The 57,671-nt window shown below is 60.7% G+C and carries 50 protein-coding genes and 7 tRNA genes (1 of these 57 running past the window's edge); 7 read left to right on the top strand and 50 right to left on the bottom strand.

Translation table 11 applies throughout. The features are described from left to right. The 8 genes from AAAX36_RS05755 to AAAX36_RS05720 all read right to left on the bottom strand — a co-directional run. On the bottom strand, positions 1–164 hold the start of the coding sequence (locus AAAX36_RS05755; protein ID WP_022094060.1) for a CpsB/CapC family capsule biosynthesis tyrosine phosphatase. The gene continues 487 nt to the left of window position 1, outside the view; only the first 164 of its 651 coding nucleotides appear in the window; its start codon is at positions 162–164; its stop codon lies off the left edge, out of view. 17 nt (positions 165–181) lie between these two features. Next, on the bottom strand, positions 182–919 hold the full coding sequence (locus AAAX36_RS05750; protein WP_035136836.1) for a CpsD/CapB family tyrosine-protein kinase: 738 nt from the start codon (positions 917–919) through the stop codon (positions 182–184). 2 nt (positions 920–921) lie between these two features. Then, positions 922–1,578: a Wzz/FepE/Etk N-terminal domain-containing protein gene (locus AAAX36_RS05745; RefSeq protein WP_349074521.1), complete on the bottom strand. Its 657-nt coding sequence runs from the start codon at positions 1,576–1,578 to the stop codon at positions 922–924. Between the two features lie 195 nt (positions 1,579–1,773). Further along, complete coding sequence (locus AAAX36_RS05740) at positions 1,774–3,198, bottom strand: ATP-binding protein (RefSeq protein ID WP_055285945.1); 1,425 nt, start codon at positions 3,196–3,198, stop codon at positions 1,774–1,776. A gap of 3 nt (positions 3,199–3,201) precedes the next feature. Continuing rightward, the gene (locus AAAX36_RS05735) at positions 3,202–3,930 is read right to left on the bottom strand and encodes a response regulator transcription factor (RefSeq protein WP_050766101.1); all 729 of its coding nucleotides are present in this window, start codon (positions 3,928–3,930) and stop codon (positions 3,202–3,204) included. A 64-nt stretch (positions 3,931–3,994) separates the two neighbouring features. Continuing rightward, complete coding sequence (pstB, locus tag AAAX36_RS05730) at positions 3,995–4,870, bottom strand: phosphate ABC transporter ATP-binding protein PstB (RefSeq protein WP_229026348.1); 876 nt, start codon at positions 4,868–4,870, stop codon at positions 3,995–3,997. Between the two features lie 103 nt (positions 4,871–4,973). Further along, positions 4,974–6,212 carry an ATP-binding protein gene (locus AAAX36_RS05725; protein WP_349074518.1) on the bottom strand — a complete coding sequence of 413 codons (1,239 nt, stop codon included), beginning with the start codon at positions 6,210–6,212 and terminating at the stop codon, positions 4,974–4,976. A 26-nt stretch (positions 6,213–6,238) separates the two neighbouring features. Continuing rightward, positions 6,239–6,934 carry a response regulator transcription factor gene (locus AAAX36_RS05720; RefSeq protein WP_161145113.1) on the bottom strand — a complete coding sequence of 232 codons (696 nt, stop codon included), beginning with the start codon at positions 6,932–6,934 and terminating at the stop codon, positions 6,239–6,241. A 197-nt stretch (positions 6,935–7,131) separates the two neighbouring features. On the opposite strand from AAAX36_RS05720, the gene AAAX36_RS05715 reads away from it, so the two are divergent. Next, on the top strand, positions 7,132–8,472 hold the full coding sequence (locus AAAX36_RS05715) for a D-alanyl-D-alanine carboxypeptidase family protein (protein ID WP_349074516.1): 1,341 nt from the start codon (positions 7,132–7,134) through the stop codon (positions 8,470–8,472). Between the two features lie 130 nt (positions 8,473–8,602). Here the strand turns inward: AAAX36_RS05715 and AAAX36_RS05710 are convergent. The 7 genes from AAAX36_RS05710 to serS form a co-directional block, all read right to left on the bottom strand. After that, positions 8,603–8,693, bottom strand: a tRNA-Ser gene (locus AAAX36_RS05710). Between the two features lie 92 nt (positions 8,694–8,785). After that, positions 8,786–11,227 (bottom strand): hypothetical protein, encoded by a 2,442-nt coding sequence (locus AAAX36_RS05705; RefSeq protein ID WP_349074513.1) that lies wholly within the window; start codon positions 11,225–11,227, stop codon positions 8,786–8,788. A 375-nt stretch (positions 11,228–11,602) separates the two neighbouring features. Further along, positions 11,603–11,679 (bottom strand) — tRNA-Arg (locus AAAX36_RS05700). A gap of 378 nt (positions 11,680–12,057) precedes the next feature. Continuing rightward, positions 12,058–12,134, bottom strand: a tRNA-Arg gene (locus tag AAAX36_RS05695). A 164-nt stretch (positions 12,135–12,298) separates the two neighbouring features. Then, positions 12,299–12,375, bottom strand: a tRNA-Arg gene (locus AAAX36_RS05690). A gap of 77 nt (positions 12,376–12,452) precedes the next feature. Next, entirely contained in the window at positions 12,453–12,830 is a 378-nt protein-coding gene (locus AAAX36_RS05685) for a hypothetical protein (protein ID WP_260699092.1), read from the bottom strand. A 173-nt stretch (positions 12,831–13,003) separates the two neighbouring features. Further along, positions 13,004–14,287 carry a serine--tRNA ligase gene (gene serS, locus AAAX36_RS05680; protein WP_040359108.1) on the bottom strand — a complete coding sequence of 428 codons (1,284 nt, stop codon included), beginning with the start codon at positions 14,285–14,287 and terminating at the stop codon, positions 13,004–13,006. Positions 14,288–14,398: 111 nt separating this feature from the next. Here serS and AAAX36_RS05675 point away from each other — a divergent pair, with 111 nt between their 5' ends. Then, on the top strand, positions 14,399–14,572 hold the full coding sequence (locus tag AAAX36_RS05675; RefSeq protein ID WP_006235069.1) for a DUF6724 family protein: 174 nt from the start codon (positions 14,399–14,401) through the stop codon (positions 14,570–14,572). Positions 14,573–14,727: 155 nt separating this feature from the next. Here the strand turns inward: AAAX36_RS05675 and proC are convergent, their stop codons facing one another. From proC to AAAX36_RS05545, 26 genes are all read right to left on the bottom strand, one after another. Continuing rightward, a complete protein-coding gene (gene proC, locus AAAX36_RS05670) occupies positions 14,728–15,498 on the bottom strand; it encodes a pyrroline-5-carboxylate reductase (RefSeq protein WP_055285927.1) in 771 nt (256 codons plus the stop codon). A 73-nt stretch (positions 15,499–15,571) separates the two neighbouring features. After that, entirely contained in the window at positions 15,572–16,042 is a 471-nt protein-coding gene (rlmH, locus tag AAAX36_RS05665; protein WP_349074510.1) for a 23S rRNA (pseudouridine(1915)-N(3))-methyltransferase RlmH, read from the bottom strand. Positions 16,043–16,048: 6 nt separating this feature from the next. Next, positions 16,049–16,987, bottom strand: a complete 939-nt coding sequence (locus tag AAAX36_RS05660) for an SPFH domain-containing protein (protein WP_022094529.1) — start codon at positions 16,985–16,987, stop codon at positions 16,049–16,051. A gap of 288 nt (positions 16,988–17,275) precedes the next feature. Continuing rightward, a tRNA-Leu gene (locus tag AAAX36_RS05655) sits at positions 17,276–17,362 on the bottom strand. Positions 17,363–17,405: 43 nt separating this feature from the next. Continuing rightward, positions 17,406–18,323 (bottom strand): TatD family hydrolase, encoded by a 918-nt coding sequence (locus tag AAAX36_RS05650; protein WP_055285924.1) that lies wholly within the window; start codon positions 18,321–18,323, stop codon positions 17,406–17,408. Continuing rightward, entirely contained in the window at positions 18,313–19,173 is an 861-nt protein-coding gene (gene rsmA, locus AAAX36_RS05645) for a 16S rRNA (adenine(1518)-N(6)/adenine(1519)-N(6))-dimethyltransferase RsmA (protein WP_349074508.1), read from the bottom strand. Before rsmA ends, AAAX36_RS05650 begins: the two co-directional genes overlap by 11 nt. Before the next feature lie 110 nt (positions 19,174–19,283). Then, positions 19,284–20,885, bottom strand: coding sequence for a methionine--tRNA ligase (gene metG / locus AAAX36_RS05640; protein ID WP_238057947.1), 1,602 nt, complete (start codon positions 20,883–20,885; stop codon positions 19,284–19,286). A gap of 69 nt (positions 20,886–20,954) precedes the next feature. Then, positions 20,955–21,833, bottom strand: coding sequence for a 16S rRNA (cytidine(1402)-2'-O)-methyltransferase (gene rsmI / locus AAAX36_RS05635; protein ID WP_349074505.1), 879 nt, complete (start codon positions 21,831–21,833; stop codon positions 20,955–20,957). A 6-nt stretch (positions 21,834–21,839) separates the two neighbouring features. Next, positions 21,840–22,901, bottom strand: coding sequence for a cellulase family glycosylhydrolase (locus AAAX36_RS05630; protein WP_099432625.1), 1,062 nt, complete (start codon positions 22,899–22,901; stop codon positions 21,840–21,842). A 288-nt stretch (positions 22,902–23,189) separates the two neighbouring features. After that, positions 23,190–23,262: transfer RNA gene (locus AAAX36_RS05625), tRNA-Phe, on the bottom strand. Positions 23,263–23,385: 123 nt separating this feature from the next. Beyond that, positions 23,386–23,670: a ribbon-helix-helix domain-containing protein gene (locus AAAX36_RS05620; protein WP_035137167.1), complete on the bottom strand. Its 285-nt coding sequence runs from the start codon at positions 23,668–23,670 to the stop codon at positions 23,386–23,388. Then, positions 23,670–23,936, bottom strand: a complete 267-nt coding sequence (locus AAAX36_RS05615) for a hypothetical protein (RefSeq protein WP_035136816.1) — start codon at positions 23,934–23,936, stop codon at positions 23,670–23,672. Before AAAX36_RS05615 ends, AAAX36_RS05620 begins: the two co-directional genes overlap by 1 nt. Positions 23,937–23,995: 59 nt before the next feature. After that, complete coding sequence (locus AAAX36_RS05610; RefSeq protein WP_349074500.1) at positions 23,996–24,355, bottom strand: DUF192 domain-containing protein; 360 nt, start codon at positions 24,353–24,355, stop codon at positions 23,996–23,998. Continuing rightward, a complete protein-coding gene (locus AAAX36_RS05605) occupies positions 24,352–24,828 on the bottom strand; it encodes a hypothetical protein (protein ID WP_349074499.1) in 477 nt (158 codons plus the stop codon). Before AAAX36_RS05605 ends, AAAX36_RS05610 begins: the two co-directional genes overlap by 4 nt. Beyond that, positions 24,828–26,888, bottom strand: a complete 2,061-nt coding sequence (locus AAAX36_RS05600; RefSeq protein ID WP_349074497.1) for a hypothetical protein — start codon at positions 26,886–26,888, stop codon at positions 24,828–24,830. The genes AAAX36_RS05605 and AAAX36_RS05600 overlap by 1 nt, the downstream gene beginning before the upstream one ends. 64 nt (positions 26,889–26,952) lie before the next feature. Further along, on the bottom strand, positions 26,953–27,489 hold the full coding sequence (locus AAAX36_RS05595) for a TadE family protein (protein WP_349074496.1): 537 nt from the start codon (positions 27,487–27,489) through the stop codon (positions 26,953–26,955). Then, complete coding sequence (locus AAAX36_RS05590) at positions 27,425–27,643, bottom strand: hypothetical protein (RefSeq protein WP_349074494.1); 219 nt, start codon at positions 27,641–27,643, stop codon at positions 27,425–27,427. Before AAAX36_RS05590 ends, AAAX36_RS05595 begins: the two co-directional genes overlap by 65 nt. A 1-nt stretch (position 27,644) precedes the next feature. Then, a complete protein-coding gene (locus tag AAAX36_RS05585; RefSeq protein ID WP_349074493.1) occupies positions 27,645–28,208 on the bottom strand; it encodes a hypothetical protein in 564 nt (187 codons plus the stop codon). Further along, positions 28,172–28,405 (bottom strand): hypothetical protein, encoded by a 234-nt coding sequence (locus AAAX36_RS05580; protein ID WP_118288839.1) that lies wholly within the window; start codon positions 28,403–28,405, stop codon positions 28,172–28,174. The genes AAAX36_RS05585 and AAAX36_RS05580 overlap by 37 nt, the downstream gene beginning before the upstream one ends. A gap of 10 nt (positions 28,406–28,415) precedes the next feature. Next, positions 28,416–29,057 (bottom strand): type II secretion system F family protein, encoded by a 642-nt coding sequence (locus AAAX36_RS05575; protein WP_195621199.1) that lies wholly within the window; start codon positions 29,055–29,057, stop codon positions 28,416–28,418. Then, a complete protein-coding gene (locus AAAX36_RS05570; protein WP_349074490.1) occupies positions 29,054–29,947 on the bottom strand; it encodes a type II secretion system F family protein in 894 nt (297 codons plus the stop codon). Before AAAX36_RS05570 ends, AAAX36_RS05575 begins: the two co-directional genes overlap by 4 nt. Before the next feature lie 5 nt (positions 29,948–29,952). Further along, on the bottom strand, positions 29,953–31,281 hold the full coding sequence (locus AAAX36_RS05565) for an ATPase, T2SS/T4P/T4SS family (protein WP_349074488.1): 1,329 nt from the start codon (positions 31,279–31,281) through the stop codon (positions 29,953–29,955). After that, positions 31,278–32,927: a P-loop NTPase gene (locus AAAX36_RS05560; protein WP_349074486.1), complete on the bottom strand. Its 1,650-nt coding sequence runs from the start codon at positions 32,925–32,927 to the stop codon at positions 31,278–31,280. The genes AAAX36_RS05565 and AAAX36_RS05560 overlap by 4 nt, the downstream gene beginning before the upstream one ends. After that, positions 32,927–33,586: a Flp pilus assembly protein CpaB gene (gene cpaB / locus AAAX36_RS05555; protein WP_022094089.1), complete on the bottom strand. Its 660-nt coding sequence runs from the start codon at positions 33,584–33,586 to the stop codon at positions 32,927–32,929. The genes AAAX36_RS05560 and cpaB overlap by 1 nt, the downstream gene beginning before the upstream one ends. Before the next feature lie 252 nt (positions 33,587–33,838). Then, entirely contained in the window at positions 33,839–34,918 is a 1,080-nt protein-coding gene (gene rsgA / locus AAAX36_RS05550) for a ribosome small subunit-dependent GTPase A (RefSeq protein WP_349074534.1), read from the bottom strand. A 482-nt stretch (positions 34,919–35,400) separates the two neighbouring features. Beyond that, a complete protein-coding gene (locus tag AAAX36_RS05545) occupies positions 35,401–38,082 on the bottom strand; it encodes a cation-translocating P-type ATPase (RefSeq protein WP_349074484.1) in 2,682 nt (893 codons plus the stop codon). Positions 38,083–38,523: 441 nt separating this feature from the next. Here AAAX36_RS05545 and pyk point away from each other — a divergent pair, with 441 nt between their 5' ends. Together pyk and AAAX36_RS05535 are read left to right on the top strand one after the other, a co-directional pair. Continuing rightward, positions 38,524–39,984 carry a pyruvate kinase gene (pyk, locus tag AAAX36_RS05540; protein ID WP_138374409.1) on the top strand — a complete coding sequence of 487 codons (1,461 nt, stop codon included), beginning with the start codon at positions 38,524–38,526 and terminating at the stop codon, positions 39,982–39,984. A 422-nt stretch (positions 39,985–40,406) separates the two neighbouring features. Then, positions 40,407–41,480: a hypothetical protein gene (locus AAAX36_RS05535; RefSeq protein ID WP_349074482.1), complete on the top strand. Its 1,074-nt coding sequence runs from the start codon at positions 40,407–40,409 to the stop codon at positions 41,478–41,480. Here the strand turns inward: AAAX36_RS05535 and AAAX36_RS05530 are convergent. The 6 genes from AAAX36_RS05530 to pheS form a co-directional block, all read right to left on the bottom strand. After that, positions 41,477–42,325, bottom strand: coding sequence for a hypothetical protein (locus AAAX36_RS05530; RefSeq protein WP_349074479.1), 849 nt, complete (start codon positions 42,323–42,325; stop codon positions 41,477–41,479). The genes AAAX36_RS05535 and AAAX36_RS05530 overlap by 4 nt on opposite strands. 77 nt (positions 42,326–42,402) lie before the next feature. Further along, complete coding sequence (locus AAAX36_RS05525; protein WP_349074477.1) at positions 42,403–43,173, bottom strand: ABC transporter ATP-binding protein; 771 nt, start codon at positions 43,171–43,173, stop codon at positions 42,403–42,405. A 44-nt stretch (positions 43,174–43,217) separates the two neighbouring features. After that, entirely contained in the window at positions 43,218–44,054 is an 837-nt protein-coding gene (locus tag AAAX36_RS05520) for an energy-coupling factor transporter transmembrane component T (protein ID WP_349074475.1), read from the bottom strand. Between the two features lie 4 nt (positions 44,055–44,058). Continuing rightward, positions 44,059–45,117, bottom strand: coding sequence for a cobalt transporter CbiM (gene cbiM, locus AAAX36_RS05515; RefSeq protein ID WP_349074472.1), 1,059 nt, complete (start codon positions 45,115–45,117; stop codon positions 44,059–44,061). Positions 45,118–45,362: 245 nt separating this feature from the next. Then, positions 45,363–47,816, bottom strand: a complete 2,454-nt coding sequence (gene pheT / locus AAAX36_RS05510) for a phenylalanine--tRNA ligase subunit beta (protein WP_349074470.1) — start codon at positions 47,814–47,816, stop codon at positions 45,363–45,365. A gap of 184 nt (positions 47,817–48,000) precedes the next feature. After that, positions 48,001–49,077, bottom strand: coding sequence for a phenylalanine--tRNA ligase subunit alpha (gene pheS, locus AAAX36_RS05505; protein ID WP_117770495.1), 1,077 nt, complete (start codon positions 49,075–49,077; stop codon positions 48,001–48,003). 503 nt (positions 49,078–49,580) lie between these two features. Here pheS and AAAX36_RS05500 point away from each other — a divergent pair. Beyond that, positions 49,581–51,164 carry a carboxypeptidase M32 gene (locus AAAX36_RS05500; RefSeq protein WP_349074468.1) on the top strand — a complete coding sequence of 528 codons (1,584 nt, stop codon included), beginning with the start codon at positions 49,581–49,583 and terminating at the stop codon, positions 51,162–51,164. Between the two features lie 97 nt (positions 51,165–51,261). Here AAAX36_RS05500 and glmM read toward each other — a convergent pair whose 3' ends face one another. From glmM to AAAX36_RS05485, 3 genes are all read right to left on the bottom strand, one after another. Beyond that, positions 51,262–52,593 (bottom strand): phosphoglucosamine mutase, encoded by a 1,332-nt coding sequence (glmM, locus tag AAAX36_RS05495; protein WP_349074466.1) that lies wholly within the window; start codon positions 52,591–52,593, stop codon positions 51,262–51,264. An 83-nt stretch (positions 52,594–52,676) separates the two neighbouring features. Beyond that, positions 52,677–54,989, bottom strand: coding sequence for a DUF4012 domain-containing protein (locus AAAX36_RS05490; protein WP_349074464.1), 2,313 nt, complete (start codon positions 54,987–54,989; stop codon positions 52,677–52,679). Between the two features lie 149 nt (positions 54,990–55,138). Then, positions 55,139–56,161: an EamA family transporter gene (locus AAAX36_RS05485; protein ID WP_349074462.1), complete on the bottom strand. Its 1,023-nt coding sequence runs from the start codon at positions 56,159–56,161 to the stop codon at positions 55,139–55,141. A 289-nt stretch (positions 56,162–56,450) separates the two neighbouring features. Between AAAX36_RS05485 and AAAX36_RS05480 the strand changes: the two genes are divergently transcribed. Further along, positions 56,451–56,525, top strand: a tRNA-Val gene (locus AAAX36_RS05480). 294 nt (positions 56,526–56,819) lie between these two features. After that, the gene (locus AAAX36_RS05475; RefSeq protein ID WP_349074460.1) at positions 56,820–57,506 is read left to right on the top strand and encodes a DUF5710 domain-containing protein; all 687 of its coding nucleotides are present in this window, start codon (positions 56,820–56,822) and stop codon (positions 57,504–57,506) included. Positions 57,507–57,671 lie beyond the last annotated feature (165 nt).

Raw genomic sequence — 57,671 nt, 5'->3', positions numbered from 1 at the left:
TCCCACATCTTGTCGTAATCAAAATAGGGATCACGGCAGTGAGGAGTGCAAACGATTCTGGTTACACCGGCCCGCTTGGCAGCCTCGAGCATCGCCAAGCTCTCATCGAGATCGGCGGCGCCGTCGTCTACACCCGGCAAGATATGGCAATGAATGTCACGCATAGGTCAGCCTTAATCAACTAAACGTTTGCTCGGTTGGTGAAGATGCCCTTTTTGGAAGTCCCCTGATCGTCGGAGCCCTTCTTAACCTTCTTACCGTCCTTGGTGTAGTAGGAGTAGTAGTACTCGCTGGTCTCGGTCTCGCAGTAGTTCATGACGGTACCGATAAGCTTGACCTTCTCGGACTTCTTAAGCTGGCCGATAGCGTTGAGTGCCTCCTCGCGCTTGGTGAAATCCTCACGCACGACAAAAAGCGCACCGTCGGTCAGACTTGCGATCTCGGCAGCATCGATGAAGGTGCCGACCGGGGGAGCATCAAAGATGACGTACTGGAACTTGGCGGACAGTGCCTTTACCAGCTTGGCAAAGCGGTGAGAGACGATGATGTCGGCAGGATTGGGAATATGCGGCTCGGCATCGAGGAAGTAGAAGTTCTTCTGACCCGTCTCGACAATCGCCTGGTCAATAGAAACCTGCTCGGAAAGGACTGCATAGAGTCCGCCGCGGGAGCGGACGCCGAGCATATCGGCAAGGGACCTGCGACGCATATCAGCCTCGACCAGCAGGACGCTCTTGCCGCTGGTGGCGATAGCCTGGGCAAGGTTGATGGAAACCGTAGACTTGCCCTCGTTGGGAATCGAGGACGTAACGGTGATGGTGCGAATGGGGTCGTCCACGCTCGCAAAGCGGATGTTGGCCAGAAGGGTCTTGGCGGCATTCTGTACAACGAGCTTATCGGTGTTCTTTGCCTTAGCCATGCCTATTTACCACCTTTCATAGCCGGAATTCGGCCAACAACGGGAATGCCCAGGAGCTCTTCTGCCTCTTCGGCACCGCGGATGCGGGTGTTGAGCATGTCTGCCAAAACGACATAGGCAACTGCGATAAAGATGCCCGCGAGGAACGCGACAGCAACGTACAGCATACGCTTGGGGCCGCTGGGGGCTTCGGGGGTCTTAGCCTCGTCGATAACGTTGATGCTCTGGGCAGCGCCGACGTTCTGAGCGACCGTACTCACCGAGCTAGCTATGGCCTTTGCGACCTCAGCCGTCTCCTTGGCATCGGTGCCGGTAACCGAAAGCGTAATGACACGCGTGGTGGTCTCGGAGGAAACAGACACCTTGTAGTCATCCAGATCGGTGAGGCCCAGTTCCTTGGCGGCGCCGCTCTTAACGCTATCGCTATCCAACAGCGTGGCGATATCGTTGGAAAGCATCTGGCTCGCCGAGAGATCGTTGTAGCTCATCTGACCGCTATCGTCGGTTTTGGCGAGAATGTACATGCTCGTCGTCGCGGTATAGGTGTTGTCCATCGCAACGAAGGACACGATGCCCATGGCGATCGCGCAGACCACCGGAAGGGTGATGACCAGCTTAAGGTGCTTTTTGAGCAGCTGGAACAGTTCGAGAAGGGTCATGCAGCTTGCCTTTCATTTCCCCAGTTCGGATTGACAAAACTGTCCGTATGTTATCGCATCTTTTTACCGAGACCAAACTCTATACATAAGAAACAGGCTCTCCTGTAAAAATGTCGGAAGCAATCGTAAAATTGCACAACAACGCCGCACCCGAAAGTCAAATGCGGCGTCTACATCAATATCTATGTTGTATCGCTATGCGAATGGCTCGTCCTGCCGTATGGGAAACGTCACCGTAATGGTGGTTCCCACGCCCAACTCGCTCGACAGATCGAGCGTGGCGTGATGATACAGGGCCGCATGCTTGACAATTGCAAGCCCCAGACCGGTTCCGCCGCGCGCCTTGGACCTACTCTTGTCCACGCGATAGAACCGCTCAAATACCTTGCCCTGTTCTTCAGGCGCGATACCGATTCCCGTGTCGGCGACCGCAAGGAACGGATGGCCTTCGTCGTTGGTGCCGCACTGCAGCGTAACCGCACCGCCGGGTCGATTGTAGCGGATGGCGTTGCTCGCCAGATTATAGATGAGCTCGTCAATCAAGCGCGACACGCCTTCGATGACCACAGGCTTGGTCTCATGACTTATCGTCACATTCGCCTGACGGGCGACCTGTTCAAGACGCTGCTCAACCGCGTAGATGGCACGCGAGAGCTCAATAGGCTCCGTGGAACCAATGGGCACCGCCTCGCCCTCAGTTGCACGCTCGGCCTCGTCCAAGTTAGACAGCGTAAGGATATCGTTGACAAGCGCTGCCAAGCGGCCCGCCTCACGATAGATGCGACCGCCAAAGTTGCGCAGGTCGCCCTCGCCCTCGACCATGCCGTTTGCGATGAGCTCGGCATAGCCCGAAATCGCCGTAAGCGGCGTCTTGAGCTCATGGGTGATATTCGCCGTGAACTCGCGGCGCATACGGTCGTTGTCCGCCAGCACCGCCATTTGGCGCTTGAGCTCCTGGCGCTGCGACTCAATACGCTCAAGCATGGGGACCATCTCGGCATAGGCGTGCTCATAGCTACGGCGTGGGTGGTCCAAATCCACCTCTTGCAACGGCGCGATGATGGCACGGGACTCGCGGCGCGCCATAAAAAACGAGAGTACCGCACCCGCTGCTGCGATAAGCAGCATCGGCGCCACCATCGACAGCAAAATCGCCGCAACGCCAGGCTGGGCCTGCGCCAAGCGGACAACCTGGCCGTTATCAAGGGCGACGGCGCGATACAGCATAATCTCGTCGAGCGTAGAGCTTGCGCGCTCCGCGGAACCCGAACCACTCTCAAAGGCCTCGATGACCTCGGGGCGATCGCCATGGTTGGGCAGTGTGGAAGGCGACGCCTCGTTGTCGTAGGCAACCGATCCATCCTTGTTAATCAGCGTGATGCGCAAGTCCTCTCGATCGAGGCTACGCAAGAACGGGATGGGCTCCTGCTGCTCGTCGAGGGCGGCAGCAATGAGCTCGGTTTCTTGCGCCAGGTTGGCACTCGTGGCATCCGCCAAGGTGTTTTGCACAAAGAACGCACCCAGCACCGTAAACGCCACGATAACCGCCATGGCGCAGACAAAGATCGTCACAAAAACGCGGTGCGACAGCGTATGTTTTCCCTGGGGGGCGAAGACCACGGGTTACTCCTCCGATGCGGTGGCCGCGGTGTCGTCACCTTCGGCACCATCACCGGCAGAAGGCTCGGCCAAGCGGTAGCCCACGCCGCGCACGGTCTCGATGGCGCTGGCATGCTCGCCCAGTTTTTGGCGAAGCGTCTGCACGTGCACGTCAACGGTGCGCGAACCGCCGTCGAAGTCCCAGCCCCACACGCTCTGCAGCAACGACTCGCGGGTAAAGACCACGCCGGGCTTGCGCATGAGGTACTCGAGCAGGTCGAACTCGCGCAGGGTGAGCTTAAGCGACTCGCCGGCAACAGTCACCTCACGATGGCTGGGCGAGAGCACAATGTCGCCCACGCTGAGCACATCGCTTGCCTGTTTGACCATGCCGCCGCGACGCAGCAGTGCGCGGCAGCGGCTGGCGAGCTCCATGAGCGAAAACGGCTTAGTCAGGTAATCGTCGGCACCGCCATCGAGCGCCATCACCTTGTCGAGCTCGGTATCCTTGGCGGTAAGCATCATGATGGGCACCGTCGCCGTCAGGCGATCGGCACGCAGTCGACGCATAATCGCCAAGCCATCGGTATCGGGCAGCATGATGTCGAGCAGGACGGCATCGGGTACCCGTCGCGCCACAGCAGCCTTAAACTCACCGTCGCACGAAAAGCCCTCGGCCTCAATCCCCTGCTTGCGCAGCGCATAGACCGTCAAATCCCTGATGTTGTCATCGTCCTCGACGTAATAGATCATGTTGAACCCCTTTGCGGCCGGCATGACCGCATCTTAACCCTAAAGGTACCTTTACTAGATGGTATCAGCCAAAACGCCCCGTCAAATAATCCGCCGTGCGCGGATCGGTCGGATTCTTGAAGAGTTGCGCGGTGGGCGCGTGCTCCACCAGCTCACCCAGCAAAAAGAATGCGACCGAATCGGAGATACGCGCCGCCTGCTGCATATTGTGCGTAACGACCACGAGCGTGCAGGTCTCTTTGAGCTCGCAGGCCAGCTGCTCCACCACCAGCGTCGACACAGGGTCGAGTGCCGAGGTCGGCTCGTCCATCAGCAGAATGTCGGGCTGCACGGCAAGCGCGCGGGCGATGCACAGGCGCTGCTGCTGTCCACCCGAAAGACCCAGGCCCGACTCTTTGAGCTTGTCCTTGACCTCGTCCCACAGGGCAGCGCGACGCAGGGAGTCCTCGACCAGCTCATCGAGCACGACGCGGTCACGCACTCCCATGCCGCGAGGACCGTACGCGACGTTGTCGTAGATGCTCATGGGAAACGGGTTGGGGCGCTGAAACACCATGCCCACGCGCTGGCGAAGGCGGCAGATGTCGTAATCGCCCAGGATATCTTGACCATCGAGCGCAATCTTGCCCTCGATGCGGCAATCCTTGATGCCGTCGTTCATGCGGTTAAAGCAGCGCAGCAACGTGGACTTTCCGCAGCCCGAAGGCCCGATGAACGAGGTGATCTGCTTGTCGCGGATCTTGATATTCACGTCCTTGAGCGCATGATGGTCGCCATAGAACAGGTCGAGGCCCTCGACGTCGATGCGCGTCGGCGAGGCGGCAAGATCCTCTGCCGTGGGGCGAGTCGCATCCCCAACCTCGCGCTCGTGCGCGGCCTCGGCCTGCGCTTTCATGAGTTCTTCAAGCTCCGTGGGCTCCACAGCCGCAGCAGCCGTCATACCGCATACCTCCACATCGATATCAATTCAGCAGTATCGATAGTAGAAATCGCGGCTCATATGTACGTGAGCGCATTGTCAAGTGTTTGTAAGGGCACGCTGGCTATGCGGCGGGCAGCTCGATGGTGAATATCGTGTGTTCGGGCGTCGATTCACATGCAACGGTACCGCCGTGTGCCGCGATGATCTCCTTGGCAATAGCAAGGCCCAGACCGGCACCACCGCGATTGGTCGCACGCGCCGCATCCAGGCGATAGAACTTCTCAAAGATCACCTTGAGCTTAGCCGCAGGGATAGGATCGCCCTGATTGATAAAGCGCACGCGCACGCCGCCATCGTCTTGGCGCCCGGCCTCAATCGTGATAGTCGAGCCCTCATAGCTATAGGCGACGGCGTTTTTCATGATGTTGTTGAACACGCGGGCCATCTTGTCGCCATCCACGAGCACCGTCAGGTCCTCGCGAATATCAACTTGGGCTTCCTTATGCTGCTCGTTGAGGATGGGATAGAACTCGTCAGCCACCTGAGCCAGCAGCAACCCCAGATCAACATAGCCGCGCGTGAGCACGATATCGTGGAAGTCAAAGCGCGTGATATCGAAGAACTCTTCGATGAGCGCATCGAGCCGGTGCGCCTTGTCGAGCGCCACGCCCGTAAAGTGCGCACGTTGCTCAACCGGCAGCTCAGGAGCCTCTTGCAGCAGCGAAAGATAGCCCACCACACTGGCAAGCGGGGTGCGTAGGTCATGTGCCAAGTACGTGACCAGATCGTCCTTGCGATGCGACTCGTCACGCAGAGCTTGCTGCACCTTGCGCTCACGGTCACGCACGCGGTTAAGGGCGCCCTCGACCTCCAAGAAGTCGCCGTCGATGTTGTCCCAGGTGTCGGGGTGATCGATCAGGCGATCTTGAATACGAACAGCCAGCACACAATCGGCATGCTGCTCGCCCTGCTCGTAGCCCTGGTAGTACAGGGCGCGGCCGCACAAGAACAGCACGCACACGGCAAGCGCCAGCACAAAGCCAAGCATGTTGAATACAAAGCCGACATCAAACAGCACCGGCCCTTCGATGCCGCCGAGCGCCATGGCGCCAATCGCCAACGTCATGGCCCACGCGGCGCCGCCAATCACCACGCAGCGGCACACAATCTCAAATCGATCGATCAGCAAAAAGCCAACAAGCAGCACCGCCAAGATTCCGACGATGTTGTCGATGCCAATCAGCAGCAGGCTCAGCAAAAAGAGCAGCACCGTTGCAAGCGCGCGGTTGTCGACGACCGACCTCACGTATTCAAAGAGCCGATCGGGCACCTCGAACGCTTGCCTATCGTCTTTTGTCATATCAAGATCCTCACAAGCGAAAAGCGTTATTCGATGATGTAGCCGACGCCCCAGACGTTTTTGATAAAGCGTGGCTTTTGTGCGTCGTCACCGATCTTTTCGCGCAAGTGGCGAATATGCACCATCACCGTATTGTTGGAGCCGGACATAAAGTCCTCGTTCCATACCGCGCGGAACAGGTCCTCCACGGCCACCACGCTGCCGCGATGCTCGACCAGATACAGCAAGATTGAATACTCGGTGGGTGTGAGGCGTACCGGTGAACCGTCCACCGTTACGGAACGAGCATCGCGGTTGATCTCCAAGCCGTCGAGCTGAATGGTCGGCGACTCGGCCGCCTGCGCACGGCTACCGTAGCTGGTGTAGCGGCGAAGCTGAGCGTGCACACGCGCGATGAGCTCCAGCGGGCGGAACGGCTTAACCACGTAATCGTCCGCACCAAGCGAAAGGCCCTCGATCTTGTCTTGCTGGGCATCGCGCGCCGTCAGCATGATCACAGGATAGGTATGGCTGGAACGGATCGTACGCAGCAGCACAAATCCATCGATATCGGGCAGCATGACATCCAGCAGCGCCAAATCGAACTCCTGCTCCAAGATTGCCTTGGCAGCATCGGCCCCGCTATAGGCAATCTGGACATCAAAGCCCTCTTTTGTAAGGTAGATACCAACCAAGTCGGCGATGGCCTTCTCGTCATCAACTACCAGTATGCGCTCGTTCATGCGTGCTCCTCTCGCGCTCCATTATGCCCGAGGCGACGCACGCCACACACAACAAGCGTGGGTGATTAAGTCGGCCTTAAGCACCCTTGTGCCCGTTCGGGAGCGGATGTGGGCCACGCACGCACGCGATGATCGCCGACGACGACAAACGATATACTCTAGTTCCAGAAGAGACCATCCCGTCGAAAGCGAAACCTGTGAAGACCCTCACCTCTTTTGCAAAGCGCTCAGCCCAGCTTGCCGCCGGCTTTGTCTGCGCTATCGCCCTTGCCGCTGGCGTGCCCACCGTCGCTGGCGCCCAAGTGCTCACGACCGACAATGTTTGCGGCAAAACCGCCGATGCGCGCGGCATCTCGGCCGAAAACCTGCCCGATATCGATGCGACCAATGCCCTCGTCATGGGCAAAGACGGTACCGTCTACTATGCCCGCGGCGCCGATGAGCAGGTCAAGATTGCCTCGATCACCAAGGTCATGACCGCAATCCTAACCGTCGAGAATTGCAAGATGGACGAGAAGGTCACGGTGAGCAACGCCGCAGCCACCGTGGGTAATTCGACCGCCGGCTTGCTCGAAGGCGACGAGCTTACCGTGGAGCAGGCACTGCGCGGCCTGATGATTCCCTCGGGCAACGACGCCGCCATCGTGCTCGCCGAATATGTGGGCAAGAAAATCGACCCTAAGACCAAAGACGCCGAGGCCACATTTGTGAAGGCCATGAACGAGCGCGCTAAGAAGCTCGGCTGCACCGGTACGCTTTTTGAAAACCCGCATGGTCTGGACTTTGATGGGTGGGCTGGCGATATGCACTCAACCGCACACGACGTAGCGCTGATGATGCAGGAGGCCATGAAAAACGACACGATCCGCGAGGTCGTAGCGAGCGAGGATTCCTGGATCGAGGTCACGGGCGCCGACGGCACCGACCATTCGCATTCCATGGACACGCATAACTATTTGCTGGGCCAAGATGGCAACATCGGCGGCAAGACCGGCACCACCGACGATGCAGGCTATTGTTTTACGGGTGCCTACAACCGCGATGGCGACGAGATCTACACCGTTATTTTGAACTCCACCACCACCGACCAGCGCTTTACCGATACCGCAACCCTTGCCAACTGGTACTACGGTCACAAGGTGACGGTCGCAATCGCCAACACGCAGGAAAAGACCGCCAACGGCAACCCGCTTATGGCGCGCATTAGTCAAACCGACTGGACGGATAAGACGATCGACGCCACGCTCGCCGATCCCACGGCGCAAGCGACCGTGTTTTCCCTTGCCGGCGAGGTGACCGAAAAGGTTAGCTACGACGATCTTTCGGGCACGGTGCATGTGGGCGACAAGGTGGGCAGCGTTACGCTCAAGCAGGACGGCACCAAGATCGCCGTCATGGACCTGGTTGCCGACGAGGAAGGCGCAGGGCCGAATCCCATTGAATGGCTGCTCGTGAAGCTCGATCGCTTGGGCCGCCGCATCGACAACCGCCCACTTGCGGCAGAGAGCGAGACCGTCGCCAAGGCTCCTGAGGTGTAGAGCGCAAGAATAATCAGCCCACTGAAAGGAGGCGTCCGAAAGGATGCCTCTTTTTTGAGGGTTCGAATCCCCAGCCTCCTTTCTCCGCACAAAAAAGGGCCCCAAATGGGACCCTTCTTCAAATTCGTACTGGCGGAGAGCTGGGGATTCGAACCCCAGATGCCCTTTTGGGGCATACTCGCTTAGCAGGCGAGCACCTTCGGCCTCTCGGTCAGCTCTCCGTAACAGCCGTTCTATAGTAACCAAACAGCCAAGGATGGGCAAGAGGAAATTTTCTAATTGCCTAGCATCCTTTCCTCCTTGGAGGCTTCGCCTACCCCAGCGAGCGGTTGAGGGAGCCGAGCTCGTCGTTGCCCATGGTGCGCCACATTTGGAAGATGCAACCGCGTGCCAGGAAAAAGAAGCCGTTGTCGACCAGTTGAACAGCGGCATCTGCAAGCTGATTCGTCACGGCGGACACTGGCGGCAGCTCGAGTCCAGCCTTGCGGATGGTCTCGACCGCTTCCTCGAACGTCGGAGGCTCGCTGACGCCCATCTCGTTCATAAGGCCCTGCATTTCTTCCAGCGCGCTGCTGCCCGATTCCTCACCGCGCGGCACCAGACGGTAACAAGCCAGCGCCAGGTCGAGCTGATCGCAGTTCCAATAGGCAAACGCCAAGCGATAGAACAGATAGCCGATTGCAGAACGATCGCTGGCAATACGTAGGCCGTGGCGTGCCACCTCGATAATCTCGTCAAAGCGCTCCAGACGCGCAAGCACGTTGATGAGCGCAAAGTGCGATTGCATGGACGAGCGCGCCAGATCGTAAAGATGGCGCACCTCGGGCAGCGCTCGTTCAAAGTCCTCTTGCTCGGCGTAAAAGCTACAGATCTCGTGCTGGGCAAAGTACAGCGCATCGGGCGCACGGAGGATTCGCACAGAGCGATCTTCTTCCAACACCGGTAGCACCATGCGCACCAGCTGGTTATCGCAAAACTGCGTTTGAACCGGACCTGTCGCCAAAAGCTCGGCAACGGCGCACTTAGCCTCCAACTCCTCAACAAGACGGGAAAAGCCTTCAAAAGCACCTGTACGGTCGACTTTTGCCTGCTCGCGCAATTCAACAACACGGGCCACGTATGGGTCGTCGTCCTCTTCCATGACCTCCAACTCGTCAGCCGTATCGGCAAGCAGCAAATCGCGCAGCGCCGGCGGCAGTGTGCGATGGTCATCACGCGGACGAGCATGAACCTCCGCAGGCTCAATCGTCTCCGGAGCGGTTGACTCATACGCCTCAAGCACACGCTTGCACGGCATATCGTCCATGTCCATGCTCTCAAGATCCTTGGCGACAGGCACGCAATCGGCCAGATAGGCCGCGCGCCCAAAGAAATACGTTGCGACAACGCGCTCGCCCTGCTCACTGTCGGGAGCAGCAATCTGCACATAGCAGCGCGTGATGCAGGTGCCCGCGGCAAAACACGCTGCCGCAAGCGTGAGTGCCACGCGCGCATCGTGCTCCGCGGCCCAGATCGCACGCGTGTCCTCTTCCAGCTCGCGCCAGGCGTCATCTTGAGCGTCGTATTCACGTTGCGGCATGGCATTCACGACAGAGTGCCCAAACCGAACGAGCATAATCCCCTCGGCAACGTTTGCCCGATAGGTATAGTCGAGCCGCGTGACCACGTTGAGCGCCTCAACGATTCGCGCAAAACGGGTGCGCACGTCCCACTCGCCGCCCGGCTGGCAAGCCACCGTACCCGGTTTGCCCCACGGGTTATCGCTCGAGGCCGTATCGAGCAGTCGGGGAACATCGTTGGTCGTCTTGGCGATATGCCACGCATCAAAGAGCGCGCAGCCCTCAAGGCTCGGCGAGGATGCCACAGGGGCCAATCCGGCCCCGATGCGCTCGAGGATGCCGGAGAGGCGGTTGAGACGGCACTCGATGGCAAGCAGCATGTCAATCTCGCCCTGGTCCAGCAGGCTACGATCAAAATTGAGATAGAACAGCTTCGACCGGTCGATGCGCGCTAGGCTCATTTCGGACTTGGCGGCAATGGTGCGCAGACGGGGCAAGTCGACCTCGCTCATAAGGGCGGCGGCATAACGCTCGATACCGCTCGGATTCTCGGCATGGTCAACGCGGTAGAGCAACGTCTCGATAGCGTCAGGTAGCGGTGCCGTGTTAAAGCCCAAAAACACCTCGACCGGCTCGGGCAACTTTACGAGCTTGATCTTGTCGACAACGTTTTGCATACCCTCGTCGAGTCCGCCGGCGTCCGCCGTGTTCACAATAGCGCTTTCGGAGTTGGCAAATATCACGTAGCGCAAGAACATCGAGGCCATGAACTCGCCGTAAGGAAGGGCGCGGGTCGAATTCCATGTCTCGTGGTCGGACTGCTCGCGCATGGGGCCTTCGGGAGAGCCGGCAGTTTGCGCACACGCGCGCATTGCACCGTTGGCTTCCCTTACCATAATCTCACCAATACTGGAATCCGACTCGTCAAGGACCAGTTCCATGTCGGGATCGTTGGGCAGCGGAGCCTCGCTGACGGGGCGGTCCACCTTGTACACCTCACCCGAAACGCTTACGTAGCCCAAAAGCGACACATGACTTTTGCCAACGAATTCGACGACATAACAAGATTCAAGCTGATCCTCGCCAAAGAGTTTCCAGACCACGCCATATGAGCGTCCCGCAGGCTGCTCGGGCATCGCCGGAAAGCGCTTCTTGGGATCGAGAAACCTGAGCTTGTATGTCGGACGCTCTGCCACGAAGTATCACCCTGATCGGTCGCTTGAAGAAGGAGTGGTCGCGAATAAGTCGCGACATCTACTCGGAATCTTACACGAGTCGACGGGAAATAGCCCGCTTGACGCTCACGCCTCGACCGAGGTTCGAATCCATGCGGTGCTTACGTAAAAGAAAAGCCCCCGTTGCCGGGAGCTTTAATCTCAAATGGTGCGGCGTATAGGATTCCGCGCATCCGCTGCGCGGATCCGCACCGGCTTCGCCCGCCTGCCGGCGTGCTCGCCCGCTCGCTACGGACGCTCCGCGTCCGCTTCACGCTCGCGCCTCGACCGAGGTTCGAATCCATGCAGTGCTTACGTAAAAGAAAAGCCCCCGTTGCCGGGAGCTTTAATCTCAAATGGTGCGGCGTATAGGATTCGAACCTATGACGTTCTGATTCGTAGTCAGACCCTCTATCCAGCTGAGGTAACGCCGCGACTTGTTGATTATTATGCACATCGACTGAATAAAGGTCAAGCATTTTTCGAAAAAAGTTATCAAATTTGATTTTTACTCACTTGGCGCAGTCAATCGACTCGACACTTTCAAACACGGCAAAAGCAACTTCTCAAGTATATCGACATATAAGAAAAGCCTCCGTTACCGGAGGCTTTAAAGTTCAGTTGGTGCGGCGTATAGGATTCCGCGCATCCGCTGCGCGGATCCGCACCGGCTTCGCCCGCCTGTCGGCGGACTCGCCCGCTCGCTAAAAACGCTCCGCGTTTTCTTGACGCTCGCGCCTCGAACGAGGTTCGAATCTCCGCAATGCCCCCGTAAAGGAAAAGCCCCCGTTTCCGGAGGCTTAAAGCTCAATTGGTGCGGCGTATAGGATTCGAACCTATGACGTTCTGATTCGTAGTCAGACCCTCTATCCAGCTGAGGTAACGCCGCAACGCACGGATTATTATGCACGTGACCCCTCGATGGGTCAAGCGACAATTTGGAAAAATTTTACGAAGTGATGATTAAGACGCTCGCGCCTCGACCGAGGTTCGAATCCATGCGGTGTTGCCATAAAAGAAAAGCCCCCGTTGCCGGAGGCTTTCGATTTCAATTGGTGCGGCGTATAGGATTCGAACCTATGACGTTCTGATTCGTAGTCAGACCCTCTATCCAGCTGAGGTAACGCCGCAGCGCAAGACATATAAAACCACTTTAGCTTATTGGAGTCAAGCACAATCTCAAACTTTTTTGTGGAACGCAGTTTTGTCATGCTGCTCCGCATATACCGCCGTTCCCCGTACGATCGATTGGCTTTTCGATCACGTCGAACTTAGCATCAAGTTCCCTCAGGAGCGATCTCACCCGCTGGGCACAGTCATAATCGGCAAACGAGATGCTCAGCATGCGCGCGACCTGGTTGGAAGTCCCAACTCCATAGAAGTGCTCCAGCGCCACAAGCCCCTCGTGCGCCACAAACGTCTCGACCACATGCGGCGACTCCTCAAAGCACCATTGGGTCAACGGACCCTCACTCGTCTGCCGAACCACCAGGCCGCCCATGCCAGACGGCTCACACGTTACAAGCAGGTACTCCCCGCCCTCGTCGCTCTCAAACAAAACCACCCGATCATCAAACAGCTCCATCGCGTCCCCTTTCTCTCGCTCTTATTTAGCAAAAGCATAGCAGGTAGATGGCTGTATACAGAACACTTGTTCGTGTGTTTTCTATTGAGCTGTCCGCACGGCATGGTATGAACCTGCGCACGAAATAGGGCGCCCCCGAAGGAGCGCCCTTGCATATCCCCTATGCAGCCAAGTTACGCGACCGGCTCGATCTTCTCGAGGCCGCCCATGTAAGGACGCAGAACCTCGGGAATCGTGATGGTGCCGTCGGCGTTCTGGTAGTTCTCCAGAATGGCGGCCATGGTGCGGCCGGCCGGTAGGCCGGAACCGTTGAGAGTGTGCAGGTAACGCGAACCCTTGAAGTTCTCGGGGTCGCGATACTTGATGTTGGCGCGGCGAGCCTGGAAGTCACCACAGTTGGAGCAGGAGCTGATCTCCTTGTAGGCGTTGTAGCTCGGCAGCCAGACCTCGACGTCGTAGGTCTGACGGGCAGAGAAGCCCAAGTCGCCGGTGCACAGGCTAATCACGCGATACGGAAGGCCCAGCTGCTGCAGCAGGTACTCGGCCTCGGCGGTCATGCTCTCGAGCTCCTCGTCGGACTCCTCCGGTTTAGCGAACTTGACCATCTCGACCTTGTCGAACTCGTGCTGACGGATGATGCCGCGGGTGTCGCGGCCAGCGGAGCCGGCCTCCTCACGGAAACAGGGAGTGAAGGCAGTGTAGCGGCGCGGCAGGGTGTCGGCGTCGAGGACCTCGCCGGCGTGCAGGTTGGTAAGCACGACCTCGGCGGTGGGAATCAGGAAGTTATCGCCCGAGACGTGATAGGCGTCGTCCTCAAACTTGGGCAGCTGGCCCGTACCGAACATGGTCTGACGCTTGACGACGATGGGCGGCCACCACTCCTTGAAGCCACGGCTGGTGTGCGTATCGAGGAAAAAGTTGATGAGGGCGCGCTCAAGACGGGCGCCGGCGCCACCGAGAACGGTGAAGCGGCTGCCGGAGAGCTTGTTGCCACGCTCGAAGTCGAGGATGTCCAGATCGGTGCCCAGATCCCAGTGCGGCTTAAAGTCGAAGTCGAACTCGCGCGGGGTGCCCCAGCGGCGACGCTCGATGTTCTCGTCCTCGTCCTTGCCGTACGGCGTGGCCTCGCAAGGAATGTTGGGCAGGTGAGCCATGAAGTCGTACTGCTCCTGCTCGAGAGCAGTGCGGCGCTCGGCCAGACCGTCAATCTTCTCGTTGACGGCGCGCACGGCCTCCTTGGCGGCCTCGGCCTCGTCCTTCTTGCCCTCCTTCATCAGGGCGCCGATCTTCTTGGACTCGGCATTGCGCGTGGCCTGGAGCTCCTCGACCTCGGTGATGACGGCACGGCGCTCGTCGTCGAGCTCAAAGAACTTCTCGCGATCCCAAGACGTCTGGCGGTTAGCCATGGCGACATCGATGGCATCGGGGTTCTCGCGAACAAACTTGATATCAAGCATTAGATCCTCCGGCGATATACATTCCATTTAGGTTGCAACCTTGTACATGTATGGGCAAGTATATACTTATGAGCGTTTACGACCCAACTCAACTACGCAAGAAGGCACCCAATGGACGCAGTTTTTTCCTTTTTGTTTGGCACCCGCACCGGTTTTGCCATCCTTTTCGCCGGCGGCATCCTGTTATTTGCGATTCTTGCCTTTGTAATGGAGAAGCGCACCCATAAGATGTACGTCGACCGCGGGCCCAAGTCCGAGGATGAGGAAGACAGCTTCTGGGACTAACCTGCCAAAAAGGGACAGGTTTATTTTGGTCGGTTTTATCTGGGCAAATGCAAGCGCCCCGCAACTGGAATTGAGCCAGTTGCGGGGCGCTTTTCGTACATGTGACAAAACCGCAGGAAAACCTGCCAAAATAAACCTGTCTTTTTTGGTCGGTTTTATTGGAGAGTTGCGTCGATTGCCTTGACCAGGGCGCTGCGCATGCCGGCGTCCTCGAGCGCAACGACGCCCTTGATGGTGGCACCACCGGGCGAGCATACGGCATCCTTCATCGCCGCAGGATGCTGGCCAGTTGCAAGCTGCAGCTTTGCCGTACCCAACACCATCTGGCTCACAATGCGATAGGCATCGGCACGCGGGATACCGTGCTTGACCGCCGCATCGCCCAGGGCCTCGATTGCCATGGCGACAAATGCCGGAGCGCAACCACCCACCGTGCCGCCCACAAACAGCAGGCTCGTATCAAGCTCGACCACCGCACCGAGTTTGCCAAGCAGATCAAGCACCACGGCGCTCTGCTCATCACTAAGCGTGGAAGCCTTCTCGCAAGCGATGACGCCCTCGCCCACCGAAACCGGTGTGTTGGGCACCGTCGAGATATGCGCGACGCCCGGCAGGACCTGCTCCCACTTGGCACTGTCCCAGGTCCAGGCAACCGACAGAACGACCTTTTTGGCAAGAGCATCCTTGAGCGGGGCGAATACCTTCTCGATCATGTACGGTTTGACCGCAGCGACCACGATATCGGATGCGGCGACAACCTCGGCGGCATCGTGGCAGGCGACCATGCCGCGCGCCTCGCAGCGCTCAACCAGTGCGTCGTAGCGACCCGCGCAGGCGCACATGTCGCTCGCAGCTACACCGGCAGCGATCCAGCCATCGGCCATAGCGCTCGCCATATTGCCAAAACCGACAAATCCAATCTTCATATCTCATAGTCCTCTCAGACACGCTCTTCAAAACGAAAGCTATTGTCCCACGCCATTGTTTCGTATTGCCGACCTATTTGTGATACGGCTCGCCACGGCTGATCTTGCAGGCACGGTAAATCTGCTCTAGCAGCACCACACGCGCCAGGTTATGCGGCAAGGTAATGTGTCCAAAGCTGAGCATCTCGTCGGCGCGGGCGCGCACCTCATCACTCACGCCGTCCGAACCGCCGATTACAAAGGCAATGTCGCTGCTGCCTCGCAGCATAAGATCGTCGAGCCGCGCCGAGAGCTCCTCACTCGAACGCTCCTTGCCCTCTATAGCCAGCAGGATCACATGCGCTCGAGACGGCAATGCAGCAAGAATTGCCGCCCCCTCCTTGTCGCGCGCGGCATCCACGCCGCCCGCCTTAGCCGGGTCGATATCGGCCACCTCGCGGATATCCACCTTGGCATAGGTGCCTAGGCGCTTGGTGTACTCAGCGCACGCGTCCTTCCAAAAGCGCTCTTTGAGCTTGCCAACACAAACGACGGTGTATTTCACGCGTGCCTACTCCTTTGACTCGTTCTGAACCTTACCGGCAGCCAGCATCTGCTCGAACATAGAGGCCGACTGCGAAAAGTCGCTCGGCAGCACGACCGTCGAGGTTTTACCCGTGCGAGCGAACTCCGTCATCATCTCGGACCACTGCGTAAACATGAACAGTTGGTTGGCCTCGTCATTGCCGACACCCGTCTCCTGGATGATCTCGAGCGAATCTTTGATACCCAGTGCAATGGCCTTGCGCTGGTTGGCGATGCCCTCGCCCGCCTTTTCCATAGCCTCGGCCTCGGCGGTCGCCTCGGTGACGCGCTTGATGCGGTCGGCCTCGGCGAGCTCCTGTGCCGCAGCGCGCTTGCGCTGGGCGGCGTTGATGTCGTTCATGGAGTTCTCGACCTCGGTCGGCAGTGCGATTTTGGTGATGAGCGTCGACACGAGGGTGAAGCCGTAGGCGGCCATCTGCTCGGAAACGGTAGCGTTGACATCCTTGGCGATGTCATCCTTCTTGGCAAAGACCTCATCGAGTGTGTAGACGGGAATCGAAGAGCGTAGGGCGTCGGTGATGAAGTCACGCATCTGGTCGACGGGCTCCTGCAGCATGTAGTAGCTCTTGTAGATACCCGAATCTGCCGGGCCGGCGCCCATGTCATAGCTCACGTGGTACTGAGCAGAGACCTCAAGGCCGATGGTCACGTTGTCCTGGGTCTTAACGTCGATGCCAAAACCGTTTTTCATGGTGCGCAGGCTCACCGTGGCGGCCTTGCGGTCGATCACGGGCACCTTCATGTGGAAGCCCGCGTTGACGATGCGGTTAAACTTGCCCAGGCGCTCGATGATCACGGCATGCTGTTGTTCAACGACATAGCAGGCGTTGGGAAGCAGTAGCAACAGAATGATGATGGGAATCAAAAGGCTGGTAAGGGCGGCGATGATACCGGACAACAGCATGGTCTCTCCTCTGATAGGCACACGTTGGCATTAGGATACCCGTACAAGGAGATCGTACATAACAAAAAAGCTCCCATTGCTGGGAGTTCTTTCATTCAATGGTGCGGGCGAAAGGACGTCCGCGTATCCGCTTCGCGGATCCGCACCGGCTTCGGCCGCCTGCCGGCGTCCTCGCCAGCTCGCTAAAAACGCTCCGCGTTTTCTTTACGCTCGCTCCTTCACAGGTTCAAGTCCCTGTGAAGGGCCCATAACAAAAAAGCTCCCATTGCTGGGAGCTCTTTAATTTAATGGTGCGGGCGAAAGGACTTGAACCTTCATGGGGTTGCCCCCATACGGACCTGAACCGTACGCGTCTGCCAATTCCGCCACGCCCGCGTGCAGGAATTAGAATAACGGAGCGCCATCGCGAACGCAAGAACTATTTTTGAAAAAGTTTACAGGCATTTTCCCAAGCTGCTCGCGCGATTGCCTCAGCATCCTCGCCGGTACGATCGACACGGTCGTTGACCAGCGTGTTTGCCGTAATGGAGATCATTGCGGGCTCGCATTCAAGACCGCGGATGGGCTCCGGAGCCATATACGGGCAATCCGTCTCGAACAAAATTCGATCGAGTGGGGTTGCCGCAAATGCCTCGCGCACATCGTCGTTGCGCTTAAAGGTGGCCGCACCGCCATAGGCGATATAGCAGCCCAAATCCACAAAGCGCTCCATCGTGGCGCGGTCCTCGCCAAAACAGTGCAGCACACAACCAGCCTGGGGCACACCCACCTCGCGCAGTACGTTGTACGCATCGACGTGCGAGGTGCGCTCCCCATCCGAGTCCTCGTGACGCAGGTGCAGCTCCACCGGCACATTGCGGCGCACGGCAAGCTCGAGCTGGCGCGCCATGCAATCAATCTGCACGTTATGGGGTGCCGGCGCGATATCGTCGTCATAGTCCATGTGATAGTCCAGGCCGATTTCGCCAATACCGGCGCATAAGGGGTCATCAAGTGCGGCAACGACCTGTGCATGAACGTCGTCGGTATAGTCCGGCGCGCCATACGGATGCACGCCGGCAAGATACTTGATCTGCGGGATATCCTGCATCGGAAGAATCTCGCGCACCAGCCAGTCGCTATAGTCCGCCACGCTGCGCTTGTCGGCAATGGGGTCGAACATCGTCACCAACAGGTCGACGCCCGCGGCTTTGGCGCGCACGAGCGTCTCGGGCACATCCTTGCCCCAAAACGAAAGCAGATGTGCATGCGTGTCGGCAAGCGGCGCCAAGGGCACGGGACAAGCAACCGTCTTCTTTTTCTTGGTAAACGTCACGCGTTCGGCATTAGGCGTCATGGATTAGCTCCCGGGCCAGACGGACAAAGTCGGCAACATCGAGCGTCTCGGCGCGCGTGGTGGGTGCGATACCGCAAACCTCAAAAGCGGCATCGAGCACGTCCTTGGCAAAACCGTTGGCGCTCATGGAATTGCGGATGGTCTTGCGACGCTGAGCAAATGCAGCATCAATCACGCGGGCCACAAATTCGCGATCGAGTCCTTCGGGCACCACGCCGTCAACACGGTCGATACGCACGACGGCCGAGTCCACGTGCGGCGCCGGCATAAAGCAACGCGGCGGCACCTCAAAGCGACCCGTCACCTGCGCATACAGGCCGAGCTTTGCCGTATAGCCGCCATAGGTCTTGTTGCCCGGCACTGCGGCAATGCGATCGGCAACCTCCTTTTGCACCATGACGACGGCGCGCTTGAGCGCGGGCATCGTCTGGAAGAACTGCAGGATGATTGTCGCCGCCACGTTATAGGGCAAGTTCGCGACAAATACCGTCGGCTCACCGCCGGCGGCCTGCTCAATCTGCTCCGGCGTCACCTTAAGCGCGTCGCCCATGATAAAGCGGAAGTTGGCGTAGTCGGCGGCGTGAGCATCGAGCACCGGCTCGAGCTCGGGATCGGCCTCGATCGACGTGACGCACGCCGCCACCTGCAACAGCGCAAGCGTGAGCGTACCAACGCCCGGACCAACCTCGAGCACGCGCTCATCGCCTGCAAGCTCGGCAAGCTCGCAAATGCGCTCAATTACATGGTTGTCGATCAGGAAGTTCTGGCCCAGGCGATGCTTGGTCGCAAGGCCAAACTCCTCCAGCAGCTCCCTGGTGGCCGTGGGGTTTGCCAAAGGCGAAGTTGTCATGGTTGCCTCCTTAGCATGATGGCGGCGTCTTGAAACAAAAGGGCATGGACCGTGGCGGCCATGCCCTTACAGCTAAACAGCAAATTGCCGATATGGCGCTCGCGCGGTCTCTACGCCAGACGCGGGAACAGCGGATCGCCCTTCTCGACGGACTGACCACCGGCAAGCAGGCCCCAAGTGCAAATGCCCTTGAGGTCGTCGCTCGCGGCCTCTTCCTCGCAGGACAGGCGACGCAGGGCCTCGGCAGAAGTCTGGGGCATGAGCGGCATCAGCAGGTGAGCGGCAATGCGGATGGCCTCGAGCAGGTTGTAGATCACAAATGCCAGCTCGTCAGCCTTGGCCTCGTCCTTGGCAAGCGCCCAGGGCTCGGAGTCCTCTATGTAGTGGTTGGCGGCATGGATGAGCTCCATGACCTCATCCTTGGCTCCGCCGTAATCGAGCACGTCCATCTTGGCCATGTAGCGCTCGACCAGGCCATCGGCGATCTTTGCCAGCGGGTTGTCGAACGCATCGAACGACGCGGGCTTGGCGGGCGCGCAACCGTCAAAGTACTTGCCGCTCATGTTGAGCGAACGCGAGATAAGGTTGCCCCAGCTGTTGGCCAGGTCGGCGTTGTAGACCTGCTCCATGCGATCGAAGCTGATGGCACCGTCGGTGCCGGGGACGACGTCGGTCATGAAGTAGTAGCGATAGCCCTCGACGCCCAGCATGTCGATAACGTCCTGCGGAGCGATGGCGTTGCCGCGGCTCTTGGACATCTTCTCGGCCTTGCCGGTCTCGGCATTGCGCACGGTCAGGAAGCCGTGGGCAAAGACGTGCTCGGGCAGGGCCTCGCCGATGGCCATGAGCATGGCGGGCCAAATGACACAGTGGAAGCGGATGATGTCCTTACCCACGATGTGGAACTGCGCGGGCCAGCGATAGGCCAGCTCGGCACGCGCCTCGTCGGTGTCGACACCGTAGCCGACGGCCGTCATATAGTTGAGCAGCGCATCGAACCACACGTAGGTCACATGACCCTCGTCAAACGGGACCTGAATGCCCCAGTCAAAGCTCGTACGGCTCACGGAAAGGTCGTTAAGGCCGCCCTCGACAAAGCTGCGAACCTCGTTCATGCGGAACGCAGGCTCGACAAAGTCGGGGTGCTCGTCATAGAGCTTGAGCAGCTTGTCCTGGAAGGCGGAAAGCTTAAAGAAGTAGGACTCCTCCTGCACGCGCTCAAGCGGACGGTGGCAGTCGGGGCACAGGTGCTGGCCGACGCTGCCGTACTCCTCGTCGCCCTTCTGGACCTGCGTATCAGTGAAGTAGGTCTCGTCAGGCACGCAATACCAACCGTCGTAGCTGCCCTTATACAGGTAGCCGGACTCCTTCATGCGCTCCCACAGGTACTGCACGGCATGATGCTGGCGCGGCTCGGTGGTGCGGATGAAGTCGTCGTTGGAAATCTCGAGCTTGCTCCAAAGCTCCTTGAAGTGCGGAGCCTGGCTGTCGGTCCACTCCTGCGGCGTCATGTTGTGCTTGGCTGCGGCCTCGGCGACCTTCTCGCCGTGCTCGTCCATGCCGGTCAGGAACTTGACGTTATAGCCGGCGGAGCGGCGATAGCGAGCCTGAACGTCGGCGATGATGGTGGAATAAGCCGTGCCCAGGTGCGGATCGGCGTTGACGTAGTAGATGGGCGTCGTGATAAAGAACGAAGGCTTGCTTTGATCCATGGGGTTTGTCCTCCAGAAAAACGTTGCATACAGAGGATGATTCTAGCGCAAGGGCTGGATATCCTCCATCTATTGCATATCGAGCACCATGGCATAGACATCGCGCTTGCGGCGCGAATACTTCTGAGACAGGCGCTTGGCCACCGCAGAGGCGGGCTCCCCCTCCTCGAGCGCGGCGCGGATATCCTCGCGCAGGGCCTCGTCGGGATCCTCTGCCGCGGCGCCAACCGGCACGATACCGGCCTCCTCATCCTCACTCGGCGGCGCGATGACCAGCGCAATCTCGCCCTTTACCTCGCCGCGAGCACGCAGCTCCTCGGCAAGCTGGGCAGCGGGCCCGCGCAAGACCTCCTCGTGCAGCTTGGTGAGTTCGCGGCAGACGGCAACCTCACGCTGGGGAAAGACCTCCGCCACGGCCTCGAGCGTCGCCACGATACGATGTGGAGACTCGTAGAAGATGAGCGCGCCGGGCACCACGGCAAGGCGCTGCAAACGGCGCACGCGGTCGCCGTGCTTTCGGCCCAAAAAGCCCTCGAAGAAAAAATGCTCGCAGGGAATGCCGGACGAAACGAGCGCCGTGACGCAAGCAGAGGGCCCGGGAATAACTTCGACGGGCACATCGGCCTCACGCGCCGCCTCGACCAGCGCCTGGCCGGGATCGGACACGCTCGGCATGCCGGCGTCCGAGGCAAAGGCGAGGGTCTCCCCCGCCAGCAGACGGTCGACCAGGCCGGCGGCGCGGTTGGCGATCACATTCTCGTCGCAACGGACAAGCGGCTTGGAAATGCCCAGATGCATCAGCAGCTTTGACGTCACACGCGTGTCTTCGCAGCAGATGGCATCGGCGGCGGCAAACGCCTCGCCAACGCGCGGGGACAGGTCGCCCAGGTTGCCGATGGGCGTGCCGACCACATAGAGTTTGCCCGTATGGGTGCTGTTTTGCGTCATATCAACCTATTCAATCATGCCGCGCTCGAGCGTACCGAGCGCCGCGCGGGCGTCCCATGCTGCAATGCGCTTCTCGGTCTTCCACGTTTGGAAGAACCAACCGGCAGCCGGCGCAAACGAAGCCAGCTGGTTGGCGATAAACACGCGCTCGTAGGCATTGCGGCCTTCGGGCGTAACCGACGAGTTGGCAAAGATCGCCGCACCCGACCATTCGCCCACCAGCACGGGGAACCCAGTCGAAATCGCTTCTTTAAGCTCGCGCTTGTTACGGGAAATCGCCGTCGTCAGCCCGCGGGGGCTCGTGATATCGAGCGCATACTCGTCGCGGTAATGGTACAGGTGAAGGTCCATGTAGACGTTCTTGTACTTGGCGCCGCGCATAAAATGCTTCCACTCGCTGGGATGCCCCGAAGACGAAAAGACGACGATCTTATCCTCGGGCATATACGAACGGACGAGCTCGTAGGCATCGCGATAGAAATTGCGCAGGTAGTGAGCCGGAATGCCATCCGTCATGGCAAAGAGACTCTTGCGGACACTCATCTGCGGCGTATCCAGCAGCTCAATGCCCAGCAGGCTCTCGGCCTCGCCGTAACGCTCGGCCAAGCGCTCGAGCACGTCGAGTGCGACATGGCGGCCGTTAGTGGACGAATGCCACTCGGCAACAGCCTCCGGCGTGGCGGGCGAATCGTTGGAATCGCCCTGGCCACCGGGCACAGTCGCCAGGTCAAGCAGCACGCGAATGTTGTACTTGGCAGCCCACTCAATCGCGCGGTCGATGTAATCGACAACCGAGATGTAGGAGGCATCGGACTCCTGTGAGCCAAAGGCATACCAAGGCACCGGCAGGCGCACGGCGTTGAGGCCGATCTGCGCCATGCGACGGAAATCATCCTCGCTCACAAACGTCTCGTAATGACGGCGCATGCGCTCGTTATAGGCGGCGGTGCCCATGGCCTCCTGCAGCTCGGCCGCGTTGGATGCACCAGTCGCTGCGTATAGCGACGGGGTAACCCAAGGCTCGGGAATGAACCAGCCAGAGAGATTAACGCCGAGTATCCTCTCCATCACTGCCCCCTTCGGATCGTGCAGGCCGAGCCTGCATCGTATTGCATAGGAAAAGTATCGTTTTGAGTATACCCGCGCGTGCGGACAGACGACCGAACGGTCTGTAAAGTGGCGCAAAAGCGGGAGGAATGTCTGAGCGGGCCCGAGATGGCGCGCCGAGATGTGCACGCACGTCGGAAGTAAGCGCCGGAAAGCGCGTCCCGTTTTTCGCAAAAGACTGGGATGCATTTTCCGCGGGTCCACATAAAAGAAAAGGACCCCTTTGCAGAGGTCCTAGTCAATTCAAGGTGGCGGGGAAGGGAATCGAACCCCTGACACGAGGATTTTCAGTCCTCTGCTCTACCAACTGAGCTACCCAGCCATTTGAGGTGTGCCTTGTTTCAAGGCTTGATTAGTATAACCAAGGACGCGTTCCGGTCAACCGAGAATTTTAAAAAAGTTTTTGAGCACAGCCTCGGTTCTATAAATCGGCACGTCAGAGGTATCAGCCGGCAGCAAGAAGTTTTTCACTCAGAGCCGCACGGGCAAACTCACTTGGCGTCATCCCCTCGGCAGCCGCCCGTCGACGAATGGCCTCCTTCATTCCCAGAGGAATCTTGACCGACAGCGTTGCCGTCCCCTCACCTGAGAGCGGGGGCCGTCCATGCACGATTCCACCAACGGTGTGTTCGCCATCCGGAAACTCTCCGCGCTCGTACGACTCGCACCACGCGTCAATCATTTCATCCGTTACAACCTGACCATTAGCGGCCGTATACGTCTTGCCCATCATCGACCCCTTTGCCGAGCTCGCTCGATCTCTTGCCAGAATTTCTTCTGAACCGGAGACAGGGCATGAATAATGAGCCATCCACGAATTAGTTCGACCGCAACAAGTTCCACACTTCGACCATCTGGAAGCCATCCAATGGCAAGCCATCTCGGCGGCTCGTCCTCCGACTCGCGGCGAATGCACTCAGTAACCGCGAACCAGGCACCAAGCACCTGCTTTTCCGTCAAGTGTTTTTTGGCGTTCGGATGGATCTCAACATCCATGCATCTTCTCCTCCATCTTACCCAATTTCGTATGACGAAAGTCCGCCGTCGCCAATCTCTTACGCCGGTACTTGTTGGAGGGCGGGAGGTGTAGCGAGGATTGAAGGGCGTTCCAATACCGCCCAGGCACCGGGACAGGAACACATGTGCCAAGGACGGACGTTTTCGTAGCGCGCGAGGACATTGCCGTCGCGATCGATGAAGGCGATGTCGATGGGATAGGCCATAAAACACGTATGGACCGAAGAGCAGCGTGGAAACGCCATGACGAGCGGCAGGCCGTTGGCGGCAACCGGACGCCGTCCCAGCATGCCGCGCAGGCGCACGACAAACGACTCCGCCACCACAAACTCGGCCGGCGTCCAACCCAGCCTGTTGAGTGCCCGCGCGTAGGCGATGTAGGACGAGACCGCGGTCACATGACCACCCCCGGACGCCATGGATCGACCGTCACCGCACGCTCGTGCGACAACGTTGTCGGCGCCCCCAGCGGAACGCCAGCGATGCTGAGAGAAGTCGGCCACGGCTCATAGTGCATGGTGCAGGTGTAGGTCCTAAACGTACCGGATAGGGAGAGCAGGCCACCATCCAATGCCTTCGCGCCTTGCTCGCTCGACACTTCGATCTGCAAGTCATAGCCTTCCATGGCATTCAGAATTTGAGTCTGAACCGTCGCCGAGGCATCGGCAGAGCTTTCGTCGCCCTCCCCCTCCGACGCCACGGCGTGCGCCAACACGATGTCGGGCACCACGCGGTCGAAGCGCGCGACAGCGCTGGCAAAGACCATGACGTTGTACACGATGAGTGCCAGCACCAGCAAAACGGGCGTAACCACTGCCATCTCCACCGTCGCTTGGGCGCGCTCCTCGCGCAGACGCATGCGGATACTCATTACGACCCACCGCCCAGAGCGCCAACCAGCGTGGCGACATCGACGGTGAGCGGGATGGAGCCGCCGCCGGGCAAAGGAATCTCCGCAAGTGTGAACACCGTACCGCTAATGGTGCGTTCGACTTGATATTCCAATGCCTCGCAAAGCGCCTTGGGATCGGTCACGCCCAACGGAATACTTCGCAGTTTGTCTTGCGCTTGAGAGAGACCCGCAATGTCAGACCCCGGACTCTTAATGACATTGGCGGAATCGGTCAGCACCGGCTTTCGCAGGCGCAAGTCGCACGGCTCCAGGCCCAACGCCGCCACGGACGCCGAAACGGTATCGCCGAGCCACGATGCGATGGAGCCCAACGCGCCGCTGCCCCCTCCCAGGCCCTTAATCATCTCGTCCATAAGTTCGTCGGCCGAACCTTGGATGTCTCCGTATCCCACAAGCAGCCGTCCCCAAACATCCATGACGCCATCGAGTACGCCGGCAACGCCGCCCGAGCGTTCCTTCAATGTCGAGAAAAATCGCGAAAGCACGTTGTTTTGCGCCGTCGCCTCATCGGGCGCCAACACCGCGGCAGAGATAGCACCGCGATCGTCAAGCCTGACTGCCGTGTTAAACGAAGAGTTGAGCTCATCGGGGCTCGAGATGGCACCCGAAACCGCAAAGGCGACCACGCCGTTGCGACCGGGCGGAGCGATACGCGGGCGCTCGCCCGAAAGCTCCTTGATGGCCTGGTCAAACGTATTGCCCGCACGATCGGCCTCGTCTTCGGTCTGACGCTCGAGCTCGAGCTCTTTGTTGCGGCATTCGACGTAGTCTTCCAGGGCCTCTTTGAACTTGTCAAAGTGGTATTCGAAGCCCCTTTCGACAGAAGTCGTTGCAATCGCAACGTACCCTAAAGACGACACACCGAAATGGCATTCGCTACACGTTTCGTAACCGTCAAAATCTGCGACGGATGCCAGCCCACCCGGCTTTCCTTTTTTGTAATTTGGACAGTCAGTCCCATAATGCAAATAGGTAACTTTATCCACTTCACTCGTGGGCCAACGCGCATCAGTATAGAGTTCAGTCGTCCGCGCCTCATCTGGATTTCGCGGAAGGAAAGGGATGTGGGCGGAAACTTTGCCGTCCTTTTCAGTTATATATGCCCGCTCGACTTCTTCGCTCGCATAAGCGAAGAACACCTTTCGTGCAGCAGAATCTGCCTGTTTTTCCGGACCCTCGCCAAGCGGTTTCTCATTTGCCAGGCGCTGGCGATAGTAGGCCTTCGCACGATCGAACGCCACTTGCGGTTCCCACGTAACGCTCGAAGCGTAATGCGGATTTTGAGCACCAGAGAGATCCGCTAGGCTTTTCGCACGCTCCCACATGCAAGAACAGCTGCTGACCGAGCCCTTGTCCGACCCACCACAATCCGCCAGCCAAGCGCGCTCTTTAGCCTTTGCCGTGTCCTCAGAAGCCTTCCGCAGCTCCTCGGCCGCACGCTCTAAATCATCTGATGTGCCTTTAATGGTATCGGTCGAAATCTCTGACCCTTTGAGCGCAGCGAAGTCCGACTCGGATGTCCTGGGCACGGCAAGCGCCGTACCGGTATAGGTCACACTATCGGTATCCTGCGCCGACACCGCCTGCGTGGCACGCGCGGCGATCAGATACGGCAGAGCCGTCTCGATTTTCTGTAAGCCTTCCGATGCGCTTTTGGCAAACTTGTTGCGCGTTTTAATGATCTCAATCCCGGTGTCGACCATATTGCCGGCAACTGGTTCGGCACCCGGGATGAGGATGGCGACCAGGCCCGTCCCGATCGTGGCAAACCCCGCTAGGCCCAAACTCAAGATGCTCGCATCCACCACCGTGGCAGCCGTGTGATAGGACGACACCACATTGGCGCCTGCCAGCGCGCCGCTATCGGCAGCCACCTGGGTGTCCCCCGCGCGCGACATGCTCCATATCGCCGCCGTCGACGAAAACAGCAGCGTGAGCACCACCAAGATGACCACCGCAGAGGAAAGCGTGGTGTAGGCACCGTCTTCGATAAACAGGTCGATACCGGCTCGACCCATAAAGCCGCCTCGCTTGCGATGGCAGCTCGGACGGCGCGTCAAAACGCGTCTAGACCAGAAACGCTTAATCCCATGCAGCAATCCACGAATCATAATCTCCCTCCAGCCATTCGGGACGTGATTGATACGAGACATCGACCTTGAGCTCAACGTAGCCGCCCACGGCGGTACCACCCATAGCCTGCGCAAACGCACCGATCACAGGCAACGGCTTGACCTCGCCGGAAACGGACACGGACGAGACGCCGCCCGCATCGGCCCGGCTAAGCTCGACATCCCACGACAACGGCCCGCCGGCATGAAAGATCGAAACGTTGGGCACTGCGGCAAGCCGGCGGCGGGTGAACTCCTTAAGATCGTCGTCCTCCGCCGTCGTCGTGGTCATGAGCCGCGCGGTCTCGGCGGCGGCAGACTCCATGACCGCGCGCGTATAAAGCAGGCACACCGGTTGCAGTGCGAGAAGGATGAGCGTCAGAAACGTCGGCAGCAAAAAAGCGGCCTCGACCGTAGACTGCGCCCGGTCCTCGCGCGCGATATCAATACAACGCGATGTCCTTAGCGCCCGCAGCGGCGTCGATAACCGACGTCGAGGTAGCGCCATGGGATGCCGCCCGCTCAACCAGCGCTGCCAAGCGCCCATCGGTGCCAGCACGCCAAAGCCCCGCGATCGCCAGCACGATCGATAACAGCGCCACCGTGACGATGGCGTATTCGACCGTCGCCTGGGCAGATTCCTCACGCAGAACGCCATGCATTTCACGATCCCTCCTTTGAGCTCATTGTTTGCGGGACCAGACGCACGGCGCGCAGACGACACGAAGCATCGCCAGCATCCGCGGCAACCGTCACCATATCGACCCAGCCGCGCCCATCGCGCACGATGGCGCCCCATACGTTGCCCTTAATATCGAGATAGCCGCTCAGGGCGAGCTGGGCCGTTGGCACCTCGCGGTAGGCGCGTAACATATCCGCCGCTGCCTCGGTCATCGGTCGGTCCTCGGACCATGCAAGCCGGACCGCAATCGCGTTGTCCTCAGGCGAATCCGTCGCAGTGCCAGACCGCTTGTCGAGCGTCCGCAGAAAGGTTTGCGCCGTGACAGCGACATCCGAATCGTCCGCATCTCGCATCTCATCTTTTTGGGACGCCACCGCCGAATCTGAGCCCGAATCGAAGGCGGCCCCAGGACGCTGCTGCCGCGCGGCGTTAAGCCCCCAAAGCACCGCCGCTATCGCCACGGTCAGGCAAGCAAACACCAGCAGCACCCCGATGGGGCGCTCGCCCTCTACAGGCTGTTGATGCCCTCGCTGATAGCGTTCCATAGATCTTGGACCTTGCCTTTAAATGCAACGATGGCAATAATCGCGATCACCACAAGCACGCCCACCAAAATGGCGTACTCGGTGGTACCCTGCGCGCTCTCCTCCCGCAACAGCTCCTTGGCATGCTGGCGAGCGCGGATCGCCCGGCAAAAAGCCCAGTTCCAAGCCTTGTCAGCAACTTCGACCATCGTGTTCATGTATTCCTCCCTACATCATCCCGCCTGCTCCCAGCAGCGGGCCCAATATGGACAGAAGCAACGCCGGCAAGATGAGCGTGCCGGTGGGAATCAGCAGCTTGACGGGCGCACGCTCAATCTCGCGCTCGACCGCGGCGCGATGAGCCGCACGGATCTCGCGACTTTGAGCGGCCAGTGTCTCGGCAAGTGGGGCACCCAGGGCGAGCGCCTGCCCCACCGTGATGGCAAAGGTCTCGAGCGCTCGCACGTCCAGGTCGCGCGCGGCGGCCAATAACTCGTCCTCACGCGTGCCCACGCCCACCTGCCACGCCATGCAGGCCCGCTCAAGGCGAAGAGCCAACACTGACCGGCGGTTGGCGCAGAAAATCTCAAGCGCCGCATCAAACGAAAGGCCGGCCGAAAGACCCAAGCGCACAACATCGATCATCTCGGACACTTCGCCGAGCGACACTCGCGCCGGGCCGCCCGCTCCAACCGCGCCCTTCATTCGCGCGGTCAGAGCATCGACCACCGAGCGACCCGCGGCAGCGACCAGCACCGCCTCGCGCTTGCAGGCCTCTGCGATCTTGCGTGCATCCGCCCGATCCAAACCCGTCGCGACAAATACACTCAGAGCGCACAGGCAAGCCGCAACTGCAACCGGGGCGCTCATAGCTCCACCCGCATAATGCGCCGGATAACCACCAGGGCAACGGCGTTGAGGGCAAGACCCAGCACCACAGCGCCCGCGCCGGCAGGCGTCGCAAGACCGCGACGAAAATCTGCCGAAAGCAGCGCCAACACCGCGCACATGCCCGTCGGCATCGCCGCGACCATATGCGCAGACATGCGGGCCTGCGACGTCTTAACATCTAGGCGGCGCTTGAGCTCAATGCGCTCCCCCACCATGCTCGACGCCTCGGACAGTAAGTCGGCAAGCGGAGCGCCGGTACGCTGAGACACCTTAAGCGCCAAAGTCACAAGCGAAAGACCGGGGGCGTCGATGCGCACGAGCAGGTCATCGAGCGCGTCGGTCGCCGAGATGCCGCAATCGATCGCCGCCGCCACCCGCAAAAACTCGGTATGCACCGGCTCTTGCGCATGAGCGCCCACAAAGCGCATGCCCTGGGCCAGCGAATGTCCCGAGGCAAGCGACATGGAAAGTGCGGTAAACGCCTCGGGCATGGCCTCTTCTGTATCGTGTTGCTCGCGCCGGCTCTCAAAGCCATCCCGAGCGGCGCCAACGGCAATCGGAGCAACAAGTCCCAAGGCAAATCCGAGGGGCGATAACGACACCATCGTTAGTAAAACGCAGCAGACACCGCTCGATAGCAGCAGAAGCGCCAAACGCCCCGAAGCATCTTCGATCACGAGGCCAAGGCGATGCGCCGGAGCCAGCGATGCCCACGAACGAGCGATCTTTTTCAGCAGATCGTTTTCCACCAGCTCACGCGGCAGCTTCTCTGCCACCGTCTCGAACGCCTGACGCGCCAGCTCCGCCGGCGGCACCTGCGGCACACGAGGTTCCGCCCCGCACGCCGTCGCGACAGAAAACCCTGCCAAACCCCCTACGACGAGGGGCACAGCGACCTCCATTCGTCCACCTCCTCTTGTGTGAGCGTCCCCGACCGCAGGCCTTCTGCGATAAACGGCGGCTCGCGGTCAAGCGTCCAGGTGCGCTCGGCGGCATCGAAAGTCACATAGCGCTCGAGCTCTACGCCGCCCGACGCGGCGCGACGCACCCCCGAATACGAGGAGACGAAGCGCCTGCCATCGGCGTGGCGCTCGGACATCACGATGCCGTCGAGCGCCATGGCAATCTGCTCCTCGATGAGCTCGCTCGGCAGATCGATGCCATAACGTGCAAGCAACGTCAGACGCACCACGGTCTCCTGTTCTGAGCCCGCATGAAGTGTGGTGAGCGACCCGTCGTGGCCCGTGTTCATGGCCTGCAACATGTCGCAGCACTCGGCACCGCGCACCTCACCCACCACGATGCGGTCGGGGCGCATGCGCAGGGCATTGGTCACCAGGTCGTGGATCGTCACCGCGCCCTCGCCCTCAATTGAAGCCTCGCGCGCCTCTAGACGCACCACGTGCGGATGATGCGCAAACTTGAGCTCGGCAGAGTCCTCGATCGTCACGATGCGCTCGCCGGTGGAAATCTCGCATGACAACGCGTTGAGCAGGGTGGTCTTACCAGATCCCGTGCCTCCCGCAACCGCCAGGTCCTGTCGCAGCGACACCGCGCACGACAGCAGCTGCGCATACCAAAGCGGCAGCGACCCCAGCCCCACAAGCTCGTCCAGCGAGCAGATGCGATCCGAGAACTTTCGGATGGTGAGAATCGGTCCGTCAATCGCCACAGGCGGAATCACCGCGTTGACGCGATAGCCCGTTTTGAGGCGGGCGTTGACGATGGGGCTGCGCTCGTCGATACGGCGGCCAAGTGGCGAGATGATGCGGTCGATAAGCACACGGATCTGCTCATCATCCTCAAACGCATGCTCGATGGGATGCAAGACGCCGCCGCGTTCAAAGAAAGCCGAGCGGCAGCCGTTAATCATGATCTCGGTAACGGTGTCGTCCTCGATGAGCGGCTGCAACGGCCCCAAGCCCACCACGTCATCCAAAATCTCGTCGATGATGGTCTCGCGCTCGGACGTCGCGAGATCGGTCGGCTCCTCAACATTGAGCGCCGCCTCCACCGCGGGACGCAATTCCGAGCGGGCAAGTGCCGGGTCGATATAGGCGCTGATACGCGCCACTTCGTCGTAACCCATGCGGTCCATCACGGCGCGCTTAGTGCGTCGTTTCACCGCGCGGCGACGCCCCGCATCTACAGGAGCTGCCGCCGCTGCAGCGCCGGCAGCCTTAATCCTCGTTTGCAGGCTCATCGCTGATCACCCTCGTGCGACCAGGGAAGGCGGATACGCGGGCGTTCGGTACGCGTTGCACGGTCGGCGACTATATCGCTCCAAGGGCCGACGGCGCACCCCAGTTCCACGAGCATCTCGCGCGTGGCCTCGCGCACGCTGGTCGCAAAAGCGCTCGTCTGACCCACTGCCTCGTCGGCGCGCCCAAACGCCATGAGCGCGGCGAGATCCTGCCCGCCATCGGCGATACGAATCTTGGAGCTCAACGCACAGGCAATCTCAAAGCGCATGGCGACGTCCTCGTCTGCCCCGCGCGCACCGAACCGGTTGAACACGGCGCTCATGCGCGTGCGCGGCACACCTACTCGACTTGCCAGTTCAATGACGCGCGACGCCGATGTCGCGGACGACACCGCCGCATCGCCAACGACCAGGCAACGGTCGCTCGCCGCCACCGCAGCCGCCACGGCATCGCCCCAAAAGACCGAGGTATCGATAAAGACCACGTCGGATTCGCGACGCAGGACATCAAGCAGCAGCTCCACCGGACGTGCCATGAGCTCGGCTTGTTCGGGCGCCGCAACGGGACCCCAGAGCGTAACGCCCGGCGCCACGCGCATCGATGCGGCCACGATATCCGGCTCGGCAAGCGCGCCCGCCACCGACGGCTCGATAAGTGCCGCCATATCGCGCGGAGCATCGACGCCTAACAAGTCGTAAAGGTTTCCAAACATCAGGTCCAGGTCGAGCACGGCGGCACGCAAGCCCAACAGCGACGATGCGTGTGCCATGGTGGCAACGATCGTCGACTTGCCGCAACCGCCCGAACCCGAAATGGCGCAGATGACCGGAGCTCGATGCTGCGGAGCGGCAGCGTCTGCCGGCGGCATCGGAGGCGGCGGAGCGGGCGTCGGTGACAGCGTCCCCGTCTCCCCTGCCGCAACCACACGCTGCGTCCAAGCCGGCATGGCGGCTTGTTCGGTCTGCGAGGCAGGCTCGTTCTGTGCAATCTGCTCATGCCGCATCAGCGACAACTCGCCGCACCCGGCAAAGCCCTCAACTTCGTCGAGTTCATCCGCCAGATTCACGCCGTGTACGTATCCCATATCTACAGCCGGGGAGTCGCCAGCATGCTGCGCCGGCCCTCCAGCGTCATCGTATACAAGGGGGTTCCGGGGGCGCCGACCATGCTCGGCTTCCGCTTTTCCATAATCATCAACACGCGGGCCTCTTGTAGCGCGAGGCGCCCCGGGTTCCCTATCAACAAAAGCATCGGGCTCAATCGTCATGCGCCGATCGGAATCAACCGCTCCCTCGCCCGCGCGCCCGTTGCCGCATATACTGTGCGCAGCGATGACCTCGGTCGCCCCTGCGCGAAACAGCCCCTCGATATCCGACGGATCGAGTGCTTCTATCAACACGACCACGCGACTCACGCGGCCTTCGGCCGTCAGGCGCACAACAGTCTTGCGCACATCTTCGGTATCAAACAGAGACGCCTCGATGATGGCAGCCCCGCGGCGCGACGGAAACGCCCGCGCCATGGAAATCAGCCCGTCCAGGTCACCCACGCGAAGCACCTGTGCACCCGCATCACGGCCCTCGACTTCCCGCTGCAACAGCCCGTAATCGCCGCACGCGCAGCACGCAAGCCAGATCGCCTTCATCACTCGTCGCCTCCGCTCTTTTTGCCGCGCGCCGTGGCGGGAATCGTCAAGCTGACCGTTCCCTTGCCCGATGCCCCCAGCAGTTCCTTGACGTCTTCGGGGTCAGCCGCCAGCGTCACCCATTCGATCTTGCCCTCGCGCGTGGCACCGGAATCTTCACTGGTATCGATCACGTACGCGCCGCACAGCCGATCGGTTACGCCGTCTTTTTGCACATACACATCCACGTAGCTGCCCACGCCCGTAGCACCGCCGACCGAGTGCTCGGCATCGACCGCCACCGAAACGGCGACTTTGCCCTTAGGCACCTCGAGCTTGTGGCTCTCGGCCTTGGTGTAGACATTGCAGATCACGGCGTTTTTGGGAATACGCGAAGTCGTCACGTCGCCGCGCACCTGGCGCAGCTCGGTCGCCGCGTCACGCGGCAGCAGACTCGTCAGCCATTCTTGGGTTATGACATTGGTCTCATCGAGGGTCTCGCCCACATCGATATCACGCGCCGCGACGCATACCTCGACGCGATCGCCACCGTACTTGGCCAAGGTCTCAGCCTGGACCTGTTCGGCTTGCGAGCGGATCGACGAGCCGTAAACCATGCAGAGCAGAGCAGCGAGCACGCCCGCGACCAGACTGATGGCGATGCGCTTGCTCTTGTTCACGGCCGCTCCTCTCATGGCAGTGCCGGGCGAATGCCCGTACCACCATTGTCTGGGCGGTCAGAGCGCAAAGCGGCGCAATCGCGATCTTGGTTTTCGATGTCAAACCAATCGCTGACCAAAAGCTGACCAGCCCGTCAAGTTCGTGGCAAGGTTTTGGCCAGCACGTCAGCAAACTGCATGTTTCGAGGCTTTTCCGCAGCAAAAAAGCCGTCTCCCGAACAGTTGGAAGACGGCTGTCATAGGAAAAATCAATTACAGATGGACATCGGGATCGAGCATTTGAGCACTCACGCGCATGGATGACGCCAGGTTTTGGAACGTTTCCAAACGCAGGCTGTCGATCTGCCCGGCGTCCTCGGCCTCGCGAACAGCGCAACCCGGCTCATGGGTATGCGTGCAATCGCCAAACCGGCACGCGCGCGATGCCTCGACAATCTCGGGGAAGGCGCGCGCCAGACCCCGCTCGTGACCCACGAGCGGTAGACTGCGCAGGCCCGGGGCATCGGCGATCACGCCGGCGTCGCCCGGCAGCGCCACCATCACGCGCGCGACGGTAGTGTGACGGCCCTGGTCGTCGCGTTCGCGCACACCGCCGGTCGCCAACGTATCGTGGCCCAGCAGCGCATTGAGCAGCGTCGACTTGCCGGCGCCCGACTCGCCCAGAATCATGGCGCAGCTCCCGGTAGGCACGCGGGCACGGACCTCGTCCAGGCCGCGGCCCTCGGCAGAGGACGTCACGATCACGCGCACGTCCGGACCCACCAGGCGGCGCACGCGGTCCAGATCGCGCTCGAGCTCCTCGGCATCGCAGCGATCAGCTTTGGTGAGTACCACCACCGGCTCGGCATCGCAGTCGAGCGCCAACACCAGCGAGCGCGCCACGCGGTCGAGCAGCACCTCACCGGCACCGAGCGCCTGCACGATTAGCACGCTATCCACGTTGGAGCAGAGCACCTGACGCTCTCCGCGGGCACGGCCGCGCCAACGCTCAAAGCTCGTACGGCGCGGCAGAACGCACTCAATCACGCCCATATCGTGCCCGGGAGCGCGGCGCACCGCCACACGGTCGCCCACGGCGGGCAGCAGGACCTCGTCCTCGCCGCGCGACTTAGCAAACCCCACGGCATGCTCGGCGCGGAAGGTATCGTTGGCAGTCGCCACCAGCGGAAACCCGCGATCCAAGCGCACCACAGCGCCAAGCTGCATCTGCTCAGGCTCCTCGGCATGTGCGCAAAAGTCGTCAAATGCCGCCTGCTGAGCTTCATCGACCGGCAGGTCATCAAACGCCGGAACGTCCTGCAGCGCGTCAAGTCCCGGTACGCTTGCCAGCAGCTCCTCGGCAGACGCGGGGGCCTCGGTCGCAAGCTTCCGACGACGATCGCGCTTAGCCCGCGCCCCCGTCGTCTTTTTCTTCGCCTTAGCCTTAGCCTTGCCCACAAGCGCCTCCCAGCACCATAAATCACAACTGAGCAGGTATTTTAAATCAAAAAGAGCTGGCCGGGCAAAGCCCGACCAGCTCACAAACTTTCCCTCAGCCCTTTTCATCCGCACGGGAGAAAAGCCAGCAAGGATACCGCAGGGCCCGCCCGCCGGGAGGGGTTTCCTAAGGGCACATCCTTTATTCAAAACGAGCGGCCGAGCAATTGCTCGGCCGCTCACCTTCTTTCTCTCAGCCTTTTTCATCCGCGCGAGAGAAACCAGCAAAGTAGCCGTAGGGCCCGCCCCGGGAGTGTTTTCTTCTGAGCGATTCCGCAGCGCGAAGCGCGAGGACCAGCGAAGAAGAAAACACGCAGGGGCGGGCCCGGACAGGTACGTTACTCCTTCTCGACCGCGCGCATGATCGCCTTGTAGATCTCCATCAGCGGGATGATCAGGAAGGCCAGGCCCAGCGCGGCAAGAACGCCCTTGAGCTCAAGCGTCACGGGGCCAAAGAACATCTCGGCAAGCGTCGGCTGCACGGTCACGATCACCGTCAGCACCAGCGCCAGCGCGGCCGAAGCCCACAGCCACTTGTTCTGCTTCTTCATGGTGAACAGCGACGCACGACGGCTGCGCATATTGAAGCAGTGGAAAATCTCGACCATGTTGAGCGTGATGAACGCCATCATCACGCCTTCCTCGTCGGCATTGCCGGCGATCATATCGGCGATGTGGATGTAGCCCATGTCAAAGTACACGCCCACAAAGAAGCTCGCCAGCACCAGCACGGTGATGATCAGGCCCTGGACCACGCAGTCCAGACCCATATTGCCGGCAAAGACGCCGTCCTTGGCGTTGCGCGGCTTGCGCTTCATGATGTCGCCCTCGGCATCCTCCATGCCCAGCGCAAGCGCGGGGAAACAGTCGGTGACCAGGTTCACCCACAGCAGCTGCACCGGCTGGAAGATGGTAAAGCCGATGAGCGTGGCGATAAACACCGAGAAGACCTCGGCAAGGTTGGCCGAAAGCAGGAACTGAATGACCTTGCGGATGTTGTCGTAGATGCGGCGACCCTCTTCGCAGGCACCGATGATGGTGGCGAAGTTGTCGTCGGCAAGTACCATGTCGGCGACGTTCTTGGTGACGTCGGTACCAGTGATACCCATACCGACGCCGATGTCGGCGCGCTTGATGGACGGGGCGTCGTTGACGCCGTCACCCGTCATGGCGACGATCTGGTCGCGCGACTTCCAGGCCTCGACGATGCGAGTCTTGTGCTCGGGCTGGACGCGGGCGTACACGCCGTAGTCCTCGATGTGCGCGTCGAGCTCCTCTTCGCTCATGCGATCGAGGTCGGCACCGGTGATAGCCTGGCTGCGATCGGTGACGATACCCAGCTGCTTGGCGATGGCCACGGCGGTGTCGATATGGTCACCCGTGATCATGACGGTGCGGATACCGGCGTCGTGCGCCTCGCGGATAGCGTCGGCCACCTCGGGACGGACCGGGTCGATCATGCCGGACAGGCCGCAGAAGACCAGGTCATGCTCGAGCGCGGCGGGGCTGCAGTCGGCCGGGACCTCGGTGTAGGTGCGGCTTGCCAGCGCCAGCACGCGCAGGGCCTCGTCGGCCATGGCCTTGTTGGCGGCCACGAGCTCGGCACGACGCTCCTCGGTCAGCGGAACGACCTTGTCGCCGTCGTAGATATGGGTACACAGGCCGATCACCACGTCGGGCGCGCCCTTGGTGTACTGCTCGTACTCGCCGTCCAGGGTCTCGACGACCACGGACATCATCTTGCGGCCGGAGTCGAACGGGGCCTCACCCACACGCGGGTGCTCGGCGGTCAGGCCGGTGAGCCCCGCCTTGCCGGCGTCGTTGACGAGTGCACACTCGGTCGGCTCACCCACGGCCTCGCCCAGCTCCTCGTCCCACTGGGCGTCGGAGCACAGAGCCATGCCGGCCAGGAACTTCTCCTCAGGCGCGGCGAGCTCGTGCTTGACGACGGTCATCTTGTTCTGAGTAAGCGTGCCGGTCTTGTCCGAGCAGATGGTCTGCGTGCAGCCAAGGGTCTCGACGGCGGAGAGCTTGCGGATAATCGCCTGACGCTTGGCCATCTTGGTCACGCCAAGCGACAGCACGATGGTCACGACGGCAACCAGGCCCTCGGGGATGGCGGCGACGGCAAGCGAGACAGCGACCATAAAGGTGTCGAGCAGCGCGGTCGGGTCGGTGAGAACGTTGCCCACGCCGTGGCGGATGATGTCGACGCCAAAAATCACGACGCAGATGACGATAACCATAATGGTAAGGATGCGGCTGAGCTCGGCGAGCTTCACCTGCAGCGGCGTAAGCTCCTCCTTGGCCTCGGCAAGAGCGCCGGCGATCTTGCCCATCTCGGTATCCATGCCGGTACCGACCACGACGGCGCGGCCGCGGCCGTATACCACGGTGGAACCCATGTAACACATGTTCTTGCGGTCGCCGAGCGGCACGTCGTCGGTGCCGGCGGCGAGCTCAATCACGTTGGCATGCTTCTCGACGGGCACGGACTCGCCGGTAAGGGCGGCCTCTTCGATCTTCATCGTAGCGCTCTCGAGCACGCGGCAGTCGGCCGGGACGGAGTCGCCCGCCTCGAGCATGATCACGTCACCGGGCACGAGCTCGGCGCTCGGCAGGTGCACGAGCTTGCCGTCGCGCAGCACCTTGGACTGCGCCGCGCTCATCTCCTGCAGGGCCTCGAGGGCCTCCTCGCTCTTAGCTTCCTGAACCACGCCCAGCACCGAGTTGATGATAACGACGAACATGATGATGGCGACATCGGCAAAGTCGGGCTCGCCCTTGACCATGCCCGTGAGCGCGCTGATGACGGCGGCAACGATCAGCATGATGACCATGGGGTCTGCCATCTGCTCAAAGAAGCGCTTCCACAGCGGTGTCTTCTCGGCTTCCTCAAGCTTGTTAGGGCCTGTCTTGGCAAGACGCGACGACGCCTCGTCGTTGCTCAGGCCGAGGTTCTCATCGACACCTTGGTCGCTGAGCACCTCCGCCGCAGCGGACAGGTATTCCTTTTGCATATAGAGTCCCCTCCTGGGATTCGGGCCACTCAGCAGATTGATGCCCGATCATAATTCCCAGGAGAAGGGCAAGGGCTCATCAAGGCTGCCGTGCTGAGCGGCAGTTGATAGTGGAGCTATGGTACCCCAAAGCGACTCGTCTAGCCAAAACAATCCATTTGGAAATATGGTCCATAAGCAACGATGCAGACCGTATGATGCTCAACATTGATAAAACGTTTTTTCTTTGGCGCATCATCAAACTGAAATATCGCCCAGATAGCAGCGGTTAGAACGGTTGGTAAAGTTTTTGCATATACCGTTTTTCCGCAAAAAATGAACTTCTAATTCGGCATACGGTCGATTTTTGGGGGTATTCGGTCGTCATTTCGTTATAATCAACTCAGTTTTATTTCTTATGGTTTATCTATCAGCGCAAGACGATGTCAGATGGAGGTCTGAATGTACAAGCGCACTAAGATTGTATGCACCATGGGTCCCGCCTGCGATAGCGACGAGACCATCCGCGAGATGATCAAGGCGGGCATGAACGTCGCCCGTTTTAACTTCTCGCACGGCTCCTACGACGAGCACCACGGTCGCATCGAGCGCGTCCGTCGTATTTCCAAGGAGCTCGGTATGCCCGTCGGCATCCTGCTCGACACTAAGGGCCCCGAGGTCCGCACCGGCCTTCTGGTCGACGGCAAGAAGGTTGCCGTCAAGACCGGCGACAAGATCGTCGTCACCGCTCAGCCCACGACCGAGGATTTCCACGGCACCTCTGAGCACATCTCCCTCGACTACCTGGCTCTGCCCTCCGAGGTCGAGAAGGGCTCCCTTATCCTGATCGATGACGGCCTGGTTGCCCTCGAGGTCGAGTCCGTCGACGGCCAGGACATGACCTGCGTCGTTAAGAACGACGGCCTGATCGGCGAGCGCAAGGGCGTCAACATGCCCAACGTCAACATCTCGCTGCCCGCTATCACCGAGCGCGATCGTCAGGACATCCTCTTTGGCCTGACCGAGAACATCGACTACATCGCCGCTTCCTTCATCCGTGACGGCGAGTCCGTCCGCGGCATCCGCGAGCTTTGCCGCGAGAACGGTGGCGAGCACGTGACGATCTTCCCGAAGATCGAGTGCGCCCTGGGCGTCGAGAACTTCGACGAGATCCTCGAGGCTTCCGACGGCATCATGGTCGCCCGTGGCGACCTGGGCATCGAGATCAAGCCCGAGCTCGTTCCCCACATCCAGAAGGAGATCATCGCCAAGTGCAACGCGGCCTACAAGCCCGTTATCACCGCTACGCAGATGCTCGACTCCATGCAGCAAAACCCGCGCCCGACGCGCGCCGAGGTTGCCGACGTTGCTAACGCCATCTACGACGGCACCGACGCCGTTATGCTCTCTGGCGAGTCCGCTGCCGGTAAGTACCCGGTTGAGGCCGTCAAGATGCAGGCCAGTATCGCTCTCGAGACCGAGAAGTACCTCCCGGCCCACGCTCCACTCGAGGTTCCGGCCGATGCTCACGGCACCCGCGTTGTCAACAACGTTGTGGGTATGTCCGCTGTGAACATGGCTACCACCGTTGGCGCCAAGTGCATCACCGTGCCGACGACTACCGGTCGTACCGCTCGCCTGATCTCGCACTTCCGTCCCAACATGCCGATCTGCGCGTTCTCCCGCCACGAGTGGGCCGTCCAGCAGATGATCATGTACTGGGGCGTTATCCCGCACCAGGCCGAGATTACTCAGGGCACCGTCAACGGCACGATCGTCAAGGCGATCGAGACCGCTAAGGAGCTCGGCTACGTCGAGGCCGGCGATCTGACCGTCGCCACCGCCGGCGACCCCCGCATGAGCGTCCAGCTCGAGGACAAGGTCTCCTCGACCAACGTCGCTTACGTCGCTCAGGTGCGCTAAATCGTACTTGCAAGCAGATTTGCATTGCAAAGGGCCCGGAAGGCTTCGCCTTCCGGGCCCTTTTTCTGTACCAATGCCGGCGCACGGCAAAACGCGCACTCATTTCTTTACCAAAAGCGCGAAATCCACCCTTCGAGGCCCAAAAAATAAAGTCCCAAGCGCTAAAAGTGTTCGCCCGGTGGCAACCCCACACCTCAACAGACGCTGCTAAATCGTTTTAGCAAGAGTCGGATCGACCTGGTTTTCGGAAGTATGCGGCAAATTCTGAAACCTCCGAGCACACCTCGTTTTTTCGCAACAAAATGCCTGATAAACTAGCCTCAAAAGCCAGGTCTGCTCACAAGGTTTAGATTTTGCCGCATACTTCCGAATTGACACTGGCATCGCACGGTCCAAAAGCATATTTCGACCAGGAGGACGTCATGGACCTGACGCTATGCGGTCAATCCGCTTTTTACTATCACCGTATCCCGCCACAGATATTAGGCCTTTACCCTGCCATTAGCCTTGGCAATATGGATCGCAGATGTTGCGGCCTCGGAAGTCATGCAGTTGTAAAAGACCTGCTTCACGCACCGCCTCACAGGATTGTATTCACTCGGGCACAATCCGGGTCGCGAAGCCTGTTTAAATCGTACCTCCTGACCCAAGAGCCGCCTCCCGGGTCGTTTAGGCAAACCGAGCATGGGTTTGATGTCACATCGCCCGAGTTCACACTGCTCAACCTTGCTACGCAGGTCTCACGCAACCAGCTGCTTATGGCGTGTTATGAGATGTGCAGCTCGTTTGCTGTGTATACACCCTGCAAACGAGCGCAACGGCAACTTGATGAAGCTATTTCGCTTAAGCTCATTCCACCCAACTGCGGCTGGGAGCGGGTTATCGACGTCAACGGCAAGGATACCAACCTGTGGAAGCGCACGCCGCTTCTTTCCGCAGCGGATATCGCCGCGTTCGCCAAGCAGGCCGCAGGCCTGCGCGGTGTTAAGCAGCTCCGCTGGGCCGCCGAACGCATGACAGGACAGACCTCCTCGCCCTTCGAAGTACAGACCTCCATGCTTATCTCGCTCCCCCGCGACGAGGGCGGCATGGGCATCAACATCGCAAACAACGTGCGCATCCCACTCAGCGACGCCGCGCGCTCGCTGTATGACAAAACCTGCTGCTACGCCGATATCCTCATCGAAAGCGCCACCGACAGCATGGGTGTCATCCTTGAATGCCAAGGCCGCTCCGCCCACGGCAGCGAAGCCGCGAGCCTCTCCGATGCCGAGCGCGCCACCGCGCTCACAAGCATGGGCTACGACGTCATCCAAATTACCTTTGGCCAGATTAAGGATGAGAAGAGCTTCGACCACATAGCCGAGCTCATCCATAAAAAGGCTGGACTTTCCTACACCCCAAAGACCAAACAGGAGCGCATTGCCGAAAATACCTTACGGCAAGAGCTACTTGTCGATTGGGTTGAGCTATTCACTGCCGGGCCGGCCAGCTAGCAGCTAGCAATCAGGGGAAGCGCAGGCATATCGGGCGATTCGACGCGAGCCGCAAATCCCGCCTCGGTTAGCTCGATGACCTCGGTAAACGTTGTATCGAAAAACTCCTCGGTTAGCAGGCGATACGGCGGATGATCGGACTCGCCGGGGTTTTCGCGTACAATCTCGTGCATAACGCCGATGGTCTTGAGCACATACTCCTTATGGATGGGATACTGACCAAAACGCGTCGCCGCGGTATACAGGCGATCGGTCGCACGCGGGATAGAAACAATGCCGAGCGTCTTGCCAAACCAGTCAAAGTCGCCTTGCTTTTTAATGCGGAATTCCTCGCACGGCTTGCCGCCGTGCGCCTCCAGATACTGATTCACACGCGTATTCCATACGGTATCGGCCACCAGATGCGACCAGACGCCCAGTGTCAAATCGAGCAGCGACTGCGCCACGTCCTCGGGCGCGAGCGAAAGCTCGCTTGCGCCGGGACCGGCAACCGGCTCGGCGTCCTTGTAGCGTTGGGGATAATGCACCCGATTGAGTCGCTCGCGCTCCTCGGCAATCGAAGTCGCGGCAGCCGGCGTACCAACAGGCGCCCCTTTGAGCAGCGGCGCCACATAGGTGTCCCAAAACTCATGCTCGCGCGGCTTAGGAATGGGCTCGGGCTTGGCAAAGTGCGTAATGCGGTACGGGATGGGGTCGGCGATGCCGGGAACCATATAGCCCACAAAAATGTCCGGAACCACGCTGCCAAACAAAAAGGCATTGCGGTCGCGCACGTTATCGGCAAGCGTGCCGGCACGCGCCAGCAGTCGTTCCGTCTGAGCGATATGAATATTCCAACTTGGCATAGCTACCCCCGTAAAAACCCGGATAACTATACCATTCACGTCAAGTCGCGCACGGCCGCGGCCCTACTACGCAGCAACTATTCCGCAGTGCCGCTTTCGGTTCCATACGATGCCACGGGTGCCGCGACCACGTGATGATATCGATCGATATAGATGGCACGGGCACCCAGGCGTCGTACCAAATCCTGATGGTGTGTGCTCATCAAGACCGTCTTACCGGCAGCAACATAGGCCAGTAGAAAGTTGACCACGATGTCGCAAGAGTCCTCGTCAAGTCCGTTCGTAGGCTCGTCGAGCACCAGGATATCGGGGTTCATAGACACGACGGCCGCCAGCGCCACGCGCTTCTTTTGCCCGCCCGAGAGCTGATAGGGAGAGGCGTCGGCAAGGTCGGCAACCTGGAACAGCCCCATAGCATCGCGCACGCGGCGCTCGAGCTCGTCTGCCGGCAGCCCCATCTGGGCCGGGCCAAACGCGACCTCCTCGCCCACCGTGGCGCAAAAGAGCTGCGCATCGGCATTCTGGAACACAAAGCCCACGCGCTGATGGAACCGCTGGGCCATCGCGGAATCCTTGAGATACGCCGCATCGACCGCATGCCCATCGAACAGGTACGCACCCGCATCCGCGAGTTCAAGGCCGTTGATAAGGCGCATGATCGTCGTCTTGCCGCAACCGTTGGGACCGAGCAGGGCAACGAGTTCTCCACGGTCCACCTGTAGCGAAACGCCATCGACCACCGTATGGCCCGCATAGGAAAACACCACGTCGCGAAACTCGATGAGCGGCGTGACCTCGGCGCCGGCAGCACCGCTCGCACCCATCGCGTCATTCGTATCGTTTGCCAAAACGTCGCCCTTCCCTACTCACATCGACGGTTCGACCGCCCGCGCTACAGCACCGCGCACAACACGGCGAGCAACGCCACAGCGGCCGCGTAAACGGCATCGCGCCAGCCAAAGCCGCTCCGCGCGGGGACCGGGTACGTACCGGCAAAGCCGCGGCAGAGCATGGCCTCGTCCATCGCGCGGCTGCATTCCATCGCCTTGATAAACGTCATGCCCATGATACCCGCCACCGAGTCGGTGCGCGAAAACCCCGCAGGCGCGCGACCGACGCTGCGCAGCATAACCGATTCGCACAGATCGTGCGCCGTGCGACCCAGCACCTCGATGTGCTTGAGCGCCATATCAAACGTAAAGATAACTTCGTCAGGCAGGTGCAGCATTTTGAGCGCCGCCGACATGCGGCTCCAGGTGAGCGTCCACGAAACACCCAGCACCAGCGACACATTAATAAACGTCTTGAGCGCGATCATGAGCATGGCGCCCGTGGCAGACGCGCTCAGCAGCAGGGCAGGCAGTGCCAGAACCACCGCAAGCCCCGTGGCGCCAAGCGCCGGTACAAAAGTCGCGCGCAGCCCGCGTACGGGGCGCACGGCAACGAGCACCAGCGCAATAGCCGCCATCAACATGAGGTACAGCGGACTCTGCGTCAGACACACGCACAGGACGCAGACGAACATCCCCACCAGGCGCACCGGAGCCGAAACGCAAGAAAGGGCGCGGTCGACCATCGACCCGCGCTCGTGCGCGCCTCCACCCAGGCGAACCCGCTCAAGCAGGCTCGCCAGGTGCAGGACATTCTTTTGCATCACACGATGCCGAGCCCCCGCGGGCTCGTATCGCTGCTCGACCGCAAGCCAGCTAGGCAGCTCGACCATCTGCATGCGCTCAGTTTTCCTTAACCGTCAGCGAGATCAGACGGAATGCGATGGTGAGCACCGCCACGCCAATCACGCCCGAAAGGATATACATGGCAGCCTGGCCGCCAAAGCCAAGGCCCTGTTCCTCGGAATAGGCCTGCAGGTAATCACCCGTGGGCAGCGCGTCGGCAAAGGTCGGAGCATCGAGGCCGACCGAAGCCTGCAGGCTGTCATCGCCAGCCTCCTGGACGGCAGTTGCGGCGCCCTCGGCGTCCCACTCACCCCAGGCGTCACCCGTGGCCAGCAGGCCCAGCGGCGTGGCCACGACAAGCACGGCAACCAAGATGAGCGTGGGGATCAGCGAGGTCTTCTTGGCGGCAGCGCCCTCGGCAGCAAGCTGGCCATCGACGGCCTCGGGCCCGACGATAATGCTCGGCGCCGTCTTCTTAATGAAACCGTAGATGGCGGCCGTCGCCACGCCCTCAACCACGCCGGCGACCAGCATATGCGGGATCAACATGGCCGGGATAGCCACGGACAGCGGGAAGGGGCAGTACAGCGGAGCGCCCGAAGCATTCGTGAAGAGCATCGGCTGAATACCAAACTCGATTGCCGCGCACAGGGCCGCCAGGCACAGGCCGACCCAACCGCTCACGATGGCAGAAACCGAGGTGCCCCAGCTCTTGTCGTGCAGACGGCTGTTGAGCGCACGAAACACGATAGCGGTGGCAAACGGCAGCACAAAGGCCATGTTAAAGCAGTTGGCGCCAAACGACAGAACGCCGCCGTCGCCAAATAGCAGCGCCTGCAGCGCCAGCGCGACCGAGACGGCAATGGCCGCGGCCTCGGGACCCAGCAGCAGCGCGATGAGCGCGCCGCCAACGGCGTGACCAGTGGTACCGCCTGGCAGCGGCACGTTGAACATCATGAGCAAGAAGGAGAATGCGGCGCAGATGCCCAGGAACGCCATATGCTCGCGATCGAGCGTGGCGCGCACCTTTTTGATGCAGTGAACCCATACGGGCACCATCGCCACTGCCATGACGGCATCGGTCTGCGGGGACAGATAATTATCTGGAATGTGCATATACGCCTCCCGGTTGTTGGCGCACAGAATTGCAACGCCGCCTGAATTACCTTGTCAGTGTTACGTAATGTCAGATTCGTAACACGCCGCGGGCTATCATAGCAAAACGGCGCACTGCCGACAAAGCAGCACGCCGTTATGTAATGCGCGTGTCATATATGCAGGCTCAGCAGCGCCTTATATCGAGCATAGCAGTCACGTAGGACTCGGCGGCAGCCACCGCTGGCCTATACCCAGCACAAATCCTAGCCGCGGACCTCGCCGTTTACGCCCTTGCACACCTTGGTGACGATCTTTTGGTGCGCTTTTTCGACCTCTTCGCTGGTGAGCGTGTGGTCGTCGGAGCGATACGTAAGCGCAAAGGCCATGGACTTCTTGCCCTTGCCAATGCGGACCGGATCGCGGTAGACATCGAACAGGCGCACGCCTTCGAGCAGCTTACCGCCGGCGCTGGCAATGCGGCGCTCAAGATCCTCGCAGGTCACGGAGTTATCGACCACGATAGCCAGGTCATGCTCAACGGCAGGGTACTGCGAGAACTCACGGTAGTTCTCCTGGTTGCGGGCGCCCTTGATCAGCTTGTCCAGATCGAGCTCAAAGGCAACGACGACCTCGTCGATACCCATGGCTTCGCGCGCCTCGGGGTGGATCTCGCCGACCCAACCCAGCACGGTGCCGCCGGACAGAACCTCGGCAGCACGACCCGGCTGCAGGAAGGCATAGCCCTCGCCCTCGACGGGACGGAAGCGAACCTTCTCGATGCGCAACTGGGCGAGCAGCTCCTCGACGATGCCCTTGCCAAAGAAGAAACGCAGCTTACGGTACTTCATAGTCCAGGACTGGTCGCTCCACTGGCCCGAGAGCACACCCGCCACGGACTTGGTCTCCTTGGGCAGGCTGGCATTCTCGCGACCATGGAACAGGCTGCCGACCTCGTACAGGTGCACGTTGGGCGTACCGTGCGCCTCGTTGTAGGCCACGGACTGCAGCAGGCCCGGCAGCAGCGAGCGGCGCATCTCGGTCTGCTCGGCCACCAGCGGGTTCATGAGCACCACGGGGCAGCCGCGGCCCTCGGTGGACATGCCGATCTTCTCCAGGTCGCCCGGAGCGGCAAAGCCAAAGGTCGTGGTCTCGTTGAGGCCGCAGGCGCGCAGGATCTCGCCGACCTTGCGGGTGAGCTTCTGCTCGCGAGTCAGGCCGCCGATGTGGTTCTTGGCAGCCGGGATGGTCGCCGTCACGCGGCCCATGCCCCACAGGCGCAGGACCTCCTCGATCAGGTCGATCTCGCGCGGCAGGTCGGGGCGGAAGCTCGGCGGGGTGACCATGAAGTCCTCGCCGTCGCGCTCGACGGTGCAGCCCAGGCGGGTGAGCGAACGCTCGATAAAATCAGGCTCGATGTCGGCGCCGCAGATGGCGTGCACGCGGGTCAGGCGCAGCTTGATGCTGTCGATGGTCTTGGGCGCGGGGAAAACGTCGACGTAGCCGGGAGCGACCTCGCCGCCGGCGATCTCCTCGATGAGCGCGCACGTGACGTTGGCGACATCCACGCAGCCGGTCTCGTCGACCTGGCGCTCAAAGCGAATGGAGGCGTCGGAGATCAGCGACAGATCGCGGCTGGTGTGCGAGGTGCGACCGGCGTTGAAGCAGGCACTCTCGACCATCACGTCGACGGTGTCGTCCTCGATCTCGGAATCCATGCCGCCCATAACGCCGGCCAACGCCACGGGGCGCTCGCCGTCGGTGATAAGGCCCATGCCGGCGTCGAGCGCGCGCTCCTCGCCGTCGAGCGTCGTGAATTTCTCATCCTGCTGGGCGGCGCGAACCACCACGCGACGCCTGCCATCGCGCTCGGCAAAGGTGTCCAGGTCAAAGGCGTGCAGCGGCTGACCGGTGAGCATCATCACATAGTTGGTGATGTCGACGATGTTGTTGTGCGGGCGCACGCCCAGGGCGTTGAGGCGCTTGACCATCCAGTCGGGCGACGGGCCGACCTTCACGTTGCGCACGATGCGGGCGACGTAGCGGTCGCACAGGCCCTCGTCGGCAATCTCGACCGAAAGCTCGTCGTCGGTCGCGCGGCCGGTCTCGGCCTTGATGGCGGGCAGCTCCACGTGGAAATCGCGATCGAAGATGGCACCGGTCTCGCGGGCCATACCGATCATGGACAGGCAGTCGGGGCGGTTGGGTGTGATCTCGCAGTCGAGCACGGTGTCGCTTGAGCCAACATACTCGGCAAACGGCATGCCGCAGGGCGTATCCTCGGGCAGGATCATAATGCCGGAGTGGTCGCCGCCCAGGCCGAGCTCGCGCGCGGAGCAGTTCATGCCCATGGACACGACGCCGCGAAGCTTGCTCTTCTTGATCTTGACGTCGCCGGGCAGAACTGCGCCGATCATGGCCGTGACGATGTGGTCGCCGGCCTCGAAGTTCTGCGCGCCGCAGACGATCTGCAGCGGAGCGGGATTGCCGTCGGCGTCGAGGTTCTTGTCGCCCACATCGACCGAGCACACATACATGTGGTCGCTATCGGGGTGCGGGGTCTTGGTGAGCACCTTGGCGGTCACCACGTGGTCGAAGGACTCGCCCACGGTGTCGACCGCCTCGACCTCGGTGCCGGTACGGATATATTCGTCCGAAAGGGTCTTGGGATCCTCCGGAATATCGATCATGGTCTTGAGCCAGTCGTAAGAAACACGCATCTAGCTCTCCTTTCATACTGAAAGCCTGCGAAGAGATGCAGGTGGAAACTTCAACTTTGTGAACATTCCTTACAAAGCGAGGGTTGTCCAAGTGCGGCAGATCGGCCCGAAAGAGGAGCGCCGCGTACTTTGGTACGCAAGCGACGAACGAGCGCCGAGGTGCCGTGCTTGGGCAAGCCGCAGCCTAGAACTGATTCAAGAAGCGCATATCGCCAGTCATGAGCGTTCTGAGGTCGGGCAGGTCGTAGCGCAGTGCCGCGACGCGCTCGGCGCCAATACCAAAGGCGAAGCCGGTGTACTTCTCGGGGTCGATGCCGCAGTTGATCAGGACGTTGGGGTCGACCATGCCGCAGCCCAGGATCTCGATCCAGCCGCTGTGCTTGCAGAAGTTGCAGCCCTTGCCGCCGCACACGTGGCAGCTCACGTCCACCTCGCAGGAAGGCTCGGTGAAGGGGAAGAAGTGCGGGCGATAGCGCGTCTTGCGATCCTCGCCAAACATGCACTTAACAAAGTAGTCGAGTGTGCCCTTAAGATCGCCAAAGGTGATACCCTCGTCGACGACCAGGCCCTCGATCTGGTTGAACTGCGGCAGGTGGCAGGCGTCGGCCGTGTCGGGACGGTAGACGGTGCCCGGGCAGATCATGTAGATGGGCGGCTTCTGCGACTCCATGGTGTGGATCTGCACGCCCGAGGTCTGGGTGCGCAGCAGCACGTCGGACTCGCCGTGAGCGTGAGCCTCGGGATGCGCGACGCTGCCGGGGTTGTTGTCGACCACATAGAACGTGTCGCGAGCCGAGCGGCTCGGGTGATCCATGGGCGCGTTGAGCGCGGTGAAGTTGTAGTAGGAGGTATCGACCATGGGGCCGGACTCGACGGTGTAGCCGATGCCGCAGAAGATATCCTCAGCCTCCTCGATAATCTGCTTGATCAGGTGCTGGTGACCGATCTGCGGACGGATGCCCGGCAGCGTGATGTCGACGGCCTCGTGCTCGAGTGCGTGCTTGAGGGCGGCGGCCTTCATCTCGGTGGTGCGCTCGTCGAGCATGCCCTCGATCAGCTGGCGCATCTCGTTGGCGCGTTTGCCCATCATGGGACGATCCTCGGGGGCGAGCTTGCCCATCATGCGCATCAGGCCGGTGATACGGCCCTTGCGGCCGAGCAGCTCAACGCGCGCGGCCTCGAGCTTGGCGGCGTCGTCAGCGCTAGTGACGAGCTCCTTGGCCTCTTCCTCGAGTTTGACCAGATCATCAATCAGACTCATGTCTTCCCTTTCGTCTCTCGCGCATCCGCGCTCCGGGACGGCTGACGCCGCCCGATGTTGCGGATGCGCGGCCCGGTTCGGTAACAAAAAACCGCCCTCGGGCATGTACATTGCCCAAGGACGGTTGAATTCCGCGGTACCACCTTGTTTGACCCGGCGGATGTCTGGCCCGCCGCGCCCACTCTTTGCCCCTTGTCGCGAGGCTCACGGCTTCCCTACTGGGGCTTCGCTGCCACCGGCCGCGCGCCCGTTGAGGTCGCTGCTCGGGAGTGAACGCTTGGCCCTTGCCACCGCAGGAAGGCTTGCAGCCCATGACCTTCCCTCTCTTGCCGGCGACTCGGCGGGCAAAACCCTCTCCGTCAACGCATTGGGCTATAGGATAACACATTTCGCGAGCGCATCGCCGCGTTCCGTTTTGTTCGCGCTGGGTACAAGGCAAGTAGCTGTGCAAATTGGCCGCGCACCCGCCTGCGGCGCTCGGCCTGCGAGATTAAGGATACGGTATGGGAAAGAAACTCGATAAGAAGGCCCAGGCCGCCGTGGCAAAGGCTGCCAAGGGCGTCAAGGCTGCTAAAGTCGACAAGGCCGTCAAAAAGTTCCGCAAACTCGAGGGCAAGCTGTGGACTCGCGAGTACCTGCTCAAGATTGCCGAGTTCGATGGAGCGACGATTGCTCCTGCCAACGGTGCTGCCGCCCGTGCCGACGCCATGGGCACGCTTGCCGGCGAGCATCACAAGCTACTGACCAGCGAGAAGTCCGTTGAGCTCGTACGCTCGTTAGCGCGCGAGACGGTTGCAGGCGGACACGTAGACGACCCGCAGCTGCTCGACGAGATCCGCGTGCTCGGCCGCGACCAGCGCGAGGCAAGCGTTATTCCTACCGAGGAGGCCGAGGCCTGGACCAGGCTCACCTGCGAGGCCGACGCCGTGTGGCGCAAGGCCAAGACGGCCAACGACTGGGCGAGCTTTGAGCCCTATGTGGACAAGATTGTGGGCCAGCTCAAGCATCAGGCCGAACTCATGGACCCCAAGCGCGACCCATACGACGTTTGGCTCGACCAGTACGAGCGCGGCCTTTCTGCCGAGAGCTTCGATGCGTTTTGCGATGAGGTCAAGGCGACGGTCGTGCCGCTCGTGCACGCTATCGGCGAGCGCGGCCAGCAGCCCGCTGCCGACTTTTTGCACGCCCGCGTGCCCGAGGCCGCCCAGCGCGCCATGAGCTTCGACCTTATGAAGCTCGTCGGCCTGAACCTGAACGACACCACGCTTGCCTTTACCGAGCACCCGTTTAGCGAGGGCTTTGCCGTGGGTGACGCGCGCATCGCGACACACATCTACGAGGACGATTGCATCTCCAACGTCTACAGCATCATCCACGAAGCGGGACACGCCATGTACGAGCTGGGCGTCAATCCCGCCTATGCGCGCACCTGTCTTGAGGGCGGCACCTCCATGGGCATCCACGAGAGCCAGAGCCGCTTTTTCGAGAACACCGTGGGTCGCAGCCGCGCCTTTATGGGACCGCTGCTCGAGGTGCTGCGCCGCCACGCACCCGAGGTCTACGGCGACGTCGACGAGGACACGCTCTACCACGCCGTGAACATCGCGCAGCCTTCGCTGATCCGCACCGAGGCCGACGAGCTCACCTATCCGCTGCACGTTATGGTGCGCTACGAGATCGAGCGCATGCTGTTTGCCGGCGAGGCCACAGCCAAGGATATCCCCGCGCTTTGGAACCGCTTCATGGATGAGTACCTGGGCATTCCCGTTCCCGACGACACGCACGGCTGCCTACAGGATACGCACTGGAGCGGCGGCTCGTTTGGCTACTTCCCCACCTATGCGCTGGGCAGCGCCTACGACGCCATGTTTGTGCCGGCCATGTGCCGCGACGGTGTCGACCTCAACGGCGCCTGTGCGAGCGGCGACCTGACACCCGTCCGCGCCTGGCTGGGCGAGCACATTTGGCAGTGGGGCCGCGCCAAGGACGCGCCGGAGCTCATCAAGGGCGCGTGCGGCATGGCGTTCGATGCCCGCTACTACTGCAGCTACCTGCAGGACAAGTTCACCACGCTCTACGAGCTGTAAGGCATAACCGACACGTCAACGCAAAGGGGACGCCGCGGAACCAATCCGCGGCGTCCCCTTTCCACCTAGTTGTTTAAGAACGTCCCCAATGACTACCTTACAGAGCTTCCAGCGCGGCGGCGATGCGCTTCATGGCGGCATCGGCAGATGCTTGGTCGGGCGCCTCGGCCAGCACGCGGATAACCGACTCGGTTCCGCTCTTGCGCACCAGCACGCGGCCCTCGCCCGCCAGCGACGCCTCGGCCTCGGCGATGGCGGCCTGCACGCCCATGTTGCCCAGCGCGGCGTCCTTATCCGCCACGCGCACGGCAACCTGCGCCTGCGGCAGCAGCTTGCACGGAGCCGTGAGCTGCGAGAGCGTCTCGCGCTCGGCACGAATCACTTCCATCACACGCAGCGAGGTCATAATGCCGTCGCCCGTGCGCTCGATATCGCCAAAGATCGTATGGCCCGTCTGCTCGCCGCCCAGGCTGTAGCCGCCCTCGCGCATCTTGGCATACACGTGACGGTCGCCCACGCCGCTGGTCACGGCGCTCAGGCCGGCAAGCTCCAGCGACTTGACAAGGCCAAAGTTACTGGCAATCGTCGGCACCACGGTACCGCCCGAGAGGCGCCCGTGCTTGTTCAGATACACGCCGCACACGTACAGGATCTGGTCGCCGTCGACCACGCGCCCGCGCTCGTCCACGGCCAGGCAGCGGTCGGCATCGCCGTCGTAGGCAAAGCCCACGTCCAGGCCCTGCTCCACCACATGGCGCTGCAGACGCTCCATATGCGTGGAGCCGCAGTCGACGTTGATGTTAAAGCCATCGGGCGCGGCATTGATCACGCGCACGTCGGCACCGAGCGCGTCAAACACCGGCTTGGCCACCGAGGAAGCCGAGCCGTTGGCGCAGTCGATACCGATCTTGACGCCCTGCAGCGAAAAGTTCGCACTTGCAATGAGCGAAGCAATGTAGCGGTTGCGGCCCTGCATGTAGTCCACCGTGGCACCGATGTGGTTGCCCGTGGCCAACGGAACTTCACTCTTGCCATCGATGTAGTCCTCGATGAGCTCCAGTACGTCCTCGTCCATCTTAAAACCGTCGCTATTGACGAGCTTAATGCCGTTATCGCAAAACGGGTTGTGGCTCGCGCTGATCATGATGCCGCAATCGAAGCAGCCCTCCACGGTCTGATGCGCCACGCCCGGCGTCGGGATCACGTGCAGCATATAGGCGTCCGCACCGCTCGCGACCAGACCGCTCACCAGCGCCGCCTCGAACATATAACTCGAGCGACGTGTGTCCTTGCCCACGATGACGCGCGCCTTAGCACTGCGGTTGGCGCCGTAATACCAGCCCACAAAACGGCCAATCTTATAAGCGTGCTCTACCGTCAGCCCAACGTTGGCCTCACCGCGAAAGCCGTCGGTGCCAAAGTACTTCATGCGCTCTCCTTACAAAATAGGGGCGGACAGATTGCCTGTCCGCCCCAAAATGGTACTCGATTATCTGCGCTACCAGAAAAACCCTACGCCGACGCGCTGTCGCGAGCCGCCTGGCATGTAGGAGTCTGACGCAGCGTAAGCGGCTTGTCCCCCGCCTCGGCCGACGTGGTCAGCGTATACGTGATCGTCGTCGTCTCGCCAGCATGCAGGTCAACGGTGCCCGAATAGAAGGGGATTCCATGCCACGTAGCGGCGCCAAGACCAAACTGGGTGCCCTCGACGGTCAGATCAGTAATGTTGCCGCCCGTCGGGGCAAACAACGAGACATTCAGACGCTCGTCGTCACGTGCGGCATCGGGTGCGCTCGCCGCAACGTAGTCGGGCAGCTTGCCAGCCTCCTCCTGCGTCATGATGTTCGTCAGGGTAACGGTGATGCGATACGAGCACGTGCCGTCGCCGTTCTTGATGCCCTGGCCGATCTGCGTGTCGGCGTTCAGATACCAGTCGAGCTTGGAGAAGCTCAGGTTGTTAAAGTAAACGCCGGCAACGGGATCGGCACTCGGATCATCCGGATCGGGCAGCGAAGCGTCAATGCCCGTCTCTTTGATGGCGTTCTGCTCATCATCGTTTCTCATCCACGCGATCAGGCGGCCCTCTTCGGCACCGCGCTCAACGGCGCTGACAAGCTTCGTAACATCGACATCGCCGATACCGCCAAGGATCTTGTCGAAGGCAGCGCTGGCGACGGATGCAAAGATGCCGTCCGACTCCTCGACCGGATAGTTCCAGTACACATCGTGCATGAGGACCTTTGCGGCGTTGGTGCCGTCGACAACCGTTCCGTCGGGCAGCGAGACATTACCGACCAGGCCCAGCAGATACTGCAGGAACACCGGGTCGATACCGATGACGCCATCAACATCCTGTCCATACTGGGACTTCCACAGCGCGGCGACACGCTGCGAGTTGCGGGGCCAATCAGGCGAATAGGTATTGCCCGAGTTGTACAGGTTGCTGTGGTTGCCGAACAGCGCCTCATCCTCTTCGTCGACGCTCTCGACTGCCTCATCCTCGCTGAGTCCAATGCGGGGAACAAACTCGCCAATCGACATCTGGCCGTCGGTGACCGAAATCAGGCCCTGCGAACCGCCAAAGCCGCCGCAGGCACGAATCTCGACGTTGTTCATGGCGTACACAAGGTAGTTGCGCGTCTGGCCGTTGGCGCCGAGCATCTGGGGAAGGACGGGGGCGACCTTCTCCGCCGCGTCGACCGCACCGTTGAGGGTGGCAAAGCCGTCCTTGGCCTTATCGACCAGCTCGGTCACCTGGGAAATATGAGTATCGCCAATGCCCTGGACCTTCTCGTTGGCGCTCTTGAACACCTTCGAGCTGCTGGAAAGCGAATCGGCGACCGCCTGCAGCGCAGACACGTTAATCATGCCGTCCTGGAACAGCTTGCCGGGCGTAGCCTGCGAAAGGTTATCGGCCATGGGAACCAGCGCGTTGCTCGAGACATCGGACAGGGCATCAATCATGGTGCGGGCTGCGTTGATGTCACTGCCATACACCGGGATAAACGAAGCCGCCGTCCACAGCGGGCTCGAGGTCTCCGCCTTCATGCTGTTGCAGAGCTCATCGATCTTCTTCGCGTCGTCAGGCAGCGTCGAAAAATCGCCCGACGTGACCTTGTCCTTAAGGCCACTGACGATCTCGACAGCCTCCTTCGCTTCACTCTTTACGGTCTTTGCCGAGTTAAGCAGCATAAAGCCGCTTGCGCCAAACGCAACGAGAAGCACCGCGACCACAGCGGCAATAATGGCGCCGGTGTGACGCTTTTTGCGCTCGCCCTTGCGATGGCGATGACGGACCAGACCGTCAGAGGTCGAACTCGACGAAGCGTCGCTACCGTAGTTCAAGCCAAAATCGTAATAATCTTCCTTGGAACCCGAGCCCGCAAACTCGGCACCGCTATCATCCAGGCGGGCGAACGTACCAGTCTCGGAGGCGCCGGTGTAAATCGTGCCAAGGTTACCCGTAAGCCCCGCGCCACCGGCAGAGGGAGTATTGTTGGCGGCCTTGCCGGCATTAACGTTGCCGGCGCCATTCGCGGCGTTGGCAGCACCTGCGTTGTTCGCAGGCACCGAAGGAGCCCCGCTCGGCTGCGACGTGGAGGTTGCACCGCCCGCAAAGACATTCCCTTTTGCACGGCCGGTCTTTTTTGCCTTTTGAGACTGCTCGTACAGAGCGGTAAACATCGCCGTCTCGCCCGGGGACACGCGCTTACCGGAACCGCCCTGTCCAGCGCCGCCCGGCATGCCGGCCTTACCAGCCCCGTTCGGACGCGGCGGAACTGCAGGACGGCCGCTATCGCTGCCCTTAAAGTGATTACCAGCCATAAAGAAATCCTCGCAATTGAGTCGCAATGAAAAAGTCCATAACGTTACTAGTTTATGGCATTTTGAGCATCGACAGCTAAACTCCAGACACGGACATCAATTGGCGAAAATGCGGCACAACACCTTTTCTGTCTTGGCGGCGGCGTCAACTACACCGTGAGGAACATCATCACGATGATCATGGCAAAGCCGATAAGGTCGGTCGGCAAAAACACCGTGCCCAGCATAACGGCGCTGGTGATGGTCGCCGAAACCGGCTCCACAGTTCCGATGAGGCTCGCGCGCACCGAGCCGATGTCCTTAACGCCCTGCATATAAAGCATGTAAGCAAAAAACGAGCCGATAACCACGAACACCGCGAGCGCCTCGATGCCGGCGGCATCGAGCGCCGGCATATGCGCCCAGGGCTGCACGAAGACACATGAGACCACGCCCGCCGTGACCATTGCCGAGCCCGTGACGATGGGGCTACCGTATTCGGGCAGGATCTTGGCGGGAATCACCGCCATACACGCGGCGCTGACCGCACACATAAGACCTGCTGCCAGGCCAAGCGGCGAGATATTCAGGCTGGTGGGGTCGCCGCCGGTGGCGATTAAAAAGGTTCCACCCAGAGCCAGGCCAATGCCGATGACTTCGCGAGTACGCGGCATGCGGCGATCGGTCACGCAGGCGTAGCCCATGATGATAACGAGTTGCAGGCACTGGAGCACCGTCGCGGTTCCGGCGTTCGTCAGGCGCACGGCCGAAAGATAGCAAAACTGGTTGAACAGCAGGCCAAAGGCGGTAAAGAGCAGCAGCTGCTTGCGATCGGCGGGTGTGGTCCAGAGCTTAATCAGGCGCTCGCGGTCGCGCGTAACAACCACGGCCATAAAGAGTAGACCGGCGAGAATCTGACGCACGCTCATAAGCCACAAGGTGTCGACGTGGTAGATATCGAACAGAAAGCTCGCGCTGGTGCCCGAGAAGCCCCAAAACGAACCGCCCACCAGCGTAGCCAAGACGCCCGTGATCATCTTGCGCGACGACGCATCGTTAAGGCGCTCGCGCCAGGCGCGACGGGTGTTGCGGCTGAGCTCGTCGGTGCCCTCGGGCACATCAATGTTCGATATATCGGTCATCGGCACCGAAGCCCCTGTGCCTTCGACCTGCTCGACACACTCTTTGCTCATTCCACTCCCCCGAAACAGCTTGGAAACAATTCGGCTTACCTTACCACGGCGAAGGCACCAGCTGGAGGCTTGTCCGCTTATCGGTAGGACAATTCCGCAGGCGTCTTTCCATAGCTCGATACCGCAATGGCCTTGCATTATGCGACAGCCAAATCGCGGCAGCAGGCACTTTTGAGATGGCTATGACAAAGCCCCCGAATTCCACAATGTAAGCGATTTTTAAAAATGTTCTTGCCACCGAGTTCAGGCTCCGTTATATTATCCCTTGCGCGCTTGCGCACCCTTGATCGGGCGTTTAGCTCAGGGGGAGAGCGCTTCCCTGACACGGAAGAGGTCAGAAGTTCAAATCTTCTAACGCCCACCAAATGTTCGCAGCTCAGTGGCTATGTCCTCTGGGCTGTTTTGTTTTATGTCGCCAAATCAGCTGGCGGCTCCAACCGCCCAAGCAACCACCCTGCCCATACACAAAACCGCGTCAGCGACCCAAGTGCCTATCCCGGCTGACTCCGCAGTCAATCAAAACCGCCCCAATAGTCACCGAGGCCGAGACCAACACGTCTCGAACCCATCCGCACCGCAGCTTCTCGGCAAAACGCCACAACGTCCACACCCTGCGGTATCCTTGAGCCACTTACACCTGCAGCACCAAGGAGCCACCATGCGCACCGAGCTCGATGTTCCCTTTTCGCACAAAGAAGAAGCCAAGGCGTTGGGCGCCAAATGGGACCGGACCAAGAAGATCTGGTATGTACCCAGCGGCGTCAACCCCGAGCCCTTTGCCGAGTGGCTGCCCGGTGTTGACCGATCCGACCCCTCAGCGCCGTATATATATCTTGTACTGGGCAAGCGCGAGTGCTGGAAGTGTCACAAAGAGACCTCGGTCGCGGCCTTCGGCATTCCCTATCGAGCCGATGACGACGAGAGCATCGCCATCGCGCACGCGCCCAACGAAGCCGGGCACATTGCCATCGACACGGCCAACGCCAACGCACTCGCCATCGTGCCCGCTCTTGGCTGCGTGCCGGGCGAGATCCGCGACTACCTTCATAAGCGCTGCGGCTACAAGCCCGTAGGCGCGCGAGCCTCCAAAGCCCCGTCGCTCGGCAACACGTGCACCAGTTGTGACGCGTTGCAAGGCAGCCGCTATCTGTTCGAAGAGCCCTCGTCCCCGTTTGCCCTCACTGCCATCAACAAGCTGCCGGCACTGGAGTTTGTGCGCGTCGAAGTTGCCGGCGTCTTTGGCGTCCCGGCCACGCGCACCGACTTTGACCAGGCGCTCTTTACCTGGGCACGCGACCATCACGCCGAGTTCCACAAGAGCCTGTTCGAGGGAATTTACCTGTAGGGCAAAGCTCGAAAATCGAGTATACGCAGGTAGCAAGGTATATCTAACGGGAAACCGAGAGGCCGACACTTAGCTGACCAACAATCGATAATCGATACTCCGACTGAATAAATACAGAAACAACCCCCCCCCCGCATCGGAGTCAGTGCAGGGGGGTGTTCCTAT

It is taken from the genome of Collinsella sp. CLA-ER-H10, assembly GCF_040092475.1.
Taxonomy (GTDB): domain Bacteria; phylum Actinomycetota; class Coriobacteriia; order Coriobacteriales; family Coriobacteriaceae; genus Collinsella.
The sequence above is the reverse complement of the archived record's forward strand: the minus strand, read 5'-3'. Positions and strand labels throughout refer to the sequence as shown.

Bases quoted from the DNA above. Each gene is read 5' to 3' on its own strand.
- AAAX36_RS05750 (WP_035136836.1), bottom strand. From the start codon at position 919: ATGGCTAAGGCAAAGAACACCGATAAGCTCGTTGTACAGAATGCCGCC.
- AAAX36_RS05745 (WP_349074521.1), bottom strand. From the start codon at position 1,578: ATGACCCTTCTCGAACTGTTCCAGCTGCTCAAAAAGCACCTTAAGCTG.
- AAAX36_RS05735 (WP_050766101.1), bottom strand. From the start codon at position 3,930: ATGATCTATTACGTCGAGGACGATGACAACATCAGGGATTTGACGGTC.
- pstB (WP_229026348.1), bottom strand. From the start codon at position 4,870: ATGACGGCTGCTGCGGCTGTGGAGCCCACGGAGCTTGAAGAACTCATG.
- AAAX36_RS05725 (WP_349074518.1), bottom strand. From the start codon at position 6,212: ATGACAAAAGACGATAGGCAAGCGTTCGAGGTGCCCGATCGGCTCTTT.
- AAAX36_RS05720 (WP_161145113.1), bottom strand. From the start codon at position 6,934: ATGAACGAGCGCATACTGGTAGTTGATGACGAGAAGGCCATCGCCGAC.
- AAAX36_RS05685 (WP_260699092.1), bottom strand. From the start codon at position 12,830: ATGGAGCTGTTTGATGATCGGGTGGTTTTGTTTGAGAGCGACGAGGGC.
- serS (WP_040359108.1), bottom strand. From the start codon at position 14,287: ATGCTTGATATCAAGTTTGTTCGCGAGAACCCCGATGCCATCGATGTC.
- AAAX36_RS05675 (WP_006235069.1), top strand. From the start codon at position 14,399: ATGGACGCAGTTTTTTCCTTTTTGTTTGGCACCCGCACCGGTTTTGCC.
- proC (WP_055285927.1), bottom strand. From the start codon at position 15,498: ATGAAGATTGGATTTGTCGGTTTTGGCAATATGGCGAGCGCTATGGCC.
- AAAX36_RS05660 (WP_022094529.1), bottom strand. From the start codon at position 16,987: ATGCTGTTGTCCGGTATCATCGCCGCCCTTACCAGCCTTTTGATTCCC.
- AAAX36_RS05650 (WP_055285924.1), bottom strand. From the start codon at position 18,323: ATGACGCCTAATGCCGAACGCGTGACGTTTACCAAGAAAAAGAAGACG.
- rsmA (WP_349074508.1), bottom strand. From the start codon at position 19,173: ATGACAACTTCGCCTTTGGCAAACCCCACGGCCACCAGGGAGCTGCTG.
- metG (WP_238057947.1), bottom strand. From the start codon at position 20,885: ATGGATCAAAGCAAGCCTTCGTTCTTTATCACGACGCCCATCTACTAC.
- rsmI (WP_349074505.1), bottom strand. From the start codon at position 21,833: ATGACGCAAAACAGCACCCATACGGGCAAACTCTATGTGGTCGGCACG.
- AAAX36_RS05630 (WP_099432625.1), bottom strand. From the start codon at position 22,901: ATGGAGAGGATACTCGGCGTTAATCTCTCTGGCTGGTTCATTCCCGAG.
- AAAX36_RS05620 (WP_035137167.1), bottom strand. From the start codon at position 23,670: ATGGGCAAGACGTATACGGCCGCTAATGGTCAGGTTGTAACGGATGAA.
- AAAX36_RS05615 (WP_035136816.1), bottom strand. From the start codon at position 23,936: ATGGATGTTGAGATCCATCCGAACGCCAAAAAACACTTGACGGAAAAG.
- AAAX36_RS05605 (WP_349074499.1), bottom strand. From the start codon at position 24,828: ATGAGTATCCGCATGCGTCTGCGCGAGGAGCGCGCCCAAGCGACGGTG.
- AAAX36_RS05600 (WP_349074497.1), bottom strand. From the start codon at position 26,888: ATGGGTCGAGCCGGTATCGACCTGTTTATCGAAGACGGTGCCTACACC.
- AAAX36_RS05595 (WP_349074496.1), bottom strand. From the start codon at position 27,489: ATGGCGCTACCTCGACGTCGGTTATCGACGCCGCTGCGGGCGCTAAGG.
- AAAX36_RS05590 (WP_349074494.1), bottom strand. From the start codon at position 27,643: ATGCATGGCGTTCTGCGTGAGGAATCTGCCCAGGCGACGGTCGAATAC.
- AAAX36_RS05585 (WP_349074493.1), bottom strand. From the start codon at position 28,208: ATGGAACGCTATCAGCGAGGGCATCAACAGCCTGTAGAGGGCGAGCGC.
- AAAX36_RS05580 (WP_118288839.1), bottom strand. From the start codon at position 28,405: ATGAACACGATGGTCGAAGTTGCTGACAAGGCTTGGAACTGGGCTTTT.
- AAAX36_RS05575 (WP_195621199.1), bottom strand. From the start codon at position 29,057: ATGAGCGCCCCGGTTGCAGTTGCGGCTTGCCTGTGCGCTCTGAGTGTA.
- AAAX36_RS05565 (WP_349074488.1), bottom strand. From the start codon at position 31,281: ATGAGCCTGCAAACGAGGATTAAGGCTGCCGGCGCTGCAGCGGCGGCA.
- AAAX36_RS05560 (WP_349074486.1), bottom strand. From the start codon at position 32,927: ATGAAGGCGATCTGGCTTGCGTGCTGCGCGTGCGGCGATTACGGGCTG.
- AAAX36_RS05545 (WP_349074484.1), bottom strand. From the start codon at position 38,082: ATGCAAAAGGAATACCTGTCCGCTGCGGCGGAGGTGCTCAGCGACCAA.
- pyk (WP_138374409.1), top strand. From the start codon at position 38,524: ATGTACAAGCGCACTAAGATTGTATGCACCATGGGTCCCGCCTGCGAT.
- AAAX36_RS05535 (WP_349074482.1), top strand. From the start codon at position 40,407: ATGGACCTGACGCTATGCGGTCAATCCGCTTTTTACTATCACCGTATC.
- AAAX36_RS05530 (WP_349074479.1), bottom strand. From the start codon at position 42,325: ATGCCAAGTTGGAATATTCATATCGCTCAGACGGAACGACTGCTGGCG.
- AAAX36_RS05520 (WP_349074475.1), bottom strand. From the start codon at position 44,054: ATGCAGATGGTCGAGCTGCCTAGCTGGCTTGCGGTCGAGCAGCGATAC.
- cbiM (WP_349074472.1), bottom strand. From the start codon at position 45,117: ATGCACATTCCAGATAATTATCTGTCCCCGCAGACCGATGCCGTCATG.
- pheT (WP_349074470.1), bottom strand. From the start codon at position 47,816: ATGCGTGTTTCTTACGACTGGCTCAAGACCATGATCGATATTCCGGAG.
- pheS (WP_117770495.1), bottom strand. From the start codon at position 49,077: ATGAGTCTGATTGATGATCTGGTCAAACTCGAGGAAGAGGCCAAGGAG.
- AAAX36_RS05500 (WP_349074468.1), top strand. From the start codon at position 49,581: ATGGGAAAGAAACTCGATAAGAAGGCCCAGGCCGCCGTGGCAAAGGCT.
- glmM (WP_349074466.1), bottom strand. From the start codon at position 52,593: ATGAAGTACTTTGGCACCGACGGCTTTCGCGGTGAGGCCAACGTTGGG.
- AAAX36_RS05490 (WP_349074464.1), bottom strand. From the start codon at position 54,989: ATGGCTGGTAATCACTTTAAGGGCAGCGATAGCGGCCGTCCTGCAGTT.
- AAAX36_RS05485 (WP_349074462.1), bottom strand. From the start codon at position 56,161: ATGAGCAAAGAGTGTGTCGAGCAGGTCGAAGGCACAGGGGCTTCGGTG.
- AAAX36_RS05475 (WP_349074460.1), top strand. From the start codon at position 56,820: ATGCGCACCGAGCTCGATGTTCCCTTTTCGCACAAAGAAGAAGCCAAG.